Consider the following 45,973-nt stretch of genomic DNA (forward strand, 5'->3'; position numbering starts at 1 on the left):
TGTCTATTAGTAATATTAATAACCTATACAATTATTGCAGGTTAGTATATTTATACCCCATTTCCAGTAGTGCACTTAGATGGCCAGCAATGGATACCATACTAGTCACTGGAGCACTCGGTCAGATCGGCTCCGAACTCACGCCGGCGCTCCGAGATCGATACGACGACGTAAGGATAGTAGCCAGCGATATCGAATCCGGTCCGGATGTGTCGCAACCGTACGAGACAGTCGACGTGACGGACCGCTCGCAGGTTGAGGCAGTCGTGGAAAAATATGACGTCGATACCGTATTCCACCTAGCAGCCCTGTTGTCTGCTGCTGGCGAACAGAACCCCGATAAAGCATTCGAGGTGAATATCCAGGGATTGTACAACGTCCTCGAAGTCGGGCGGGAGTACGGACTCAACCGCATCGTGGTCCCGAGTTCGATCGCGGTGTACGGGCCTGCGACTCGGAACAATCCGTCCGAGCGCGCAATCAGATCGCCCACGACGATGTACGGAATAAGCAAGGTTCTGGCGGAGAATCTTGCTACATACTACTACCAAACATATGATTTGGACGTTCGCGGAATCAGACTCCCAGGGATCGTGAGTCACAAAACCAGACCAGACGGCGGGACGACTGACTACGCCGTCGACGCCTTCTATGAGGCGATCGATACGGGTGAGTACACCTACTTCGTCCGGAAGGACACGCGACTCCCGATGGTCTATATGGCCGATGCAATCGACGCGATCATCACCCTCTCAGAGGCAGACAAATCGGACCTGCGGTTCCAGTGTGAGTACAACATCTCCGGATTGAGTTTCACCGCAAGCGAGTTGAGCGAGCGGATCGAAGAGCGAATCGGGAGATTCAACGCCCGGTACGAACCCGATGGACGGCAGTCGATCGCGGATTCGTGGCCGAGCACGCTCGACGATTCGGCCGCCCGATCCGACTGGGGCTGGTCTCCTGAGTACGACCTCGACAGACTCGTAGACGAGATGGTTCGCAATCTCCAGCGGAAGGTCAAATGAACGCTGTTGTAGCTCAATCACGGACTGATCCACCGGATCACCGTGATAAGCCGGCGAGGAGAGGTCGCTCTCGATACCCCATCCAGAGTATTCTATCGAAACCAAGGGCCGAAGGACAGTTCATCAACGAAACGGCCGAAACAATCAGAAAACACAATTTATGACGAAAGAAACGACTGCATACCTGCGCGAGAAGTACGAGAAGATGAACGAGCGAGACGAAACGTGGCCGCTCAAGCAACTGGAGACGGCATCCCAAGCGAGGCCGATCGTCGAGGGACAAGAGGTGATTATGCTCGCCTCGAACAACTACCTGGACCTGGCGAACGATGTCCGTCTCCGGGAAGCGGCGGGGGACGCAATCGAGAGATTCGGTGTCGGTGCGGGATCTGACTGGTCTATCGCGGGGTACACGGAACTCCAGGACGAGCTCCACGACGCCATCGCCGAATTCAAAGGAACCGAGGGAGGACTGTCCTATCAGACCGGATTCGCGGTGAACGCCGGCCTACTCCCACAGTTGCTGGACGACGGTGACGTGTACGTCTCCGACGAATACAATCACGGGAGCATCATCGACGGAATCCGACTGTCGCCTGCTGATACCCGCGTGTACGAACATTCAGATATGTCGGATCTGGAGCGAGTGCTACGGTCGGCAAGCACCGAGTACAATCGGATCATCGTGGTGACCGATGGGGTGTTCTCAATGGATGGCGACGTGGCAAAACTCGACGAGATCCACCGCCTCGCCGAGGAGTACCAAGCGATGACATACGTCGACGACTGTCACGGTGAAGGGGTTCTGGGTGACGGCCACGGCATCACGGCCGAGTTCGGTCTCGAAGAGGAGATTGACTTTCAGATGGGTAGTTTCTCGAAAGCCTGTGGCGGGTTCGGTGGAATGCTCGCTGGCGATCAACACGTCGTAGATTTCGCGTATAACACATCGAGGACGTGGTTGCTGAGCGCTGGGTATCCCCCTGCCGTCGCAGCCGCAAACAAGCGCGCTCTCGAGATTATCGACGACGAACCGGAACGCGTCCGGGACCTGTGGAGCAAACGGGAGTACTTCCAGTCCGAATTGGAGGACCTAGGATACGATACTGGAGCGAGCGAAACACCCATTGTGCCAGTGATGATCGGTGACAGTAAGACGGCCAAAGAGCTTGCCGAGCGGCTGTTTGAGAGGGGGGTGTTTGCTCTCTCAATCGTCTATCCGATGGTGCCACGCGGAGAGGCACGGATCAGGAATCAAATAAACGTCGGGCTCACCGAGGCGGACCTCAACGAAGCCTTACGAGTCTACGAGAGAGTCGGTCGAGAACTCGACATCATCTAACCGTCCAACAAGAAGTCACGCAGACAACCCGAGCAGAGGACGGAGCGGACGGGGGTGACCCAGGTGACTTCGTCGTTGAGTTGGCTTCGAAAACCAATCTACTCCCGGGATTAGTAATAGACTCGCTCGAGGTTGTCGATACCGCCGATCCACTGGTGATCGTCGCCGTCGCTGATGTCGTTTTCCTCCCAGGCGACGGGCTCCCAGTGCGGATCCAGCGTGAGGTAGCTCCCCGTATTGAACTCGATTCGGTGGCTGCTCGTCGGATCACGAGCGTACATAAACTCCCCGCGGGAGATGCCGTGCTGGCCGATCCCGTCGACCGGAACGTCGTTCTCGTTCATCACGTTGTGTGCCGCAAAGAGGTCGTTCGGGGTGTCGACGCCGTACGCGACGTGGTGGACGGCAGGTTCGTCGTCCGCACTGCTGGATTGGACGACCGCGAGGTCAATCTTCACCCCGCAGGCGCTGAGGAACGTTCCCCACCGCGTGCCGTCGGCCTCGTCGTAATACTCCTGGACCTGGAACCCGAGCTCTTCGCGGATCCACTCCGCACACTCGAACCCGTCAGGGTCCCAAATCTGGAGGTGATCGATCCGGTGGGGTGCGATCGGATTGTTGTCCGAGGGGTCGTACACGCGGTTCTTGAGCTTCGAGCGGCGCTCGACCGGCGGATCGGGTTTCTCCATCTCGCCGTAGAGCTCGAACTGGTGGCCGTTCGGAACCTCGAACCGGATCGCCTCGCCTTGACCGGGTTCGACGCCATCGTCGATCCAGGTCACGTCTATCCCCCGGTCGGCGAACCGGTCTGCGAACGCCGCCACGTGTTTGGGGGCTTCGGTCTGCCAACCGATATGATCGATCCGCGAGCGCTCGGCCTCGGTCAGGCTGAGCGAGTGGTGGTCGTACTCGTCGACGGCTCTGAGGTAGACGCTGTCGTCGTCTCTGTCGACGATTTCCAGTCCAACCGTCCCGTGGAAAAATTCGATCGACGATTCGAGATCCGATGTCTCAAGCGCTACGTGGCCTAGTCGTGCGACTTCAAGCTGCATCATTCGTCGGTGACAGGACCACACGTAATAAATTTCCTGTCGAGCGGTCCGGAGTGAGACCGCAGCGGTCTCAGTCGTCACCGCGGACCGCGCTCAGTCGGGGGCCGAGAGTCCGCTTGATCGATCCGAGATCGCCCCCGATACGCAGGATCTGGTAGCCTTGCGCCTCGGCTTCGGCGATGCGCTCGGGGTCAGTCCTGATCCCGCCGACGGGCACGTCGGCCTCAAGGCAGGCCTCCCGGATCGAGTCAATCTGGGCGACCACTTCCGGATGATTCTTGTCCTCCGGGTGGCCCATCTGGACCGAGAGGTCCGAGAGACCGATGAAGACGAATCCCAGTTCCGGGACGTCGAGGATCGCCTCGAGATCGTCGACGGCGGTCGTCCTCTCGATCATCACGCCGAGACAGACCGACTGGTCTTCGGTCGCGACGTAGTCGCTCGCGGCGCCCCAGTTGCTGGACCGGCCGCTTGCCTTGCCGCGCTCGCCCGGCGCACCGTCGTAGACGAAGCGGGTGGCCTCAACCGCGGTCCGCACCTCCTCGGCGGAGTCGACACGCGGGATCAGCAGGTTTCGGACGCCAGCGTCCAGCACCTTTCGGATGAGCGGCGGATCGCCGGAAGGGAGCCGAACGATGAGTTCGGTCCCGCCGGCTTCTGCGGCGCGCGTGAGATCCTCGAAGACGCGGCTGTCGTACGGGCTGGGCCCCATATGCTCGAAGTCGAGCCAAGCGAAGTCGACGCCGAGCGTGCCATACACTTCGATGACGGTCGGCGAGAAGGTCGAGGCACGTGCGCCGTAGACGACTTCGTCGTTCTAGAGGGCCTCGCGTAAGCTGTTGCTCTGGTTCATATTATGTATCGGATCGGTAGGGTCGGTGTGAGGTATACTGATTCAGTCGGTGCGACGAATCCAGCGACTCCGGTCGTCGGATCTCAGTCTTGGTCGGTAACGATCTGGAACCGACGGCCGTCGGGGTCACGGAAATTCGTGATCGTGCGGCCGGTCTTGTCCACGTCGTAGGGACCGACGATCGAGTCGATCTCGGCATCTTCGAGGTCTTCGGTCACGCCGTCAATATCCTCGACGGCGAAAGCGATGTGGTTGATGCCCGGCACCTCTTCGCCCTCGACAGTGTGGATCTCGAAGAGTGGTCCCTCGCCGTCTGCGGGCACGTACTCGTAGGACTCGCCGTGATGCTCGGTCTGACGGTGCTGCTCGTATCCGAGTTTCTCGAAGAACTCGGCCATCTCGTCGGCGTCGCTCGCTTCGATCTCGATGTGGTCGATCGTTCCAATCACGGATGGAGGTGCTCGGCCATAGTATATAAATAATTGCTTGTAGTCATTTGTTGTTGATATCCACCCGGAAACACGAGCTCTATGGGAGGAGCTACCAGTCCATTCGTCTTCCGTCCGTTCCCCGTATGGGGTCACTCCCGACGTACATACGTGACCGGACAGGGAGCGTTCAGTAGCACCTGTTGGGCGTAGTCGCCGAACATCGCCTTGCCGGTCGGCGACCTCCCCCGCCCGCCGATGAAGACGCGGTCGACCTCCAGGTTCCGGGCCGTCCGCACGATCTTCGTGTCCGGTGTACCGACCGCACCGCGAATCTCGTAGTCGATTTCCCGCTCGTCCAGTTGCTCCGCGGGGGTTCGGATCGCCTCGTGACGTGCTGCGAGTTGACTCACCCCGAACGACTCTGCGTCCGGGCTGACGTCCAACTGGTCGATGAGGTTGTCGTACTCCTCCTGCGGGAAGACGTGCTGTATGTACAACGTGGCTCCAGTCGGCTCCACTAACTGCAGAGCCACGTCCAACAATCGCTGTACGTGTTCACGATCCTTCGGACCGAACGCGAGCAGTACGCTATCGACTGACTCAGGCATACGCTGACTCACACGCGGGTAGAGTATAGTACTTTGCTTTTTCGGACAGGTGCCTGTTCGTGGGTCAATCGTCGTCGCGACCGACGCCCGGCGCACTCGTAGCTCGTTTCACCGAGTGTATCCCTGACAGCCACCCCAATGTGTCGTGGGATCAGGTACTCTCGCGGATCCGTTCAGCGACGGTCTCGAAAGTCACGCGTTGCTCAGTTTCGATTGAAAGGCGGTTGACCACGAGATCAAGTACGTTTAGCTGCCGGAGTAGTTCGCGCGTTCGTTCGTGATCGATACCCAGGTGACTATGAACCTCGTGGACTGTTCTGGCCTGCACCACGATCTCAGCGAGTTCACGAAGCGTGACGTCGTCCGGCAAGCCAACGCCATCCGTGAGCAAATCTTCCTTCGGGAGTGGCTCCGCAGACTCAGCCTCTAAGCTGTCGAGTTCGGGCTGTGGGCTGTCTACTCGAACCGATGGGGAGTCTTCGGAGTCCTGTGTCGAACGGGTTGCGGAACCATTTACAGGCCGGGCATTTGTCGCCACTGAATTGTCGGTTGATCTAGCTGGCTGACTCTGGTCGATCGTCGCATACGACTCGGGTGAATGGATACCTGCATCAATCATATACCGGCGAACAGTTTCGGCAGAGACGTCGAGTTCGATCAGATCACTCATTTCATCGAAAGTCTCCGAAATCTCATACAGCCGACGGAGGTACTCCGTGTCCTCGAAGGGGGGAACAGAGTCGGTGCGTGCCGACTTGAGGGCCGACTCGATTCCCTCACTCCCAGCTATATCTCTGTCAGTATCTGCTGCGTCTTTCGACAGCCGGGAAGAAATACCGCGGAATTCGTTCGAATCGACATTATTCGGATACTCGTCCTCTTCGAGATCAATTATAAGATTGAGTTCGATTAGGATCTCCCCATCTCGCGTCTCAAGCTTGTTCGGAGAGATCGATAGATTCGGCTCTCCGTCGCCAGGGCTTTCGGTAACCTCCGGTAGCAATGTCGACGAAAGGTCCTCAAAACGGAACGTGACGAACGGTCCAGCGTCATCTATCGATGCCGTCGAAGGAGAGCACGACAGCGGAGAGTCCTCGTTCAGGAGATCGCTGAAAGACGCGCTTACTTCCACGGTCGCAGACACTGATGCGTGCTGCTCGGCCGTGACCTCTACTCGGCGTGTAGACCGACCATCCTCGTCAAATTCCTTGAGCACGTTCGACAGTGTTTCAAACGAGGAGTGTAAACTCATTCGGCGCTCACGAAACTGGATCTGTTATTGAAATATATAAAACTACGTAGAGTTTCTGGAGATGGGTGCTGCGTTGTAGTTGCCGTTCTCTGGAACTGACAGTAGGTTCGACTGTTTGGATCTGAGATTGTAAATATTGTTATATAATATTAAGTTAAAAAGAAAGCGATGATACAGTATCTGTTATATTCCAATATCGATTTATTCGATCGCTTCAGTGGCTAAATCACCGAGCTCTCCAGCTTCGATATGTGAATACCGTTCTCGTATCATTTCTTCAGAATTGTCCAGATATCGAGCAGCCACGGTATAGCCAAATGCTCGGACGAGAGCCTCACCCATTCCTCGGCGACCACCGTGGGGTGCGAGATAGTCGTGTTTCGGATGGGTAATGTCGATTTCAGCCTCGTCGGAGAGCCGTTGGAGAATCGACCGTGCTCCATCTGTCGTGATTGACGGCGGCCGAATATCTTCATCAAGCGCCAGCAAGAGGTCGCGAGCGTACCCCTCACGTTGCTCGGCGATTTCTTGCGGGCGTTCTCTCCGGTCTTCGAGCTCATCCCGAACGAGTCCCGCAAGCGTCCGTTGGTCGAACGTCGGAAACACCGGCTAGCGCTCCGTCGGTGGGTCCATCAGCTGGCGATAGCTCCGGAGCGGCGAGATCACCGGGTCGGGAAGACTGGCGGCGTCCCACTGCTGTTTCTTCCGGTAGACGTCCATACTCCCGTCGTCGAGGGAGAGGTCCTTCCAGCGAACACCGCGTCGGCGCGGATCATTCGGGTCCCGGAGGGGTTCGCCGACGCGGACGGCGGTGTACGCGAGGACGAACACCAGAGCCCGGTCATGAGCCGCCTTCAGCGCTGCGTAGCGTCCTCGCTGCTTGTCGAGGGGGTCAGTATCCTCCGGAACCGCGGGCGCAACTCGAGCAGCTGTCGAACTACGGGACCGTCTTCTTGGGTCCCTACAGCGGGAACGTCTTCTCGGACAAGCTGATCGGGACCAATCACGTGCTCCCCACACAGCGCGCTGCTCGATACACCGCGGGGCTGAGTGTGCACATGTTTCTGAAACACCAGACCTACCAGGAAGTCTCCGAGGAGGGGGCCGCGAAACTGGAACCGTGGGCCACGAAACAGTCCGTCCTCGAACGGCTCGAAGGCCACGCGAAGTCTTCGTTTATGCGTGCACCGGAGAACGAACTGCGCGAGTACGACTCGGCGACGTACGAGCTGCCTGACTCCTAATTCACGGTGCCAGCGTGCTGACCATACCGTGACTGCCTCGAAATCAGAGGGCTGCTGAAAGGCTACGCACCACTCTCTTACACCCGCCGGGGCCCGCGAACCGTACGCCTCGTTCGAATCGACGGCTGGGTCCACGACGTTGCGGTCGATGCGCAGGGAGGCCCCGATCAACCGACGATGAGCCGCAGGCCCAGCATATCGAATCAACGTCCTTCCGGATCTTACAGCGGGATCGACGCCTGCATAGGCGACAGTGACCGCCAAGTAAGTATAACCGAAATAGACATTCTCTGGATGTATATGCAAAAGTAAGATAACGCCAGCCGGCAACCGCCGATGATACCCCCCCCCACCGAGTGAACTTTACAATCAGCAGACGAACAAGAGACTATGGCGGACGAATCCCCGCGCAAAATACAGTCCTTGGAGACGGCTCACCGTATCACCGAAGCACTCCAAGAGCTGGATGGAGCCGGCGCCAGTGCTATCGCGGATCGCCTGGACATCGGTCGGAGCACGGCGTATCAGTACCTGATGACGCTCCGGGAAGAGGGGTACGTCACCAAACGCGAGCAAACGTACCACATCGGGCTGAAATATCTGGATCACGGAATGTACGCCCGCGACAACCATCCGATGATCGAGATCTCGCGACCATCGCTGCGTGATCTGGTGGACGAAACCGGTGAGATCGGATGGTGTACGAGCGAGGACAACGGGAAACTGGTGACGCTGGATATCATCGAAGGAGACCGGAATCTGAATACGAAGTTCAGCGGTCGGATCGGGAACAGAGAGTACATGAACGCCCACGCCGGTGGAAAGGCTATCTTGTCAGGGTACAGTGATAGTCGGATTATGGAAATTATCGATGCGCACGGGATGCCCTCGTACACGGAGCAAACGATCACTGACGAAGAAGCGCTCCTAGCCGAGATCGAACGGGTGCGCGAGAAGGGAGTCGCGTTCAACGACGAGGAGGCGATCGAAGGCTATCGGGCCGTGGGAGCGCCCGTCACGTTGGACGGTGAGACGATCGGATCGATCACTATCGGGGGGCCAAAGAACCGGATGCCCGACGAGTACTTCGAGGAGACGCTCCCTGATCTCATCCGAGGCGTCATCAACGAGATCGAACTCCGCGGCTCGGTGTCCTCTCCGTGGGAGTAACCGCTCGCGACGCCGCTCGGTCAGGGAGGAGTACAAATAACATATATACATATGTTATTTTCTCACGTCACTGGGTGCTATTCTCGGTCCATCGACCGATTTCAGGTGCTGCGGAGGGATAGCGTTTGTATATATCAACGGCTCTGGAGAGAAGTTCCGCCGATCACTGCGTTGAACGGGGTGATTACTCGTTATATTATCACTGAATCGGCCAGAAGGGGTGTTTCAGTGGCCGGGGGGATGCTGAGAGGGTTGCATCGAACCCACCCTGTTTCCGTTTCTCGACGGTCAGTTTCGAGGGGCGATGAGACCGCACGCCTGAGATCAGGGCCACGAACCGGTGGATCTGTCGTCAAAATCGGCTCAGCCGACTGTTTGTGAGAGGTAAACGACGGTGGCTCACGGCACTGCAGGAGATATCAGCCGAAACCGGCGTTACACTTTTAATGCCGGTTCAGCAATACAGGCCACAGACACCGCGGTAGGGGTTCGTGATGCAGGACTTCACCAACGAGACCATCATCTGGGACGACAACGTCGTAACGCACCGATTAGATGCCTTCTCCGGCATCGAAGAGACCGAGCACCGTGGAAAGCGGGTTCGCGCGTTCGCGGACCGTCCGGAGTCGCTGTTCGAACTCTTCGCCTCGGCAGTGACCGAGGCGCCGGATCGGGAGTTCGTCGTGTTCCCCGACTCGGGCGTGCGATTGACATACCGAGAGATGGCCGACCGCGTCGATCGGTTGGCCGGTGGCCTGCAATCGGCGGGAATCTCGATGGGCGACCGGATCGTCCTGCTCGTCGACAGCCGAGTCGAATTCGTGGAGTCACTGCTCGCGGCAGCGCGGATCGGAGCCGTCGTCAGCCCGCTGAACACCCGCCATTCTCCTGAGGAGATCCGCGGTATGTTCGCGGATGGGGCGCCCGACCTCGTCCTCGTCGGAGACGCCTACGTGGACAAGCTGGACGGATCGGCCTACGAAACCCCCAACAGCGCGACGTTTGTACTGGACGCCGACAGCACCGAACAGTCGTACGACGGCCTGGTGAGTCACACACGAAGAGATGTCGAGGAGTCGGCGACGAAGCCGGCCGATCTGTTGACCGTAATGTACACTTCTGGAACCACGGGACAGCCGAAGGCCGTCCCGATCGACAACTTCCACGGTGTCAACGCGGCGTTGAACAACGCCTACATCCACGATCTTCAGCCCGGCGACCGGATCCTGGTCCCCTCACCGCTGTTCCACGTCACTGGGCTGGTCTGCGGCCTGCTCACTGCGATCGCGCGCACCGGCACCGGCGTGATTATGCGGGACTACGACGCCCAGCGCTTCCTCGAATACGTCGACGCCGAGCGGATCAGCTACTGTATGGGAGTCCCGACACACATCGTCTTAGCGGCGGAGAAAGCCGACGATGCGGCCCACGACACATCCTCCTTCGAGAAGTTCGCCTACGGCGGGGCACCGATGCCGCCCGATGCGATCCCGAAGATCCGCGACGCGTTCCCCGACCTCAAGCTGTACCACTCCTACGGGAAAACCGAGAACTTCGCTGGCATCGCCGCGATGATTCCCGATCAGTACATCGACGACAATCCCGACGCCGTGGGGATGCCGACGCCGACGACCAAGTTCGCCGTCGTCGATGAGGACCGCAACCGACTCCCGCCCGGGCAGATCGGCGAACTGGCGATGTACGGCCCCTTCGTCGCCGAGCGGTATCTGAGTTCGCCAGATGGGACCGAAGAGGAGTTCGAGGACGGATGGCACTACACCGGCGACATCGGCGTCATCGACGAATCCGGCTTCATCAGGCTTCGCGGGCGCAAGGGCAATATGATGATCCGCGGGGGCGAGAACGTCTACCCCGTCGAGGTGGAGGACGCGCTACTCTCGGTCCCAGGGGTTCGTGAGGCGGGCGTCACCTCGTTCCCGGACGACGTCCTCGGCGAGCGGATCATCGCTGTGGTCGCACCCGAGGAAGGACACCGCGTCACCGAGGAGATGCTCGTCGCCGCCTGCGAGGAGCACCTCGCGGAGTACAAAGTTCCGGACATCTTCAGGGTCGTCGACGAACTCCCCAGGAATCAGAACGGGAAGCTCAAACGCCAGCAACTGGTCCCGAAGCCGCTGCAGTTCGGCATCAAATTCGGCGGCTGAGTCGGCGGATCCGCTGGCTCCTGTACGGTGGGAAAAACTTATTCGCCGGGCTGCGAATGTCGTAGACGGAATGTTAGAAGATACGGTCTGCATCGTCGCAGGAGCAGGTCGCGGTATCGGCAAGGAGACGGCGAAACTGATGGCCGACGAGGGCGCGTCGGTCGTCGTCAACGATCTGGGTGCCGACCTCTCGGGTGAGGGGCAAGACGTGCAACCAGCACAGCAGACAGTCGACGAAATCGTCGAAGCGGGCGGCGAGGCGATGGCCCACTACGGCGACATCACCGATCTGGAGTACACTGACGAACTCATCCAGGACACCGTCGACGAGTACGGAGCGGTCCACAGCATCACCAACTTCGCTGGGATCCTCCGTGATCGGATGATATTCAATATGAGCGAAGAGGAGTGGGACGCCGTCATCGACGTCCATCTGAAAGGACACTTTTCGCTGCTCCGAAACGCTTCACAGCAGTGGAAGTCCCGGTACGAGGAAGAGGAGTTCGACCGCCAGCGGTCCTTCCTCGGCGTGTCGAGTTCGGCCGCGATCGGCTGGGCGGGCCAGCCCAACTATGCCGCCGCGAAAGCTGGTGTCCTCGGCCTCGTGCGGAACTGTGCGCAGGAGCTCGAGCGATACAACGTACGGGTGAACGCGCTCTGGCCCGAGGCGTACACGCGAATGTACAAATCCATCCCGGAGGAGTACCAGCCTGACGGGATGACAGACGAGACGCACGGCCCACAGCTCGTGGCACCGTTGCCGGCATTCCTCGCGAGCGATGAGGCGACAGACATCACCGGCTGCACCGTCGGGCTCGGATCCGGTGAACTCTCGTTCATCTCCGATCCGGACCGCAAGCGGAAGATCATCAAGGAAGTCCCAGCGGACACCAAGACGGGTGGCTGGACGCCCGAACAGATCGCAGACGCCTGGGAGAACCTCACCGACGGCTACGAGACCACGCGGACCTCGAAGCCGAGCATCCCGAACGTACAGAACTGAACGCCGTGCCGGCGGAAGCGACGTGCGCTGCAGTCGGAGCCGACACCGAGAATCGACCCTGACGCCGCGCTCAGTCGTCGTCGATCGGTTCGAACACCGGGATCGACACATCGTCGGTCGCCGTCGGGACGAACGTCACCGCGACTGACGTGCCGATTTCGATCGCATCTGGATCACACCCCTGGAGCGCCGTGAGCATCCGCGGTCCTTCTGTGAGTTCGACGTAGGCGAGCACGAGCGGGAGGTCCTCCTCCGGCCACGCGGCGACGGTCTCCGTCGAAGTGTGTGCGTACACCGTCCCCGTTCCGTCGGCTTCGACCCACTCGACGTCGTCTCCCAAGCAGTCGGGACATCGCGCTCGCGGGTAGTAGAAGGTGAGTTCGCAGTCGGGACAGCGGCGGAGCAGCAGGGTGCCGTCCGCCGCCGCTTCCCAGTATGGGGCTGTTTCCGGCGTGACAGACGGCACCGGTCGCGGCTCCCAACTCATCGGTCGACCCTCCCGAGCACGGCCGTCGACCCCGCGTGTCTCGTGCCCAGATAGCCGCCCGTCCCGTGCGCGAGGGCGACAGTGGCTTCGGGCACCTGCACCGGGTCGTTGGCTTCTCCACGCAGTTGTCTGACCGCTTCGATCACTTTCGTCATCCCGCCGCGGTCCGGGTGGTTCGAACACAGCCCACCCCCGTCGGTGTTGAACGGCAGGTCACCGTCTGGCGCTTGAAGCGTCCCGCCTTCGACGAACTCGCCGCCGCGGCCCTTTTCACAGAACCCCAGGTCTTCGAGCGTCTGCAGGACGGTGATCGTGAACGAGTCGTAAATCGAGACGTAATCGACGTCGTCGTGATCGACTCCAGCCCGCGAAAGCGCCCGGGGACCGGACTTCCGAGCGGCGGTCTCGGTGAGATCGATCCGCCCGGCGTCGTGGTGGTCGACCGCCGCGGCGTGTCCGAGAATCTCCACGCATTCGCGATCGATCTGCTGTCGGACGTCTTCGGACACGACGACGAAGGCCCCGGCACCGTCGGAGATGACACAGCAATCCAGCAGGTGGAGCGGGTCGCTGACCACCCGAGAGTCGACGACCTCCTCGACGGTCACGGGATCTTGGTACAGCGCGTGTTCGTTGTGCTGGGCGTGCTGTGACGCTGCGACCCGGATTTCGGCGAGCTGCTCGGACGTCGTCCCGTACTCGTGCATATGCCGGCGGGCCGCGAGCGCGTACTGGGGCAGCGTTTCGGCCCCGTAGATCGACTCGAAGTTCTCCTGCATAATCGTCTCGTCGTGCTCCGGATGGGCGCGCTCGTCCGTCCGCATCCGCCCCGCGAGCGTGACCAGTGCGACGTCGCACTTGCCGTCGGCAATTGCACTCGCGGCCTCCCCGACGTGGTTCACGTACGCCGACCCGCCGTCGTCTGTCGAGTCGAAGTACGAGACGTCGAGGCCGAGGTAGTCGGCCATCGCGAGCGGCGGATACCGGCCGACCTGGTAGTTCTCACCCGCCGTGAGATACCCGTCCACGTCGGCCGCCGCCAGCCCGGCGTCCTCGAGCGCGCCGGCGGCGACCTCCGCGTGTAACTGTGCGATCGACGTCTCCGGTGCCTCTCGTGTTGGGTGTTCGAAGACACCCGCGATGTAGGCTGTGGCGTCCGAGCTCGTACTCATTGGTAGTTCGTATCCTCCGGCAACTGCACGACCGCATTACGTGGCCGCCCCAGTCACCACTGTATGCGTTCTGAGCGGGGGAGTATTAGTATTCGGGTGGGGTCAGGGGTGATCGCAGACGGCGGGCCGCCTCAGGTCCCCTGCCACTCGGGGTCCCGATCGGCCGAGAAGGCCGCGGCACCTTCCGCATAATCATCGGTGTTGAGGAGCGGGAGGTACGCGCGGTACTCGTATTCGATCCCGTCACGGAGCCCGACGTTGCGTGACTGATTGATCGTGTCCTTGATCGCCCGGAGCGCAAGCGGTGGCTTCCCCGCGAGCTCGTCTGCGAAAGCGTCGACGGCGTCCGAGAGCTCCTCGGCCGGATGGGCGTCGGTGATCAGCCCCTCCGCTGCCGCCTCGGACCCGGAGAGGAACTCGCCCGTCATACACAGTTCCTTGGCCCGGCTCGGCCCGACGAGCAGGGGAAGTCGCTGTGTCGTGCCCACGCCCGACGGGAAGATGCCCAGATCTACCTCCGGAAAGCCGAGCTCGCTCGATTCGCTCGCCAGCCGGAAGTCACACATCAGCGCGAGTTCGAGACCGCCGCCGACGCAGTACCCGTCGATCTCGGCGATCACCGGAGCCCCGAACGACTCGACGCTGAACAGCGCCTCCCGGAACGACGAGGCGGTGAAGGGGTACTGCTCGTCGCCGATTTCGTCGACGTCGACGCCGACACAGAAGGCGTCCTCGCCGGCACCGGAGATGACGACACTCCGGACGGAGACGCCCTCTCCCTCGCGATCGAGTTGATCGAACGTTTCGATCGCCGTGGGGAGTTCTTCGAGCGTCCGCATCGACAGGGCGTTCAACGAGTCCGGGCGGTCGAGGACGATGCGGCCGATGCCGGTCTCGTGATCGAACCGGCAGCGGATGGTGTCGAACTGATCGCTGTAATCCGTCGCCATATCGGATAGGATCTGCTGCCCACAACTACCTAAAACTTGACCAACTCACGGGACGCGAGAGCGATCGGACGCGGTGGGGTTCTGCTGCGGCGCGATCGCAGGCGGGAGCGATCGGACGCGGGGACGAACGGATGTCGTGCCGATCGGCCAGAGCGAGACCTCACGTTCGGGCGCGCCGCAATCATTTACTTGTTCGGGCTGCTGTGTGCGTATATGCCAGACGGACCACCGCCCGAGGAGCTTCATCTCTCCCAGCGTCCCGCCGTGACCGAGCCGATTCCCGGTCCGCGGTCCAGCGACCTTCTCGAGAGACAGGCTGCGAGCGAAGCGAACACCGTCGCGTACCCGTTGTCGCTCCCAGTCGCGATCGATTCCGCGCGAGGGGCGACGATCAAAGACGTCGATGGTAACGTCTTTCTCGATTTTTCGGCGGGGATCGGCGTCGCGAACGTCGGACACTCGAACCCGTACGTCGTCGAGGCCGCGAAGGAGCAACTCGATGCGGTGGCGCACACGATCGACTTTCCGACCGAGGCCCGCCTTGCGTTCATCGACGCGCTGGACTCGATCGCACCGGGGACGCTGCCCGGCAATAGCCGGATCGCCTTCGGCGGACCGACGGGTACCAACGCCATCGAAGCGTCGATCAAACTGGCGAAGTACAACACGGGGCGAAGCGGAATCGTTGGCTTCGACCGGGGCTATCACGGCGGGACGATGGGCGCGCTCAGCCTCTCGGGCTGGTCCTCATACAAGAGCGACTACACGCCTCTCCTCCCGGACGTCGCGCACGTCCCATATCCCACCCCCCGGGACGGCGAGACGCCCGACGCGGCACTGGAGGCGACGCTCGAAGAGGTCCGAGCCGTCGTCAGCGGCCGTGCGAGTGGTCTCGACGAACCGCCTGCGGGAATCTGGGTGGAGCCCATCCAGGGCTCAGGCGGGGTCATCGTTCCGCCGGAGGGGTTCTTAGCGGAGCTCGCCGAGATAACCGCTGCGCACGACGTCCTCCTGATCGTCGACGAGATTCAGACCGGGATGGGTCGAACCGGCGAGTGGTTCGCCAGCGATCACGCCGGAATCACCCCGGACGCGATGACAGTCGGTAAAGCCATCGGCGGAGTCGGCTTACCGCTCTCGGCGACGGTGTACCGCGAGGAACTGGACACGTGGGGGCCGAGCGCGCACGCGGGGACGTTCCGCGGACACGTCCCGGCGATGGTGGCTGGGACCCGTGCGATCGAGTACATCGACGAGTATGACCTGCTCGACCGGGCGACGCGCGTCGGCTCGTATCTGCAGGACCGCTTCCGAGAGATGCAACAGGACTGCCCCAGTCTCGTCGACGTGCGGGGTCGAGGGCTGCTCATCGGGGCCGAGTTCCGTGACGCGGATGGCTCTCCGCTCCCAGACGTCGTCGAGTCGATCCAGACGCGGTGTCTGCGCCGCGGGCTGGTGGTCTGGACGGCCGGTATCGAGGGCCACGTCCTCAGACTGCTCCCCCCGCTCGTCCTCACCGACGAACAGGCCCGCGTCGGGATGGACATCGTGCAGGACGTCGTCGAGACGGTGACCGAGGAGACGGCGGATGGCCGGTGAGACGATCGGAATCGTCGGTGCTGGAATCACCGGAGCCTGTACGGCCAACTACCTCTCGCGGCGATCTGACCGCCGCGTCGTGGTGTTCGAGCGCGACGAGGTAGCCGCCGAGACGACTGCGAAGTCCGCCGGATACGTCGGCGTTCGGGCCAGCCACACAGCGGCACACAGGGCGCTTATGACACGCAGTATCCACGTCTACAACCGGGTGATCCGCGAGGCCGACGCCGACGTGCGACACCGGATGCTCGGCGGGCTCAACGTCGCGACGACGGCTGCGGGGCGAGCGGCGCTCCGCGACCGGCACCGCTCGGTGACAGCGGACGGTGATGGTGCCGATGCAGCGTTTGCCAGGTTCTTCGACGGCGAGACGATACGCGAGTCGTTGCTGTTGCCGGACGTCCGCCTCGATGGACTCACCGCTGCGTGGTTCTGGCCGAATTACGGTTACGTCACGCCGGCCGCACTGGCGACAGCCTTCGCCGACCGCGCTCGGGACGCGGGAGCGGAGTTCCGAACCGATACGACCGTCCTCGACCTCGAACGCGACGCGACGGGAGCGATCGATGCGGTGCGGACTGATCGCGGCCGCACCCCGGTGGACCAGCTGGTGTTGGCCGCGGGGCCCTGGAACCCGACGCTCGCCCGGTCAGTCGGTGTCGACCTCCCAGTCCGCCACAGCGTCGCACCGGGAGTGCTGGTGGATGATCCGACGGCGAGTGTCCATCCCAGCCTCACGCACCACGAGTCGGGCGTGTACCTCCGGCCCCACGGGGACGGACAGCTCTTCATCGGTCACTATCAGGGCGACTTCGCCGCCGCGGCTCCCGCCACAGCGAACCCGGAGATCCCAGCGGACGTCCCGGCCGACCTCCGAGCAGAGATTCTCGAGGGGGCCGGGCGCCTCGTCTACGGCCTCGAAGACCCGACGGTGAGGGACCAGTGGGTCGGTCTGCGGAGCCTGACGCCCGACGGGAATCCAATCGTGGGCTGGACGGACGTCGACGGGCTGTTGGTGGCGACGTACAACGCCACAGGAATCCAGCACGCACCGGCGGTGGGGCACATTCTGAGCCAACAACTGCTGGGCGATGAGCCGACGCAGTACTACGATCTGGTCTCGATCAGCCGCTTCGAGGGGTACTCAGATGTGTACGACGGAGCGCCGACGTAACGCTGTGCGAAGGCAGTCGGCGGCCGAACCGACCTATTCGTCGAGAACGGATTCGGCGATGATGCTCCGCATCACTTCGTTCGTGCCGTCGTAAATCTGGGCGACTTTCGACCAGCGGAGGTACTCCTCGACGCGGTACTCGTCGATGAGACCGTAGCCGCCGTGCAACTGGATCGCGTCGCTGGCCACCTCCTCGGCTAACTGCGCGGCCAGCAGTTTCGCCATCGCCGGCTCCTCTGCGAGGTCGACGTTTTCCTCGAGATCCCGTGCCGTCTCGTAGGTGAACGTCCGAAGCGCTTCGAGCCGAGCCTCGTAGTTCGCGATGCGGTGGCGGACCGCCTGGCGGTCCTTGACCGGCTTGCCGAACGTCTCCCGTTCGGAGATGTACTCGATCGTGTGGTCGAGCGCCCCGCGCGCAGTCCCGATTGAACTCGCGGCGATCTCGAGGCGGCTCCCGTTCATCGTCCGCATCGCCTGATAGAAGCCGTCTCCCTCCTCGCCGATGCGCGCCTCGACGGGAACCCGGGCCCCGTCGAGCGTGAGTTCGCCCAGCGCCATCGCGCCCGGACCGACGTACCCTTCGACTTCCTCCCGGTGGAACCCGTCGGTTCCGGCTTCGACGACGAACGACGAGATCCCCCGGTGCGGCGGGTCGGTGTCGCTGGTCCGCGCGAACACTAAGACGGCGTCGGCGATGTGTCCGTTCCCGATGAAGATCTTCTCGCCGTCGAGGACGTACTCGTCGCCGTCCCGCCTGGCTTGGGTCTCGATGTTGGCGAAGTCGGAACCCCCACGCGGTTCGGTCATCGCCGCGCCTGTGATCATCTCGCCGTTCGTCACCGGACGAACCCACCGTTCGGCCTGCGCGTCGCTCCCGTCTTCGGCGATGATTTCGCACCCGAACATCGAGCCGGTGATCGCCTCGGCGATCCCCGGATCCGCTGCGTACAGTTCCTCGCGCACGAGCAGGCTGCCGGTGATCCCCAGCCCACCGCCGCCGTATTCGGCCGGGAGAGACGCCGTGGTCAGCCCCTCTCTGGCGGCCGCTCTGACGATGTCTGTCGGGTGAGTGCCGTTACGTTCGTGTTCGACGGCCGCAGGCTCGACTCGCTCGTCCGCGAAAGACGCGGCTCGTTCCCGGAGTTCGGACTCCGTATCGGACAACCTCATACGAGTCTGGTTCCGTCTGCACGTAAATATAGGTATGGGGCGATCCCGTTTCAGTGGCCCCGCAGGCGACTCACTCGACGTCGAGCGCGTCGGGATTCACGACGCCATCGACCGGTTCTCCCCGGAACGCAGCGGCGGCGATCTCCGAGCCGCGCCGCCGGACCCGCTCGACCGCGCCCGGCGAGTACCACGCGGCGTGGGGAGTCACGATCGTATCGGGATGGTGAAGCAACGGGTTGTCCGGTTCGGGCGGTTCGGTGGCGAGCACGTCGAGCCCGGCACCGTGGAGCGGTCCGTCGTCGAGCGCCTCCAGGAGCGCCGCTTCGTCGATCAGTTTCCCGCGCGCCGTGTTGATCAGGATCGATCCCTGGGGCATCCGATCGAAGACCGACGCGTCGAACCGCGCTTCGGTCTCGGGCGTCAACGGGGCGTTCAGCGAGAGGACGTCGGACCCCTCAACGAGTTCGTCGAACGAGACGGGTTCCGCTCCGGCGTCGCGGATGTCTTCGGCCGAGAGGTACGGGTCGTGCGCGACGACGTCGAAGCCGAACGCGTCGGCCTTCCGCGCCGCGACGCGAGCCTTCCGACCGAAGGCGAAGAACCCGAGCGTCTGGGTCGCGGCCGTTCCGACCGCGTCGGCCGCTCGCCAGTCCCACCCGCCGTCGGCGGTGTGGTCCTCGTACTGCGGGAGGCCGCGGCGCAGCGCAAGTGCGAGCGTCACGATGTGTTCGCCGACCTCTTCGTCGCAGTACTTCGGGACGTTTGTCACGGCGATGCCACGCTCCGTGGCCGCCTCGACGTCGACGTTATCGACCCCGGTCGCATAGCACGTGACGACGGAACACCCGGTGGCGTCCATCGCGGACGCGGGGACCGCGGCGTAGTGCGTGAGGATGATGTCGGCCGTCTCGACCTCGTCGGCGATCGCTTCTCCGGCCGTGTCGACAGTCTTGAACTCGATCGAGCCGAGTTCTGTCGCTAACGTCGATCGTTCGATCGTTACGTCCTCGAAGCCATCCGGGTCGATGTGAACGATTCGGACGGGTCTCTCTGACGTCATCACCTGTACACTCAGCAGAGGGCTACATACGTCTTTGGTCCAGAACACCCCACCCGTCGACGCAATGTGGCCCGTTCCCGCCTCAGTCGCGGACGGGAACGTCGACGACCGCCGGGCCCGCATCGTCAACCGCGGCTGTCAGCGTCTGTGACAGGTCGGCCGCGTCGTCGACGCGGAACCCGCCCGCGCCGTGGCTCTCAGCGTTCGCCGCCAGATCGACAGCCGGGTCGAAATCCATCCCGACGTACTCGTGGTCTTCGTCGGCTCCGCCGTAGATGTCGAGCATTCCGTCTTTCAGAATCCGGTAGTTCCGGTTGTTCGGCACGACCACGGTCAAATCGAGGTCGTACCGGGCCGCGCTGTAGAGCGACTGCGGGTAGTAGAGGTACGACCCGTCACCGACGAATCCGACGACGGAGCGGTCGTCGCCGCCCTCTCTGTGTGCGACTGCCGCGCCCACCGTCGCGGGGAGACTGTACCCCAGCCCGCCGTTCTTGTTCGAGAGGAACTGTTCGGGACCCGGCTGGAACCGAGAGAGCAGAGCGAACTTGCTGGTGTTGCTCTCGTTGACCAGGAATCCGTCCGGGGCGACCTCGGTGATCGTCTCCGCCAGCAGTTCCTTCGAGATCTCCCCGTCGGAGGGGGTTTCGGTCTCGACACCGAGGAACGACGCGGCCTCCGAGCGCCGGGCTGCGAGGTCCTGCGTGCGCTGGCGGCGACGCGCCTCCGAGACCGCCACCGAGTCGGCGATCTCCCGCATCACCGACCCCAGGTCGCCGACGATGGCGATGTCTGCGGGATCGTTCTTCGCGATGTCGGCGTCGTCGACGTCGATGTCCACGATGGTTGCATCCGACGGCACGTAGGGCTCGTCGTACGGGATGTACGGCGTGTTCGACGTACACCCCACGAACACCAGACTGTCGGCGTCGAACGCCGCGCGGCCCATATCCGGATCCGGGGTGAGATACGAGACCCACTGCTCGTGTTCGGGCGGGAAGTTCACCTCACAGGTGTTCATCTCGCTGTACACGGCACACCCGGTCGCCTCGGCCAGACTGACGGCCGCCTCGATCGCACCGGGGCCCGCTCGCGCCACCCGATCGCCGAGGACCAACACCGGATCGTCACCGCGCTCCAGCGCGGCCGCCGCGGCGTCGATCTGCGATTTGTCGCCGCGTCCGGGCGCGGGTATCGCGCCCAGCCGCTCCGGTTCGGCCGTCGTCTCGGCGTTCATCACGTCCATCGGCAGTCCGAGGAACACCGGGCCCATCGGTGGCGTCAGCGCCGTCTTGACCGCGCGTCTGACCATCGTCGGCACGTTCGAGACGTCGCTGATTTCGGCGCTCAGTTTGCAGTACTCGTCGACCATCCCGGCGAGTTCGCCCGAGAGGATCGGCTCCTCGTGCTGGAAGTCAGTGCTGTGGTTGCCCGCCGTGACGAGGAGTGGCGCCCCGGACCACGAGGCGTTCTGCACGTTTCCGAGTCCGTGCGCCAGCCCCGGTGCGACGTGGAGATTCACCACACCGAGCGGCGTGACCGACGGATCGTAGTGCGCGTGATATCGTCGCACGCTCGCGTACCCGCCCGCCATCCCGACCGCGATGTCTTCGTGTAAGCCGAGCACGTACGTGAGATCGGACTCCGCGACCGCACGCATAATAGGTAACTCCGTCGTGCCGGGGTTACCGAAGAGGTGTGTGACGCCGTACGACTCCAACGCGTTCAAGAGCAACTCGGCTCCTGTCGTGGGTTCTGATTGCATGGTTTGTGTCAACAGCAATCAACAGCCTGTGCTCCACTGACAAAAATAGTCTGATCCGGCAGGACGAGCCCGAATTGAGGACGTCAGGCCGCCGAGCGCGTCGCTGGCGGGAAATCCGGCCGGTCACAACACTTTTCATCCGCATTCAACAATTCGTAGGTAATGACACAGAATCTCAAACAACAGTCGCTGACGTCGGTCGACGAACTCGAGACGATCGTCGACGCCGACGCTCACGCCCAGGCGTCGTGGGACGACATCATATCGCACCTCGACGACGGACACGAGCGCTTCGAGCGGTTCTTCGAGCGCTCGCCCGCGCCGGGGAGCGAGATGAATCTGTATCACTCGCCGACGCCGACGTACCTCTACGAGGATATGAAAGAGCGAGACGACGGGAGCACCGGGCTCTACGAGGATGCCGGGCTCGAAGACACTGCGGCGGTGACAGCGCGGATCGGCGTCGACAAGGGAGTCGTGAACCCGACGCTCATCCTCAATCTGAACTTCGTCCGGGAACGCGACTACGCCGTCGCGATTATGCAGGGCTACAACGACTGGCTGGTCTCGGAACTGGACGAGTACGACAACATGGTGGGCAACCTCATCGTCGCGGCCCAGGATCCCCACCGCTCTGCGGAAGAGATCGACCGACTGGCGGACGAAGACGACATCGCCGGGGTCCAACTCCTCGGGACGGCGCTCGTTCCCCCCGCGGGTCACCCATCATACGACCCCATCTACGAGGCGGCCGAAGCGAACGGGCTGCCGATCAGTATGCACACGAGCGGCGCCGGTATGAAGCCGTTCCCGGAGCAGTCCTTCTGGGCGGAGACGTACGCCGAGGACCACGTCACCCAGCACCCGTTCGCGCACATCGCGAACGCGACGTCAGTCCTGCTCAACGGCGTCCCCGAGCGGTATCCGGACCTGAGGTTCGTGTTCCAGGAGGCGGGAATCGGCTACGTGCCGTATCTCATCGGTCGCCTGGACACGGCCTATCACGAGTTCCCCTCGGAGGTGCCGGCGCTCTCGGCACCCCCGAGCGAGTACGTCTCCGATACGTTCTACTGGTGCACGCAACCGCTGGGGCACACCGCGGAGACCCCCCGACACCTGGCGTGGCTCGTCGAACTCGTCGGACCGGAGAACCTGCTGTTCGCCGCGGACGCGCCGCATCCCGACTTCGACACCCCCGAGGAACTCTTCGACCGGGTCCGTGCGTACTTCAGCGCCGACGAGGTGGCCGCAATGATGGGCGAGAACGCCGTCGAGGTGTACGACATCGAATGACCGAACGGTACGCGATCGCAGACGTCGACGAGTTCGACGGGGACGGCTCGCGAGTGATCTCCGAGGTGGAAGGCCAGGAGATCGCCGTGTTCCGACACGAGGGCGAGTACTACGCACTCGCAAATTTCTGTATCCACCAGGCCGGCCCGCTGTGTGAAGGAGCACTCAGCGGGAGCATCTCCACGGACGAGGACGGCTGGGACTGGGTGTACGACGACGAAGAGCGATACATCGTCTGCCCCTGGCACGGATGGATGTTCGACATCGAGACCGGCCGGAGTCCCAAGGACGAGCGGTACGCCGTCCCGACGTACGACGCCGTCGTCGAGAACGGCACGGTCTACGCGGTTCGCTGACCGACGGCGACACCCCGGCGGTGACCGTCGTACTCTTTTCTTCTGGGTAGGGTCGGCTCGACGGTCGTCGAGCGAGGTGGCAGGAAGCACCTCCGAACCCGCGATACTATTATGTAGCACGGATGGCAACGCGGAGATATGTTGGACAACGCACTGCAGGTCCCCGAAGCGGATCGACTCGGGAGCGTCGAGGACCTCGATCGGATCGTCGATGCCGACGCGCAGGTACAGGAGACGCCCGAGGCGCTGTTAGAGCATATGGACGACTCCTCCGGCGCGCGCCGGGTCATCTCGCTCACCGAACTGCGCCACGATATGATCTACGCCGGGCCGTCCAGTTATCCGCTCTATGAGTACAAGCGGACCGACGGCGACGACGGCCCCGTCGCTGAGGACGACGTGAGCGAGACGATCGGGGCCGCCGAGGTCGCCGAGCGGGCCACCGAGGCCGGGATCGACGATGGGGTCGTCAACCCGACTCTGAATCTGGGGCTCTCGGAGGTGAACAACGACCGCTTCGCGGTCGCGCTGGCGAGTGCGTACAACGACTGGCTGCTCTCGCAGCTCGACGACTGTCCGAACCTCGTCGGGAACGCCGTCGTCGCCCCCCAGCATCCGGAGCGGGCAGCCGAAGAGATCGACAGAGTCGCCGACGAGGACGACATCGTCGGGATCCAACTGCCCGCGAGCGGCCTCATGCCGCCGCCGGGGCACCGCCAGTACGAACCGCTGTACGACGCTGCCGAGTCGAACGACCTCCCGATCGCGATGAAGTCGACCGTCGGGAACAAGAGTTTCGGACAGCAGTACTGGTGGGCGCAGTCGTTCCCGGAGGACTTCGTCTATCAGCACGGCTTCGTCCAGATGCGCAATCTCACGTCGATCCTCTTCGAGGGCATTCCCGAGCAGTACGACATCGACTTCGTGATCCAGGGAGCGGGGATCGGGTTCGTCCCGTTCTTCACGCACCGACTCGACGATCACTATCTCGAACTCGGATACGAGATCCCCGCGCTCTCACAACTCCCGAGCGCGTACCTCTCGGAGTCGTTCTACTGGACGACCAACCCGATGAACCAACCCGCCGGGGGGGACCCGCAGTTCGCGGCAATGGTGAATATGATCGGTCCCGAGAACGTCCTGTTCGGGTCGGACCTGCCACACGGAGTCACCGACCTGCCCGAGACGGTCGTCGATCGGCTGGCGGATACGGTCACCGCTGGGGAACTCGCGGCCGTGATGGCTGAGAACACCGAGCGCGTCTACGGGCTGTAAGCGCCGGTCACTCGGAGACGGCATCGGTGACGGCGGCCTCGAATGCCGCCGCCGTGATCTCGTATCGCGTGTTACCCGCCTCGGTGCGCGTCCGCGCGACGGAATCGACCGCCTCGCCGTCGACGAGAATCTCCCACGCACCCCCCTCTTGGGGGTCGACCGCACGGATCCGAATGTCGACGTCGTGTGTCGATTCTAACCGCTTGATGAGTTCCGTCGTGACCGTCCCGTCGGAGAGTCGCGGCGGCCGGTAGGGGCGCATCTCGTGGTGCTGGAACTCCTCAACGTTGCGTCTCCACCACTCGGGGAAGGCCTCGAGGTCGACATCGGCGTACGGCGCGTCCTCGTCGTACCCGGGAGGCAGATTCGCCGGCCGGGGAGCGTCGTCCTCTGTCATTGATAGAAGGTCCCGGCCGGATCGTAATAACGCTACCCCGACCGACTCACACAGCGGTGATCCCCGCACCCACGACAGTCAGCACCGCGCTGGCGACGGTTCGCGCGGTGATCGTCTCGACGTCTGTCAAGAAGACCGCCGCCAGCGCAGTCGTGAACAGCGGTGACGTACTCACGAGCGGCGCGACGATCACGACCGGGCCGTTCGCGAGGGCGGTGAACATCGTGAAGACGGCCACCGCATTGGCCAGTCCGGAGCAGACGAAGTACGCGTCCGAGCGATCGGGCGTCCCCAGCGCGTTCCGATGGTACCCGAGGGTGTGACCGACGATGAACGGCAGCGCACTCGTGAGGTTGATCGCCGCGGCTTCCAGGGGAGTCGCGGTCGACGTCTGAAACCCGAAGCGGTTCACCACGTTGCTGATCGCCGCAAACACCGCCGCGGCCAACGGAAACAGCAGCGCCTTCGAGAGCCGAAACTCGAGGTTCGATCCGCCAGACAGCGACAGCAACCCGACGCCGAGCACGATCAGGACGACGCCCACGCCGGTCACCGACGTCAGCCGTTCGCCGAGTACGGCTGCCGCCAGGAGTGTGGCAAAGAGCGGTTGCGTGTAGAACAGGACGTTGCCGACGCTGGCGCCGACCAATCTGATCCCCCGGAACCACGATAGCCACGCGAGCGACGTGCCGATGACGCCCGAGACGGCGAAGACGGTGATGTCCACCGCGGGCAATCGGGCCACGGACGCCTGACCAGCGCCCCGCACGAGCAGAGCGGCCCAGAACACCGCCGCGCCGACGACGAGGACGATGAGCGTCGCTCGATGCGGCCGCCCACCTCGTTCCATCCCGAGTTTCGAGAAGATCGGTCCCACTCCCCAGAACGCACCCGAGACGAGCGACAGGGCGACAACGACGGGAGTGGCTGACATCCTTACCTGAAGACAGAGGTCCCGGGGTGGACAAAAACGTTCCGCGGTGGCGACAAAAACTTATGACAGTGTGTCCCACATTGCAGGCCGATGGAGCCCTTGTACATCAACGGCGAGTGGATCGAACCGGATTCGGGCCGAATCCGTGCCACGTCACCGATCGACGGGAGTACTCTCGGGACGGTCGCTGCTGGGTCGGAAGCCCACGTCGACGACGCTGTCCGAGCGACAGTCGAGGCCTCGGACGCGCTCCGCGAGCTGAACGTCCACCAGCGGGCGGAGGCCATCGAGACGGCGATGGACGTGCTCGAGGACCGACTCGAGGAGATTGTCAGCACGATGACCGAGGAGGTGGGGAAGACGACGAGCGAGGCCCGAGAAGAGGTCGAGAGCGCGGTCCGATCGGGGCGCGAGTACGCGGCCGATGCGGTCAGGCTGACCGGTGAGGTGACGCGGTCGCAGTACGACGATCGGCACAACTTCACCCGGCGGGAACCCCACGGCCCGGCGGGCGTCATCACGCCGTGGAACTACCCGTTCGAGATTCCGACCGATCATCTGTCTGCGGCGCTCGTCACCGGGAATCCGGTCACGTGGAACCCCGCTTCGGAGGCCGCGCTGACTGCGACACACATCGCCGCGGCGTTCGCTGCGACGTCGCTCCCCGACGGCGCGTTCAACTTCGTCCCCGGTGCCGGCGGGACCGTTGGGGCGGCGCTGAGCGGACATCAGGACGTTCGACTGCTGGCGTTCACCGGCAGCACGGCGGTCGGACAGCAAATCGCGGCGACCGCAGCGACGCGAAGTGCCGAGTGCCTCCTCGAACTCGGCGGGAAGGATCCGGTCTTGGTCTTAGACGACGCGGATGTCTCGCGAGCGGCAGACGCGATCGTCCTCGGGAGCAACTACAACTGCGGCCAGTCGTGTTCGGGGACCGAGCGCGTGATCGCGACCGAGTCGATCTACGACGAACTGGTGGCCGCAGTCACCGCACGGACGGAGGAACTCACCTACGGTGACCCCCGTGACGCGGAGACGGACGTCGGCCCGCCGATCAACGACGACGTCAGGGAGACGACGGAGCGGCAGATCACTGAGGCCGTCGAGGCGGGGGCGCGCGTGACCGCAGGTGGCTCCGTCGGTGATCGATACATCGAACCGACGGTCTTGGCCGACGTCGCGCCCGAGATGCGGGCGGCGACCGAGGAGACGTTCGGCCCGCTCACGCCGCTCATCTCCGTCGCGGACCGCGAAGAGGCGGTGAGAGTCGCCAACGACACGCGATACGGACTCCAGGCGGCCGTATTCACCGAGTCCCTGCAGGATGCACACCGGGTGATCGACGGACTCCAGTCGGGAGGCATCGTCGTCAACGGAACGAACAACTTCTGGGAGCATCAACTGCCCTTCGGCGGGGTGAAACAGAGCGGGAGCGGCGGCGAGTACAAGGGCCGGTGGCATCTGGAGTCGATGACGCAGCGCAAGTCCGTCGCGATCGACTACAGTGACTGAACCCGCAGAGAGCCGAAGCCGCCAGTCGCGCGCCGATCGCGGTCGAGCGGCGGACCGCGTCGGGTCCGCGATGAACAGACTGTCACGACGGCGCTCGATCCGTCGGGGCACGCCCGTGAGTCGGCGTCGGCGGCCGTGTCGGACGCGGGGATGACGGGGGGACGGGTGTCTGTGATGGTGCGGCCTCGGTTCCGTCGTCGGTCCCGCCAGCGACTCGATCGAACACGGACGCGGTGTGAGTAACCGTTCGCGGTTTCCGGTGGTAGAAAAGCTTTTATAGCTATGTTCATAGATGGCATACGTCATGCGGCGACGCAAACTCCTCAGAAGAGGCGCACTGCTAGGTGCCGTCGGGCTCGCCGGCTGTAGTAGCGGCGAAGATGGCGCACAGACTGGTCTAGATACAGAGACGGAGGCCGAAACTGATAACAGCGGCCAAACGAGCAGCAGCGATTCGGGTGACGGGGGAACGGTACGGATCGGGCTTCCCGAGGAGATCCCGCCGATAATGGACACTCGGAAAGCGGCTGACGACGGCGCACACAACTATCGGGTCATTAGCACCCTGACGACGTTCGATCTGGAAGGATCCGTCCAACCGCATCTGGCGACTGACTGGTCGTTCGAGAACGACGGCGCCGAACTGGTACTGGAACTGCGAGACGACGTCACCTTCCACGACGGCTCTGAGTTCAATGCCGAACACGTCAAGTGGCATCTCACGGACTTCCTCGCGAACGGTGGCGGAACGTCATACATCGTCAGTGGTGTCGACGACGTCGTCGTCGAAGACACCTACCGTGCCCGGGTGATGTTCAGTTCGCCCGACCCCTACATCCTCTGGGACCTCGCATCCGCGTGGGGGCAGATCCACAGCCGCGAGGCGGTCGAAGAGTACGGTGACGAGTACGGACAAAGCGGGAAAGTCGTCAGTGCCGGCCCGTTCAAAGAGATCGAACACGACTCCGATCACGCGGTCCTCGAACGGTACGAAGAGTGGGATTGGCCCAAGCCGTGGCAGGAAGAACTGTTCGAAGGAGACGTCGAGGTGCGACCGAAGCGGCTGGAATACCAGTCCTATCCCGAGACGGCCACCCGGACGTCAGCGTTCGAGGCCGGCGACATCGACGGTATGATCGCCGGGGTCCCGTACTCGAAGTTCCCGAACTACCAAGAGAGCGATCAGTACAACACCGGGACCCCACCGGTGAGTACCGAGCAGATCTTCATCATGCTCAACCTCAATCCGGAGACTAGCACGGCACCCGTGCTGGCAGAGGATCTGAGCCTTCGGAAGGGCATCTCCTACGGCATCGACCGGCAGGAGATCGTCGACGTGGTGTTCAACGGCGTCGGCGATCCCGCACCGAACTACCTCGTGCCGTCCGTCGAGGCACACGATATCCCCGAGGAGTACAACTACACGTACGACCTCGAACAGGCGCGGACCGTGATGCGTGACAACGGCTGGACGGTGAACCCCGGCGGCGTCAGCACGAAAGACGGCCGAGAGGCGAGTTTCACGCTCCTGACGCAGAATACGGGACTGTCACGCCGGCGCGCGACGCTGATCAAAGAACAGTTGAAGGACATCGGCGTCGAGATGAATGTCAGCACGACGGACACCTCGACGTTCAAAGCGGACGTCGGCAGCGGAAACTTCGCCGCCGGGATGTCGACGTTCTACGACTGGGGCAACGCCGACCAGCTCTGGTGGACGACGAGCGAGAGCGCAGAGGACTCGTACTACCTCAACTCTAACGCGTGGAACCAGTTCCCCCGGGCGACTGAACTGACTGATCGGGCAAAGAATGCGACGACGCTCGAAGAGCGCACGCAGCGATACAAAGAAGCCCACAAGTACCTGCTCGAGGACGTCGTTCCGATGGTGTACCTGATGTATCCCAAGGGCGCAGACGCCTGGGGCTCACACGTCCAGAACTGGGAACCGCACTACAAAGGTGCGCCAATGTGGCCCGTCGAAAGCGACGAGTGGTAGACTGCCGGACTACCGATGAGTTATTCATCTTATATTGTCCGACGGACGCTGGGGCTAATCCCCAAACTACTCATCGCGTCGGTAGTGGTATTTATGCTGGTGCAGATCACGCCGGGTGATCCGGTCACGACGCTCGCACCACCCCGCGCAAGCCCTGAACAACTCGCGGCGCTGCGGGACAAGTGGCGACTCAACGAACCGCTGTACATTCAGTATCTGACGTGGATGGCGAATCTGCTCCAGGGAGACCTTGGGCTGTCCGCTGCGACGCGGCGGCCGGTCACCGATATGATCGCCCTCCGGGTTCCGATCAGTCTCCGGTTCTCCGCACTGGCGTTGTTCATCTCGTACGCCATCGCCATCCCGTTCGGTATCATCGGCGCAGTCAAGCAGCACACGTCGTGGGATTACCTCTCGATGGGGTTCGTGCTCCTCGCGATCTCCTTCCCCAGTTTCTGGTTCGCGATCCTCCTCATCCTGGTCTTCGCGATCCAGTTAGGCTGGACCTCTGCGGTCGGGTATGGAACGGTCGGACTGCTCGTCCTCCCGGCGGTTGCGCTCGGGTTGCGCGGCAGCGCGATCGAGACCAGAGTGATGCGGTCCTCGATGATCGAGACGCTGAACGAGAAGTTCATCACCGCCTCCCGGGCCCACGGACTGCCCGAGCGAAGCGTCATCTTCAAACACGCGCTTCGGAATGCACTCATCCCGATCATCACGCTGTTCGGCCTTCGATTGGGATACATTCTGGCGTCCGGACTGGTGATCGAGATCGTGTTCAACCGCCCCGGCGTCGGCCACCTGCTCGTGGATAGTATCTTCAAGCGTGACTACCCCGTCGTTCGCGCCATCCTGATGATTCTGGTCACCACGATCATGCTCGGCAACTTCCTCGCCGACCTCCTGTATGGCCTGGCCGACCCGCGAATTCGCTACGACTGACAATGAGTGAACGCACATCGACCGAAATCGACTGGGACGGACTACTCGAAGAGTGGGACGACGAGGTAGAGCGGATTAGCAGTGCGGAATCGCGGTTCGAACGAGCCTGGTTCTTCATCAAGGACCTCTCGAGTCACCGCCTGTCGATCATCGGTGGGGTGTTGCTGTTAGGCGTCGCCGTCATCGCGATCTTCGCGCCGCAGATCGCGCCCTACAGCCCGACGGCTATCTCTGCGACCGCTGTCCGAGCGCCGCCGTCGATTGCGCATCCGATGGGAACCGACAGCCTGGGGCGAGACATCCTCTCACGCGTCATCTTCGGGACCCGGATCGCGCTGATGATCGCCATCACGTCGATGGGGATCGCCTTCGTGGTGGGTTCGCTGCTGGGTGCGCTGGCCGGCTACTACGGCGGCTGGGTCGACGCGATCGTCCGGACGGCGATCGATACGACGTGGGCGTTCCCAGCAATCATTATGGGGCTCGCACTGGCCTCGATCCTCGAACCGGACCTCACCACGGTCTTGATCGCCATCGGCTTGGTGTTCTGGGGCGTCTTCGCCAGACTCGTCCGCGGAGAGGTGCTCTCTCTCCGCGAACTCGACTTCATCAAGGCCTCGGAGGCCATCGGCTTGAGCGACACCAAGATCATCTTCAAACACCTCATCCCGAACGCGATCATTCCCGCGTTCGTCGTCGTCACGCTCCAGATGGGGAACGCCATCGCGGTCGCCGCGTCGCTGTCGTTCCTCGGGCTCGGCGTCCAGCCCCCGACTCCCTCGTGGGGAATTATGCTGTCTACCGGTCGGCAGTACATCACGTCGGCGTGGTGGATCTCGGTGTTCCCGGGGCTGGCGATCGTGCTCGTGATTATGTCGTTCAATTTCCTCGGTGAGGGGCTCCGCGATACGATCGATCCGAAACTGGAGGACAAACGATGACACAACCACTGCTCGAAATCGACGATCTTCACACCAATTTCGACACCAATTCAGGGACGGTAAACGCGCTCCGTGGGGTGAACCTCACGATCAACGAAGGCGAACGGGTCGGACTGGTCGGCGAATCCGGAAGTGGAAAGTCCGTCACGGCGCAGTCGATCCTCAGGCTGGTCGATTCACCCGGCCGGATCGCAGATGGGTCGATCACGCTCAACGGACGAGACCTGCTGTCGCTCTCGGAGTCCGGGATGCAAAACGTCCGGGGCCGAGACATTACGATGATCTTCCAGGATCCCTCGACGTCGTTGGACCCCGTCTACTCCATCCGCAGCCAGATGATCGAGACGATCGGACACAACCGAAATATGAGCGATGCCGAGGCGGAGTCCGTGGCGATCGAGTACCTCGAACGGGTCGATATGCCGAACCCGGAGCGGATCTTGGACAGCTATCCGCACGAACTGTCAGGTGGAATGAAACAGCGCGTATCTATCGCGATGGCATTAGGATTCGATCCGGATCTCATCATCGCCGACGAGCCCACCACAGCACTGGACGTGACGGTCCAGAAGAAGGTGATGGAGATCTTCAAGGACATCGTCGAGGAGGAAGATCTATCAGTTCTCTGGATTACTCACAACTTAGGAGTTGTCGCGGAGTTCTGTGACAAGATCGCGGTCATTTACGCGGGGGAAGTCGTCGAGTACGGGAGCGTCTACGACATCTTCGATCGGCCCGCTCACCCCTACACCCGAGAGTTGTTGCAGACGATTCCGAACATCGAGCGCGCAGACGAGGAGTTACGAGTGATCGAGGGCACTGTGCCGAATATGCGAGATCCACCGAGTGGCTGTGCCTTCCACCCGCGGTGTCCCGACGCAGAACCGCGCTGTGAGACAACGCGGCCGGACAGGGTCGATGGTCGAGAGCACCAAGCCTCGTGTCTGGTACACGACGCAGAAGACCAATGAGCGACTTCACACACGCAGACGCGGACTCGACGACGGGCGAACCGCTGTTGCAGGCCAGAGACGTCAAACAGCACTACCCAATCAAGGAGGGAATCCTCCGACGACAGACCGGGACGGTGCGCGCCGTCGACGGCGTGGACATCGACATCTATCCCGGTGACACCCACGCGATCGTCGGCGAATCCGGGTGTGGAAAGAGCACCCTCCTGGAGACGCTTCTCGGATTAGAAGAGCCGACAGACGGAACCATCTCCTACGAGGGGACCCCGTTCAGCGACCTGTCGGGCAGCGAGAAGCGGGCGCTCAAAAGCGAGATCCAGATCGTCTTTCAGAACCCCGAATCCTCACTCGATCCGCGTAACACGATCGGGCAGATAATCAGCGAACCGCTCCACCTGCACACCGACGCGTCGACCCGAGAGATCGACGCCCGAGTCGTGAGCCTGCTGGACGACGTCGGCCTCGGGCCGCGGTACTACGGGCGCTATCCACACGAACTCTCTGGCGGCCAACAGCAACGCGTGGCAATCGCTCGCGCGATCAGTCTGAACCCGACGCTGCTCTTCTTGGACGAACCCACCAGCGCCCTCGACGTGAGCGTTCAATCGAAGATCCTGCGACTGCTGGACGAGATCAAAGACGAGTACGACCTGACCTACGTGATGGTGACGCACGACCTCTCGGTCGTCCGCCACTTCGCGACCGACGTCTCGGTGATGTACCTCGGCAATATCATCGAGAAGGCGACCACGGATGCGCTGTTCACGGACCCGAAACACCCCTACACGCAAGCGCTCATCTCGGCAGTCCCGGTGCCGAACCCGCATCATACGGCTGAAAACGATATCACGCTCCCGGGGACCGTACCGGAGCCCAGTGACCCGCCCTCGGGGTGCCGGTTCCATCCGCGGTGTCCGATCGCAACCGACGAGTGCGCCGAGGACTTTCCCGATTTCGAGTCCCACGAGGGGCACGACGTCCGTTGCATCCGCATCCCCGAGGCAGAGGATCTCGGTTCAACCGAAGGGAGCGCCGTGAACGCCTCCGGAGAGAACTCGAGGTCCGGACTGTCTGCGACACGTCGCGAGGAGGCGAGACAGGAATAGCCGTCGTCGTGCGTCTCCCGAACGGGTGGAGGGAACGGTTCGACGCCGTGCTGACACCCCGGTGCTCGTCGCCCTACCCGCAGTATTCGAGGATATCGACCGGTCGTATGCAACGCCGCACAGATCCCGGGTCGTCGATCCGTCACCGCTGGTCTGCAGTGAAGATACTCCAAGAGGAGAGCCCAGTGGCACGCACCAGCCGCTCGACCGCGGTTCGCTGTGGGGCCGCGATCGGAGGGGACTGGACGGGTCCGACGGCCCTCGGAGACCGGCTGCTGTTCGCCGTCGTTCCCCACGATCAAGCCGAGACGAGACGTCGCTCACTCCGACCCGGCCAGAACAGGGGGCCGGACGAGTAGTGGACCGAGTGAGGAAATCCACCCGGAGATGCGGTGAATCTCGTTCACGAACTACCTGAGCGCGTTCATTTCAGCCGCTATTGGGTGCAGCAGCCACTCGCCGTCTGTGAATTCAGTTCGTAATAATACCAGTCGGAGCACAGTGATGATAGTTCTGTCACTCTGCAAGAGTGTTCGGTGCCGCGCGCTCGGATCAGGCGATCGATCCGTCTGTAGACACGACAAATTACGATTTTATTTCCAGTCCCGTCATAGCGTGTAGGATAGAATATTGATAGATACACAATCATCTGCCGATCGATTTATGTTACCACCCTCGATATTACGATTGTGCTGGAACGACTGACGATCGATAGTCTCGATTTGCGGCCGAAACTCATTATCGCCTTTCTCCTCGTCGCCGCGCTCGTCGTCATCACCGGCGCGGTCGGCTATACCGCAGTTGCCACCGTCGACGAAGAGGCACATCGCATCGCGGCGGACAGCGAAAAGATGGATTCAGCGGCGAAACTGATTGTGGCCGTCGAGCGGCAGCAGGGTGCGATACAGGCCGGCCAACTCGGTGAGGAGACGGCACGGCAGCAGTTCGAAGACGCGAATGAACAGTTCGAAGCACAGGCACAGCGACTCGAAGAGGCTGAATTGACCTCGGAGCAGGAAGAACAGTTCACAACGCTCAGATCACAACACGAGAGATACAACACGCTCGGCACTGAGTTCTTCGAGGCGAAAGCATCAGGCGAGACGGCACTCGCCCAAGAGAAAGCCGACGAGATGGACTCCGTCGGGTCACAGATGGAAGTCGCGGCAAGCGCGATCGAAGAATCGGCACAGGCGGACGTACAGTCCCAGATAGCGATCGCCGATCGCACGACGCGGCTTGCGCAACTGGAGATCGTCGGACTCACTATCGGCGCTTTCCTCGTCGCCATCGTCGTCGGACTGTTCGTCGCCAGACGCATCGTGGCTCCCGTCACCCAACTCTCGGAAGCGGCCATCGCGGCCAGTAACGGCGATCTCGATACTGAGGTCGAAGCGCACGCCGAGAACGACGAGCTGGGGCGGATGGTCGACGCGTTCACCGAGATGCAGGCGAACCTCAACGAGACCTTCGACGAACTCGACGCCGTCAGTACTGGGCTCAAAACCGGGCAGTTCGACCACGACGTCGACGCGTCACAACCGGGGCAGTACGGGACCGTGTTGCAGAATTTCCAGGCGGGGACCGATCAACTGTCTGAGAGCTTCGGACAAATCAGGAGGGCGAGCGACGGGCTCAGCGCCGGCGACTTCGACAGACGGCTCCAGACCGACTACCCCGGACAGTACGGCGCTACCCTCCGGGACCTCGACGAGGGTATCGAGCAGATGAGCGAGAGTGTCAGCGCCGTGCAGCAGATCGCCGACGACGTGGCCGCGTCCAGCGAAGAGGTCGCGGGCAGCACCGCAGAGATCGAGCAGGCAAGTGCGGAAGTCGCCGACTCGGTCGAAGAGATCTCTCACGGCGCGGACGAGCAAAGCGAGAACTTGCAGGAGGTCGCCGGCGAAATGAACGATATGTCTGCGACCGTACAGGAAATTGCCTCCTCCGCAGAAGCGGTTACCGAGACAGCGAGGACCGCCGTCGAGCGGAGCGAAACGGGCCAAACGTACGCCGCAACGGCCACCGAAGAGATCGAAGCGATCGAGGCGCAGGCAACCGAGACCACCGCGCACGTGGAGACGCTCGACGAGCGGATGGACGAGATCGGCGAGATCGTCGGGATGATCACGGGGATCGCTGAGCAGACGAATATGCTCGCGTTGAACGCCTCGATCGAGGCCGCGCGTGCGGGGGAGGCCGGTGAAGGGTTCGCCGTCGTCGCCAACGAGATCAAAGCGCTCGCCGGAGACGTCGCCGATGCGACAGACGAGATCGAACAGCGGATCACGGCGATTCAGGCGACGACTATCGAGACTGTCGAGGGGATGGAGACGATGAGCGAACGCGTCGAGCGCGGCGCTGCAACCATCGAGGACGCGATCGAGATGTTCGACGATATCGCGTCCGCGGTCGGAGACGCAGAGTCCGGCATCCAGGAGATCAGCGACGCGACGGACGATCAGGCTGCCTCCACAGAGGAGGTGGTCGCGATGGCGGACGAAGTCTCGAGTGTGAGCCGACAGACCGCTGCGGAAGCGAGCAACGTCTCTGCCGCCACGGAGGAACAGACGGCGTCGCTCTCGGAAGTCGCCGAAACCGTCGAAAACCTCTCGCAGCTCTCAGAGACGCTCCACGACCAGGTTTCGATGTTCGAGATCCGTGACGGGGTGTCGGATCTGGACCACCGCGTCTCTACGCCTGCAAACCAGGCGTCGGTCCAGGCCGACGGCGGGGGTCGCCCCGCACCGGACGATGAGAGCGACCCGCCCGGAGGACACAGACGAAGATGAGCACCGGGACCCCACCGAATGCGGTACAGCGACGGAGCGACGCACTCGAACGAGTATCCGACGGCGTCGTGGCGTTGGACCAGGACCTCAGGTACACCTACGTCAACACGCGAGCGACGGAACTCCTCGACACCGACGCCGACTCCCTCCTCGGGGAGCACGTCTGGGAGGCCTTTCCGAGCACTCGGGGGACGAAGGCACAGGATGCCATCGAGCGGGCGATCGAAACCGACCAGCGGACGTCGTTCGAGCGGTACAACGATCAGTTAGCGAAGTGGTGGAAGGTCAGAGTCCACCCGGATCAGACGGGGGTGACGATCGTCTTCAGCGACATCACAGAACAGAAAGAGCGGCTGTACGAACTGGAACGTAAAGACACCCTGTTCCAGAACGCGCAGGATGGACTGTTCGTCATCGATGTCGAAGACGGAGGAGAGACGTTCCGTGTCAACCAGGTCAACCCGGCATACGAGCACATCACCGGGATATCGGCCGAGGAACTCCAGGGGAGAACGATACGCGAGATCACCGACGAGGAAGACAGCGCGGCCGTTCGCGAGCGGTACGCGGACTGCGTGCGCGGACGAACGCCCCGCACGTACGAGGAGCACCTCGCGGGGTTCGACAGCGGGTCGTGGTGGGAGACCAGCATCGCGCCGGTGATCGTCGATGACGAGGTGACGCAGATCGTCGGATCGACCCGGAACGTCACAGAGCAAAAAGAGCGCGAGCAGCGCCTGCAGAAGTTCGAACAGATGATCGAGCACACCGGGCACGCTGTCCTCTTCACTGGCGTGGACGGGGAGATCGAGTACGCGAATCCCGAGTTCGAGGAGCTAACCGGCTACACGGCTGCTGAGGTACGCGGGAAGACGCCCCACGTGCTGAGTTCCGGGGCACACGACGATGCGTTCTTCGCCGACCTGTGGGAGACCGTACTCGATGGGAAGGTCTGGAGCGGCGAGATCGAGAACGAACGGAAGGACGGCACGCAGTTCGTCGCCACCCACACGATCGCGCCGGTGATGGACGAATCGGGATCGGTGACCCACTTCGTGGCGATCTACGAGGACATCACCGATCGGAAGGAACGCGAAGAGGAACTCCGACGAAAGACGCGAGCGCTCGATACGGCGCCAATCGGCATCACGATCACGGAGCCCTCACAGGAGGATAACCCGATGACCTACGTGAACGAGAAGTTCACCGAGATCACCGGATACGAGCGCGAAGCGGCCGTCAGCCGGAACTGTCGGCTCCTGCAGGGCCCGGAGACCGATGCGGAGCAGGTCGCGAAACTTCGTGACGCGATCGACGAAGCCCGAGAGACAGAACTCACGCTCCGGAACTATCGGGCGGACGGGACCGCATTCTGGAACCGGTTGTCGATCGCCCCGGTGCGAGCCGAAGATGGCACACTGGAGAGTTTCGTCGGATTCCAGAAGGACGTCACCGAGGAGAAAGAGCAGGCCAGACGCCTGGAAACGCACGAACTTCTCGTGCAGACGATGGACGAAGAGGCGGTGCTCGTCGACAGCGACAAGCGGATTCGGTTCGCTAACGAGGCGGCGACCGACTTCGCCGACGTGCCGGTGCAGGCCGCCGAGGGACTCCCGGTTCGCTCCGTCGTCGAAGCAGTAGCCGCACCGGACGAGGACCCGCAGCGGTTTTTGGACGTGATCGACGCGGTGCTGTACAGCGTCGAACCCGACTCCGGTGAACGGTTGGCAGATCCCGACGGGACGGAGACGGTGAGTCTGGAGTTCGATCTCTACATTGAATCGATCGGGAAGATACACACCGAGCAGCGGCTCGTGCCGGTGGAACTCGAGGACGGTGAGCGTGGCGTTGCGGTGATCTCTCGGGACATCACGCAGCGACGGGAGCGAGAACAGGAGATACAGACCCATCTGGTACAGGCCCAGGAGATCGGCAATATGGGCAGTTGGGGACTCGAAATCGGCAAGAGCGAACTGCAGTGGTCCGACGAATGCTATCGGATCTTCGGGCTTGAACCCGGGACGCCGATGACCTACGAACGGTTCTTGGAACTGGTCCACCCCGAAGATCGAGCCGCGGTGGACGACGCGTGGAACGAGGCGCTCATCGACGGCAGCTACGACATCGAACATCGAATCATCGTGGACGGCGAGACACGGTGGGTGCAGGAGACCGGCGAGATCGAATTCAGCGTCGACGGAGAGCCAGAGGTCGGGATCGGCGTCGTGCGCGACATCACGAACCGGGTTCGACAGACCCGTGAGATACGGGCGCAGAAGCGACGCTACGAATCGTTATTCAACAGCGTCAGCGGCGCCGTCGTCGTGACAGATCCCGACGGGTGCATCACGACGTACAACCCCGGCTTCGTCGACCTCTTTGGGTACGAAAGCGAAGACATCGAAGGCTGCCATCTCAGTACGATCACCGACGAGCAGGCGGCCGTAGAGCGCTTGCTCGAAGAGACAGACGTCCCCAGCGAATCGCGTCTCGTCAACTATCGGAAGAACTCCGGGCAGGTGTTCACGGGAGAGTCACGGAGTTCGTCGCTTCGGACGCACAACGACACTATCAGTGGCTACGTCGTCCATATTGTGGACGTATCCGAAGCACAGGAGAACCGAGAGCAACTGCAAGTGCTCAGTCGGATTCTCCGTCACAACGTCAAGAACGATATGAACGTGATCCAGGGACGCGCAGAACTGATCGAAGCACGCGGATCACCCGCGGTACGAGCCGACGTGGAGAAGATACTTGAAAAGAGTCGCAACTTCGTCGAGATGGCCGAGCACCAACACAGAATCACCGAACTACTGACTGAGACCGCTGAAACAGTGACGGTGGACGTCGCGTCGACCACGAGACGGGTCGTCTCGGATCTGCAAACGCAGTACTCTGAGGCGGTGCTACAGACCGACCTGACCACCGAATGTCAGGCGAAAACCCCGAGTGAGATCGGTGAGGCGGTCCGGGAGCTGGTCCAGAACGCGATTGTCCATTCCGACCAGGAACAGCCGATCGTCGACATCCAGCTTCAGTGTACCGAGACAATGGCCGAGATCAAGATACGCGACGATGGACCGGGAATTCCCAAACAGGAATGGGATGTGCTGACGGTGGACGGAGAGATCAGTGCCCTGAACCATGGAACGGGACTCGGCCTCTGGTTCGTTAATCAGGTTGTCCGCCGTTCGAACGGAGGGCTGTCGTTCGATGAAAACGACTCGGGAGGAACGACCGTAACGGTCCGTCTTCCAACCAGCTAAGAGGCCGCGGCGATGAGCGACTGAGATCGATCACCCGAGCGCGAGACGGGTAGGCGCCCAAGCGATAAGCGTTCTCCGAGTCTCAACGGTAGCGATCGTAAGTCGAGTGACTCGGCACTAGTGGTGGTGAGTCGTTTCGCGCTACTAGGTGACGTCGCCGCTGGAATCCTCAGCACAGGATAGTACGAGCTGTCGGTGACTCACAGGAGCAACGCTCAGAAACGTAAGAGTCGTTGGTGACTTTGCGTATCCGACTGAGCAACTCACAGCACGTGGTTGGACCACCACCACCGGCGACTTCCAGACGAGGGATTCCCGTATTTTTTCGATCCTTGAGGACGCTGACCGCGGGACCAAGGTCGATTGACCCGACTCAACGACAGCGAATCGGTACCCCTGTCGAGAAACGCGGAGAGGGGCGAAACCCGGGGCGAGGAGCGCTCGTTGTTCGGCGTGACGGAATTGCTATGACGCAGTGATGATCACTAATTTATCTAATTTAGTGGTAAAATTTCTCTACAGTTAATATTATTTATCTTTTGAGTTCGGCCGATCCAGGGGATCGCGTGATGCCACAGCTTCAATATAACTGTGTTTTATCAAAAATCGCGGTATTTTAGCGAAAAGGTGCAATAATAGCAGTATAATAGTCCGGTAAATTCGGGGTCGGGTTAAGACCGGGATTGTAGTACATCCCGAACGCATTTTCCATTATCTCACTTATATATGATTATAGATGATAATTTTGGACGTCTATCGGATACGATCGCGGTGGACGGTGTCGCTCGGGGATCGAACAATATGTATAACACTTGTACTCTTGTTATTGGAGGGCTCAGTGGGTTGCTAGCCGCGTGTCAACAGAACGGAATGGGAGGCCGACGGGCCGACGCTGTCCCATTCGGCGACGACGAATCCGTCTCTCGACCGATAGCTGACGTCTGTAGTCGTATACAGGCGTATCGAGACAGCAAACGGTCGAAACAAGGCCCACCGTATGATTCACGATGACAGAATAGCGTATGGCACTGTGTCGCAATGACTCACTGGATATTTGGATCGTTGAGGTTCAGTTCGACGACGTTGACCGACTGGCGAAGCAGTTCCGGCATCTCCTCTCGTAGCCTGTCGTCTTTCATCCGGTGGACAGGCCCGGCAATACTCAGCGCACCGATCGGTGTCCCGTCCTGCAGCAGGATCGGTTTGCCGACCGATCGCATCCCCTCGCGAAACTCCTCCATATCGAACGCCAGGCCCCGTTCGCGGATCGTCTCCAACTGGTCGTAGAGTTCAGCCCGGTCGGTGATCGTATTCGAACTCTGCGCGGGGAGCCCGTGCGTGTCGATGATCGCGTCGACGTCTTCCTCGGGAAGGTGCGCCAAGATCGATTTCCCGGTCGCAGAGCAGTGAAGGTAGGTTCGTGCACCGGCTATCGCAGGGTACTCGATGTCCTGGCTGCCCTGGCCGATGTCGAGGTAGATCCCACGTCCGTGTTCTTCGGTGAGCAGCGTGATCAACTCCCCCGACTCCGCAGCCAGTTTCTGCACCTCCGACGTGGCGAAGTTGTACAGCGTCGACCGGTGTCGGACCCGTTCACCGAACTTGAGGAAGCGAAGTCCCAGCTGATATTGGTTTCCGTTTTGCACGACATACTCAAGCTGTTTGAGAGTTGTCAGGTGATTGTGGACGACGCTCTGTGGTCGGTCGAGATGGGCGGCGAGTTCGGTGACGCGAGCGCCGTTCAACTCGTCTAGCGCCTGGATGATGGAATTGGTCGTTTCGAGGGCGTTTACCCGGATTCCGGTGTCGTCTGTCATCGGTACGCTATCGCACAACTCGGAGGGAGAAAAGTATTGTTCTGCGATACCGAATACCAGTTCTCGACGTTCGACGTCGCGTCGAATGTCAGGCGACGTTGCGACGACTCGGGACAGCCCCCTCCTGCAGGACGAGTTGATCGAGAAGCTCGCGGTAGAGACGGTTCTTGAGCGATTCGGCGTCCTCGTCGTCCCAGAGGTTGTGCAGTTCCGCTGGGTCTTCGTGCAGATCGAACAGTTCGCCGTAGTCCTGCTCGGGATACACTGTGAGCTTGTACCGGTCGTTGATCAGCGTGCGCGGCCAGATGCCCAGGTAGTCTTCGTCGGTCTCGACGACGGTCGACCGGTCTCGGGGATCGGCCTCGCCCGTGAGCAGGGGGACCAGCGATTCGCCCGGCCACGTCTCTGGCCCGTTTCGATACGACGGTTCGTAGACCGCGTGGGGCGATGTGACGCCGCAGAGGTCCAGCATCGTAGGCAGCAGATCCTCGTGACTCGTCACCGTCTCGACACGCTTGCCCGCCTGGAACTCACCGGGCCAGCTCCAGATCATCGGCACGCGAAGCAGTCCCTCGAACTGGAAGGGACCCTTCCGGATCATCCAGTGATCACCCATCATCTCGCCGTGGTCCGACAGGAAGATCACGATCGTGTCCTCTCGGAGTCCGTTCCGCTCCAGCGCGTCGACGACGCGACCGACCTCGTGGTCGAGGTAACTGACCATCCCGTAGGTGACGGCGATGATCTCTTTGATCGCCTCCGCTTGGACCTCCGGGCCCGGATCGGTGTAGAGTCCCTGTAACTGGAAGAAGTCGCCCTCGTACACGTCGCGATAGAACTCCGGGAGCGCGTCGAATTCCGCCTCACTCCGCGTGGGTAACTCGACGTCGTCGGGGTCGTACATCGAACCCCACGGCTCGGGGGCGGCATACGGGTTGTGTGGATCGGGGTAGGAACACCACAGGAAGAACGGATCGTCGTCTTCGTCCTGCTCGTTCAGGAACTCGATACTGCGGTCGCTGATCCAGTGGTTGTAGTGCGCCTCCGCCGGAAGCGACCACTCTCTGAGTACTTGGAAGGTATCCCCGCGGACGTTGTCTGGGTGGTCGAAGGAGATCCGCTCGTAGGCGTCAGGATGGTTCGTTTGCAGCCACCGCTTGTATTCGCCGTAGATCTCGTTGACGTGGCCGCCGGTGAAGTCGGTCGTCTCGAATCCGTAGAAGGGCTCGGGAAGTGCAGAGAGAAGGCCTGATTCCCACACTTCGCGAGCTTCGGGGAACTCCGCAGGGTCGAACGACAGGTCGTCGTAAGCGGTCGCGTCGACGGTTTCGAACATCTCCCCGAGGCGTGCTGTGAGTTCTTCGGCAAACGCCTCCCAGTCGGCCTCGGAGAGTTCGTCGGTCGGCCACCCGGAGACGGCCTCCGCGGCGGCCTCCTGAAAGAGCAGCGCGCCGTCGGACCACTTCGGCACGTGAATCCGTTCGAGCGTCTGCAAGAGGAGATTGTCACCGCGGTTCGAGAACCCCTCGTGGGATCCCACGGACTCCCGTCCCGCAGCGAGGTCCTCGGGGCACTCGAGGAGGTCACGGAGGACCTCGTCGAGGACCTGGCCGAGTCGCTCGCCGAACTCGGTCTCCGCGCGCTCGGAGAGTTCCGCCGCGATGTGTGAAACCTGCTGGGGGGCCGGAAGCGTGTAGAGATGAAGGTGGAGTTTTCCGGCCGCGTGCGTCCGGTAGCCCGCATCCGAGAGTTGCTGCGGAATGTTCGGGAGGCTCTCGCGAAGGTGGACGCCGTTAGATCGGACCCCGTGCCGATGCGGGTTCCGCCCGGTGAACATCGTGGCGCGGGCGGGCATACACATCGGGTTGTTCGTGTAGGTCCGGTCGAACGAGACGCCAGATTCAGCCAGCGCGTTGATGTTCGGCGTATCGACGACGTCGTTTCCGTTGCACTCGAGGTGGTCGTATCGCAACTGATCGGCGACGAAACACACCACGTTCGGGGTGCTATTGCTAGTCATACACATCACCGACTCCCTTGGGGTGTCAAATAAACCTTTTCCAAGGACGGGGACGCTCTCCGGCAGACCGCGGCGGGTGCAACCGACCGAGACCGGTCGTGTCCGCCGGAGAGCCTCAGGGTGAGTTCGCTCGGTGTCGGGGCGAATCCGATCCGTATCGGGTCTCGCGACTGCCCGAGTGAGTCACAGTTCGGGGTCGTCGAGGTTCACGTAGACGCTCTTGGTGCGCTGGTAGTGCTCTAAGGCTTCGAGGCCCAGGTCCTTCCCGAAGCCCGAGCGTTTGAAGCCGCCGTACGGGGCATCCGGCAGGATCGGTCCGTACTCGTTGACGTACACCAGCCCGGCATCCAGATCGTCGGCGGTCTGATGGACCAGCGAGGTGCGCTCAGTCCCGATACCCGCGGCGAGTCCATACTGCGTGTCGTTCGCCAGTTCGATCGCCTCGTCGTAGTCCTCGAACGTCTGGATGGTCTGGACCGGCCCGAAGATCTCCTCGCTCCCGATCGTCATCTCGTTACTCACGCCACCGAACACGGTTGGCTCGACGTACCAGCCGTCGGAGAGGTCCGCGTCGTCCGGTGTCCCGCCGCCGGTGAGCAGTTCGGCTTCCGCTTTCCCGGTCTCGATGTACTCCATCACGGTCTCGAACTGACTACCGGACGTCAGCGGGCCCATCGTCGTCTCCTCGGAGAGCGGATCCCCGAGCACGTACGACTCGGCCTGCTCGACGAATCGGTCGGTGAACTCCTCGGCCACCGACTCGTGGACGATGGCCCGCGAGAAGGCGTCGCAGATCTCCCCGGTACTGTAGAAGATACCGTCTGCGACGGCCTCAACGACTTTGTCGAGATCGGCATCGGGGAAGACGACGAACGGGGACTTGCCGCCGAGTTCGAGCGTCACCGGCGCGACTCGGTCGGCCGCCGCGCGCATCACGCCGCTGCCGACGTTCGTACTCCCGGTGAACGAGACCTTCCGGACGTCGTCGTGTTCGGCGATCGCCTGCCCGACTTCGCTGCCCGAACCCGGGACGACGTTGAGCACGCCGTCGGGGAAGATTCCCGCCGAGAGCTGCGCCGCCCGGATCGTCGAGAGCGGGGTGTCGTTCGCGGGCTTGAGGACGCACGCGTTCCCGGCAGCCAGCGCGGGGCCGAGTTTCCACGCGGCCGCCCACAGCGGGTAGTTCCAGGGCACGATCTGTCCGACGACGCCGTAGGGTTCCTGCGTCGTGTAGAGGTGGAGGTCCTCGCCGCCGGGGATCTCACTACCGCGTTGCGCCCGGCAGGCAGAGGCATAAAACTCCAGCGTGTCGATCGCACCCTCGACCTCGCCCCGGGCCTGTGAGATCGGCTTCCCGCAATCCAGACACTCGAGCAGCGTGAGTTCCTCGGTGTGGTCGTCTAAGACCTCGGCCCACTCGAACAGCCGGGCCGACCGCTCGCGCACGGTCATCGACTCCCACTCCCGATCGAACGCGGTCCACGCGGCGTCGACTGCGGTATCGACGCCAGCCGAGTCACTGAGAGGGATGTCGACGATGGGGCGTCCGATTACGGGGTCCTCGACGCTCCGCTCTGCCCCCGCTGTGTGTCGCTCACCGTCGATCCACGCACCGAACGCGATGTCGCTCGTTGCCTCGTCGTGTTTCGCGCGGTGTCTCTCGATGAGGGTACCATCGTCTGTGTGGGCATCGCTCATAGTCGCATTCCTGAATCTGCGTATAAAAAACTTCGCCCGAGAGCGACCACCGGCCGGTAACGAAGCAGTAATATTTTCTTCTACATTCTCATTTTTACAATGACTTCCAGAAGTGGCGGACGGATGCCCCAGTATAGCCACGACTACCCACTGTGTCGGACGACGAACGGCGATGAACGGAGCGCGATACGATGAGCCTCGGCGAATACACGCTCTCGTTCCCAATCTCAGTCGAGTTCGGGAACGGAACGAGCGAGCGGACCGGCGACGTGATCGACGCGAAGGGATGGGAGAGTGCCCTCGTGGTCACCGACCAGGGAATCAGAGACGCTGGCATCGTCGACGGCGTCGAGGCCTCGCTCGAAGCCGCAGGGATCGAGTACGCGGTCTACGACGAGGTCGAGCCCAATCCGACGACGGAGATGGTCGCCGACGCCTTGGAGACGCTCACCGCCGGCGGCTTTGACGTCGTCGTCGCGGTCGGCGGGGGCAGCGTCATCGACACGGCGAAGTGCGCGACGCTGCTGAAGACGAACGACGGGCCCCTTCCGGAGTACGAGGTGAACACGCCTGAAGACGTGACAGCCGGCAGTATCGAGAACCACACCCATCCGCTGATCACGATTCCGACGACGGCCGGGACCGGGAGCGAGGTGGACTACTGGGCGGTGATCACCGCTCCGGACCGTGAGTTCAAGATGGCGATCGGCCAACCGCCCCTGTACCCGGACGGCCCGTATCTCGGTGCCGACGTATCGCTCGTCGATCCGGAACTGACGGCGTCGCTCCCGCCGCGACAGACCGCCGCCACGGGATTCGACGCGTTCTCACACGCCCTGGAAAACCACGTCGCGGCGGGCGCGCCCGAACTGGTCAAGCCCTACACGCGGCACGTGATGGGGCTCGTCCCGGAGCACCTCCCAGACGCCTACGAAACGGGCGCGATGGAGGCCCGCGAACAGCTCCTGTTCGGGTCGCATATGGCGGGCTTCTGTGAGAACTTCGCCGGATTCGGAGCGATCCACTCGCTGGCGGAGGTGACCGGGGGAATGTATCCGGAGATTCCGCACGGCGAGGCGATCGCCGTGTTCACGCCGCCGGTGATGCGGTACAACCTCGAAGAATACCCCGC

Annotated in this window: 35 protein-coding genes and 2 pseudogenes; 20 read left to right on the top strand and 17 right to left on the bottom strand. The window is 62.3% G+C overall.

Annotation, left to right across the window (positions count from 1 at the left end; genetic code table 11):
* The first annotated feature begins 89 nt into the window (after positions 1–89).
* Together BLU74_RS13260 and BLU74_RS13265 are read left to right on the top strand one after the other, a co-directional pair.
* The gene (locus BLU74_RS13260) at positions 90–1,025 is read left to right on the top strand and encodes an NAD-dependent epimerase/dehydratase family protein (protein WP_089768087.1); all 936 of its coding nucleotides are present in this window, start codon (positions 90–92) and stop codon (positions 1,023–1,025) included.
* Positions 1,026–1,317: 292 nt separating this feature from the next.
* On the top strand, positions 1,318–2,367 hold the full coding sequence (locus tag BLU74_RS13265; RefSeq protein WP_217635380.1) for an aminotransferase class I/II-fold pyridoxal phosphate-dependent enzyme: 1,050 nt from the start codon (positions 1,318–1,320) through the stop codon (positions 2,365–2,367).
* 110 nt (positions 2,368–2,477) lie between these two features.
* On the opposite strand, the gene BLU74_RS13270 is transcribed toward BLU74_RS13265, so the two are convergent.
* From BLU74_RS13270 to BLU74_RS19375, 6 genes and pseudogenes are all read right to left on the bottom strand, one after another.
* Positions 2,478–3,419 (bottom strand): VOC family protein, encoded by a 942-nt coding sequence (locus BLU74_RS13270; protein ID WP_089768191.1) that lies wholly within the window; start codon positions 3,417–3,419, stop codon positions 2,478–2,480.
* Between the two features lie 70 nt (positions 3,420–3,489).
* Positions 3,490–4,188 (bottom strand): annotated as a pseudogene (locus BLU74_RS13275) (HpcH/HpaI aldolase family protein); the annotation flags it as partial.
* A 167-nt stretch (positions 4,189–4,355) separates the two neighbouring features.
* Positions 4,356–4,721 carry a VOC family protein gene (locus BLU74_RS13280; protein WP_089768094.1) on the bottom strand — a complete coding sequence of 122 codons (366 nt, stop codon included), beginning with the start codon at positions 4,719–4,721 and terminating at the stop codon, positions 4,356–4,358.
* A 131-nt stretch (positions 4,722–4,852) separates the two neighbouring features.
* A complete protein-coding gene (locus tag BLU74_RS13285; RefSeq protein ID WP_089768096.1) occupies positions 4,853–5,311 on the bottom strand; it encodes a universal stress protein in 459 nt (152 codons plus the stop codon).
* 151 nt (positions 5,312–5,462) lie between these two features.
* The gene (locus BLU74_RS13290; RefSeq protein WP_139175773.1) at positions 5,463–6,563 is read right to left on the bottom strand and encodes a DUF8073 domain-containing protein; all 1,101 of its coding nucleotides are present in this window, start codon (positions 6,561–6,563) and stop codon (positions 5,463–5,465) included.
* Between the two features lie 201 nt (positions 6,564–6,764).
* Positions 6,765–7,472: pseudogene (locus tag BLU74_RS19375) on the bottom strand (site-specific integrase); the annotation flags it as partial.
* A gap of 44 nt (positions 7,473–7,516) precedes the next feature.
* Between BLU74_RS19375 and BLU74_RS19380 the strand changes: the two are divergent.
* From BLU74_RS19380 to BLU74_RS13310, 4 genes are all read left to right on the top strand, one after another.
* Complete coding sequence (locus BLU74_RS19380) at positions 7,517–7,807, top strand: histidinol dehydrogenase (RefSeq protein WP_245705802.1); 291 nt, start codon at positions 7,517–7,519, stop codon at positions 7,805–7,807.
* Positions 7,808–8,197: 390 nt separating this feature from the next.
* Positions 8,198–8,977, top strand: a complete 780-nt coding sequence (locus BLU74_RS13300) for an IclR family transcriptional regulator (protein WP_089768106.1) — start codon at positions 8,198–8,200, stop codon at positions 8,975–8,977.
* A gap of 494 nt (positions 8,978–9,471) precedes the next feature.
* Positions 9,472–11,142: a class I adenylate-forming enzyme family protein gene (locus BLU74_RS13305; RefSeq protein WP_089768108.1), complete on the top strand. Its 1,671-nt coding sequence runs from the start codon at positions 9,472–9,474 to the stop codon at positions 11,140–11,142.
* A 70-nt stretch (positions 11,143–11,212) separates the two neighbouring features.
* Positions 11,213–12,145: an SDR family oxidoreductase gene (locus tag BLU74_RS13310; protein ID WP_089768110.1), complete on the top strand. Its 933-nt coding sequence runs from the start codon at positions 11,213–11,215 to the stop codon at positions 12,143–12,145.
* A 70-nt stretch (positions 12,146–12,215) separates the two neighbouring features.
* Here the strand turns inward: BLU74_RS13310 and BLU74_RS13315 are convergent, their stop codons facing one another.
* The 3 genes from BLU74_RS13315 to BLU74_RS13325 all read right to left on the bottom strand — a co-directional run bounded on the left by BLU74_RS13315 (position 12,216) and on the right by BLU74_RS13325 (position 14,754).
* The gene (locus BLU74_RS13315; protein ID WP_089768112.1) at positions 12,216–12,632 is read right to left on the bottom strand and encodes a Zn-ribbon domain-containing OB-fold protein; all 417 of its coding nucleotides are present in this window, start codon (positions 12,630–12,632) and stop codon (positions 12,216–12,218) included.
* The gene (locus BLU74_RS13320; RefSeq protein WP_089768114.1) at positions 12,629–13,804 is read right to left on the bottom strand and encodes a thiolase domain-containing protein; all 1,176 of its coding nucleotides are present in this window, start codon (positions 13,802–13,804) and stop codon (positions 12,629–12,631) included. Before BLU74_RS13320 ends, BLU74_RS13315 begins: the two co-directional genes overlap by 4 nt.
* Positions 13,805–13,935: 131 nt before the next feature.
* Positions 13,936–14,754 carry an enoyl-CoA hydratase/isomerase family protein gene (locus tag BLU74_RS13325; protein ID WP_089768117.1) on the bottom strand — a complete coding sequence of 273 codons (819 nt, stop codon included), beginning with the start codon at positions 14,752–14,754 and terminating at the stop codon, positions 13,936–13,938.
* A 213-nt stretch (positions 14,755–14,967) separates the two neighbouring features.
* Between BLU74_RS13325 and BLU74_RS13330 the strand changes: the two genes are divergently transcribed.
* Positions 14,968–16,353 carry an aspartate aminotransferase family protein gene (locus tag BLU74_RS13330; RefSeq protein ID WP_089768119.1) on the top strand — a complete coding sequence of 462 codons (1,386 nt, stop codon included), beginning with the start codon at positions 14,968–14,970 and terminating at the stop codon, positions 16,351–16,353.
* A complete protein-coding gene (locus BLU74_RS13335; protein ID WP_089768121.1) occupies positions 16,343–17,527 on the top strand; it encodes an NAD(P)/FAD-dependent oxidoreductase in 1,185 nt (394 codons plus the stop codon). The genes BLU74_RS13330 and BLU74_RS13335 overlap by 11 nt, the downstream gene beginning before the upstream one ends.
* Positions 17,528–17,560: 33 nt before the next feature.
* Here the strand turns inward: BLU74_RS13335 and BLU74_RS13340 are convergent, their stop codons facing one another.
* From BLU74_RS13340 to BLU74_RS13350, 3 genes are all read right to left on the bottom strand, one after another.
* Complete coding sequence (locus tag BLU74_RS13340) at positions 17,561–18,697, bottom strand: acyl-CoA dehydrogenase family protein (RefSeq protein WP_089768124.1); 1,137 nt, start codon at positions 18,695–18,697, stop codon at positions 17,561–17,563.
* Positions 18,698–18,767: 70 nt separating this feature from the next.
* The gene (locus BLU74_RS13345) at positions 18,768–19,757 is read right to left on the bottom strand and encodes a C-terminal binding protein (protein ID WP_089768126.1); all 990 of its coding nucleotides are present in this window, start codon (positions 19,755–19,757) and stop codon (positions 18,768–18,770) included.
* A gap of 82 nt (positions 19,758–19,839) precedes the next feature.
* Positions 19,840–21,522 (bottom strand): thiamine pyrophosphate-binding protein, encoded by a 1,683-nt coding sequence (locus BLU74_RS13350; protein ID WP_089768129.1) that lies wholly within the window; start codon positions 21,520–21,522, stop codon positions 19,840–19,842.
* Positions 21,523–21,684: 162 nt separating this feature from the next.
* Here BLU74_RS13350 and BLU74_RS13355 point away from each other — a divergent pair, with 162 nt between their 5' ends.
* The 3 genes from BLU74_RS13355 (at position 21,685) to BLU74_RS13365 (ending at position 24,446) form a co-directional block, all read left to right on the top strand.
* Complete coding sequence (locus BLU74_RS13355; RefSeq protein ID WP_089768131.1) at positions 21,685–22,815, top strand: amidohydrolase family protein; 1,131 nt, start codon at positions 21,685–21,687, stop codon at positions 22,813–22,815.
* The gene (locus BLU74_RS13360) at positions 22,812–23,171 is read left to right on the top strand and encodes a Rieske (2Fe-2S) protein (RefSeq protein ID WP_089768133.1); all 360 of its coding nucleotides are present in this window, start codon (positions 22,812–22,814) and stop codon (positions 23,169–23,171) included. The genes BLU74_RS13355 and BLU74_RS13360 overlap by 4 nt, the downstream gene beginning before the upstream one ends.
* A 138-nt stretch (positions 23,172–23,309) precedes the next feature.
* Positions 23,310–24,446, top strand: a complete 1,137-nt coding sequence (locus BLU74_RS13365; RefSeq protein ID WP_089768135.1) for an amidohydrolase family protein — start codon at positions 23,310–23,312, stop codon at positions 24,444–24,446.
* Between the two features lie 7 nt (positions 24,447–24,453).
* Here the strand turns inward: BLU74_RS13365 and BLU74_RS13370 are convergent, their stop codons facing one another.
* Together BLU74_RS13370 and BLU74_RS13375 are read right to left on the bottom strand one after the other, a co-directional pair.
* Positions 24,454–24,843 carry a hypothetical protein gene (locus tag BLU74_RS13370; RefSeq protein ID WP_089768137.1) on the bottom strand — a complete coding sequence of 130 codons (390 nt, stop codon included), beginning with the start codon at positions 24,841–24,843 and terminating at the stop codon, positions 24,454–24,456.
* Positions 24,844–24,889: 46 nt separating this feature from the next.
* A complete protein-coding gene (locus tag BLU74_RS13375) occupies positions 24,890–25,777 on the bottom strand; it encodes a DMT family transporter (protein ID WP_089768140.1) in 888 nt (295 codons plus the stop codon).
* Between the two features lie 90 nt (positions 25,778–25,867).
* Between BLU74_RS13375 and BLU74_RS13380 the strand changes: the two genes are divergently transcribed.
* The 8 genes from BLU74_RS13380 to BLU74_RS13415 all read left to right on the top strand — a co-directional run bounded on the left by BLU74_RS13380 (position 25,868) and on the right by BLU74_RS13415 (position 39,306).
* Positions 25,868–27,289 carry an aldehyde dehydrogenase family protein gene (locus BLU74_RS13380; protein WP_089768142.1) on the top strand — a complete coding sequence of 474 codons (1,422 nt, stop codon included), beginning with the start codon at positions 25,868–25,870 and terminating at the stop codon, positions 27,287–27,289.
* 292 nt (positions 27,290–27,581) lie between these two features.
* Positions 27,582–29,288 (top strand): ABC transporter substrate-binding protein, encoded by a 1,707-nt coding sequence (locus BLU74_RS13385; RefSeq protein ID WP_089768145.1) that lies wholly within the window; start codon positions 27,582–27,584, stop codon positions 29,286–29,288.
* A gap of 15 nt (positions 29,289–29,303) precedes the next feature.
* Complete coding sequence (locus BLU74_RS13390) at positions 29,304–30,230, top strand: ABC transporter permease (protein WP_089768147.1); 927 nt, start codon at positions 29,304–29,306, stop codon at positions 30,228–30,230.
* A 2-nt stretch (positions 30,231–30,232) separates the two neighbouring features.
* Entirely contained in the window at positions 30,233–31,171 is a 939-nt protein-coding gene (locus tag BLU74_RS13395) for an ABC transporter permease (protein WP_089768150.1), read from the top strand.
* Positions 31,168–32,142, top strand: a complete 975-nt coding sequence (locus BLU74_RS13400; protein WP_089768153.1) for an ABC transporter ATP-binding protein — start codon at positions 31,168–31,170, stop codon at positions 32,140–32,142. The genes BLU74_RS13395 and BLU74_RS13400 overlap by 4 nt, the downstream gene beginning before the upstream one ends.
* Complete coding sequence (locus tag BLU74_RS13405; RefSeq protein WP_089768156.1) at positions 32,139–33,248, top strand: ABC transporter ATP-binding protein; 1,110 nt, start codon at positions 32,139–32,141, stop codon at positions 33,246–33,248. Before BLU74_RS13400 ends, BLU74_RS13405 begins: the two co-directional genes overlap by 4 nt.
* A gap of 689 nt (positions 33,249–33,937) precedes the next feature.
* The gene (locus BLU74_RS13410; RefSeq protein ID WP_089768158.1) at positions 33,938–36,040 is read left to right on the top strand and encodes a HAMP domain-containing methyl-accepting chemotaxis protein; all 2,103 of its coding nucleotides are present in this window, start codon (positions 33,938–33,940) and stop codon (positions 36,038–36,040) included.
* Positions 36,037–39,306, top strand: a complete 3,270-nt coding sequence (locus BLU74_RS13415; RefSeq protein WP_089768161.1) for a PAS domain S-box protein — start codon at positions 36,037–36,039, stop codon at positions 39,304–39,306. Before BLU74_RS13410 ends, BLU74_RS13415 begins: the two co-directional genes overlap by 4 nt.
* 1,043 nt (positions 39,307–40,349) lie before the next feature.
* On the opposite strand, the gene BLU74_RS13420 is transcribed toward BLU74_RS13415, so the two are convergent.
* From BLU74_RS13420 to BLU74_RS13430, 3 genes are all read right to left on the bottom strand, one after another.
* Positions 40,350–41,123, bottom strand: coding sequence for an IclR family transcriptional regulator (locus BLU74_RS13420; protein WP_089768163.1), 774 nt, complete (start codon positions 41,121–41,123; stop codon positions 40,350–40,352).
* 88 nt (positions 41,124–41,211) lie between these two features.
* Positions 41,212–43,143: a sulfatase-like hydrolase/transferase gene (locus BLU74_RS13425; RefSeq protein WP_089768166.1), complete on the bottom strand. Its 1,932-nt coding sequence runs from the start codon at positions 43,141–43,143 to the stop codon at positions 41,212–41,214.
* A 183-nt stretch (positions 43,144–43,326) separates the two neighbouring features.
* Complete coding sequence (locus BLU74_RS13430) at positions 43,327–44,841, bottom strand: aldehyde dehydrogenase family protein (RefSeq protein ID WP_089768168.1); 1,515 nt, start codon at positions 44,839–44,841, stop codon at positions 43,327–43,329.
* A gap of 191 nt (positions 44,842–45,032) precedes the next feature.
* Between BLU74_RS13430 and BLU74_RS13435 the strand changes: the two genes are divergently transcribed.
* The coding region (locus tag BLU74_RS13435) for an iron-containing alcohol dehydrogenase (RefSeq protein ID WP_089768170.1) at positions 45,033–45,973 on the top strand (941 nt) is incomplete at its 3' end.

Source organism: Halobellus clavatus, assembly GCF_900107195.1.
GTDB lineage: Archaea > Halobacteriota > Halobacteria > Halobacteriales > Haloferacaceae > Haloquadratum > Haloquadratum clavatum.

What these genes read in the sequence shown, in the direction of transcription:
- BLU74_RS13335 (WP_089768121.1), top strand. Translation starts at nt 16,343, where the DNA reads ATGGCCGGTGAGACGATCGGAATCGTCGGTGCTGGAATCACCGGAGCC.
- BLU74_RS13425 (WP_089768166.1), bottom strand. Translation starts at nt 43,143, where the DNA reads ATGACTAGCAATAGCACCCCGAACGTGGTGTGTTTCGTCGCCGATCAG.
- BLU74_RS13405 (WP_089768156.1), top strand. Translation starts at nt 32,139, where the DNA reads ATGAGCGACTTCACACACGCAGACGCGGACTCGACGACGGGCGAACCG.
- BLU74_RS13265 (WP_217635380.1), top strand. Translation starts at nt 1,318, where the DNA reads ATGCTCGCCTCGAACAACTACCTGGACCTGGCGAACGATGTCCGTCTC.
- BLU74_RS13345 (WP_089768126.1), bottom strand. Translation starts at nt 19,757, where the DNA reads ATGACGTCAGAGAGACCCGTCCGAATCGTTCACATCGACCCGGATGGC.
- BLU74_RS13390 (WP_089768147.1), top strand. Translation starts at nt 29,304, where the DNA reads ATGAGTTATTCATCTTATATTGTCCGACGGACGCTGGGGCTAATCCCC.
- BLU74_RS13380 (WP_089768142.1), top strand. Translation starts at nt 25,868, where the DNA reads ATGGAGCCCTTGTACATCAACGGCGAGTGGATCGAACCGGATTCGGGC.
- BLU74_RS13415 (WP_089768161.1), top strand. Translation starts at nt 36,037, where the DNA reads ATGAGCACCGGGACCCCACCGAATGCGGTACAGCGACGGAGCGACGCA.
- BLU74_RS13285 (WP_089768096.1), bottom strand. Translation starts at nt 5,311, where the DNA reads ATGCCTGAGTCAGTCGATAGCGTACTGCTCGCGTTCGGTCCGAAGGAT.
- BLU74_RS13360 (WP_089768133.1), top strand. Translation starts at nt 22,812, where the DNA reads ATGACCGAACGGTACGCGATCGCAGACGTCGACGAGTTCGACGGGGAC.
- BLU74_RS13320 (WP_089768114.1), bottom strand. Translation starts at nt 13,804, where the DNA reads ATGAGTACGAGCTCGGACGCCACAGCCTACATCGCGGGTGTCTTCGAA.
- BLU74_RS13290 (WP_139175773.1), bottom strand. Translation starts at nt 6,563, where the DNA reads ATGAGTTTACACTCCTCGTTTGAAACACTGTCGAACGTGCTCAAGGAA.
- BLU74_RS13325 (WP_089768117.1), bottom strand. Translation starts at nt 14,754, where the DNA reads ATGGCGACGGATTACAGCGATCAGTTCGACACCATCCGCTGCCGGTTC.
- BLU74_RS13355 (WP_089768131.1), top strand. Translation starts at nt 21,685, where the DNA reads ATGACACAGAATCTCAAACAACAGTCGCTGACGTCGGTCGACGAACTC.
- BLU74_RS13385 (WP_089768145.1), top strand. Translation starts at nt 27,582, where the DNA reads ATGGCATACGTCATGCGGCGACGCAAACTCCTCAGAAGAGGCGCACTG.
- BLU74_RS13305 (WP_089768108.1), top strand. Translation starts at nt 9,472, where the DNA reads ATGCAGGACTTCACCAACGAGACCATCATCTGGGACGACAACGTCGTA.
- BLU74_RS13270 (WP_089768191.1), bottom strand. Translation starts at nt 3,419, where the DNA reads ATGCAGCTTGAAGTCGCACGACTAGGCCACGTAGCGCTTGAGACATCG.
- BLU74_RS13375 (WP_089768140.1), bottom strand. Translation starts at nt 25,777, where the DNA reads ATGTCAGCCACTCCCGTCGTTGTCGCCCTGTCGCTCGTCTCGGGTGCG.
- BLU74_RS13395 (WP_089768150.1), top strand. Translation starts at nt 30,233, where the DNA reads ATGAGTGAACGCACATCGACCGAAATCGACTGGGACGGACTACTCGAA.
- BLU74_RS13260 (WP_089768087.1), top strand. Translation starts at nt 90, where the DNA reads ATGGATACCATACTAGTCACTGGAGCACTCGGTCAGATCGGCTCCGAA.
- BLU74_RS13370 (WP_089768137.1), bottom strand. Translation starts at nt 24,843, where the DNA reads ATGACAGAGGACGACGCTCCCCGGCCGGCGAATCTGCCTCCCGGGTAC.
- BLU74_RS13430 (WP_089768168.1), bottom strand. Translation starts at nt 44,841, where the DNA reads ATGAGCGATGCCCACACAGACGATGGTACCCTCATCGAGAGACACCGC.
- BLU74_RS13400 (WP_089768153.1), top strand. Translation starts at nt 31,168, where the DNA reads ATGACACAACCACTGCTCGAAATCGACGATCTTCACACCAATTTCGAC.
- BLU74_RS13340 (WP_089768124.1), bottom strand. Translation starts at nt 18,697, where the DNA reads ATGAGGTTGTCCGATACGGAGTCCGAACTCCGGGAACGAGCCGCGTCT.
- BLU74_RS13300 (WP_089768106.1), top strand. Translation starts at nt 8,198, where the DNA reads ATGGCGGACGAATCCCCGCGCAAAATACAGTCCTTGGAGACGGCTCAC.
- BLU74_RS13330 (WP_089768119.1), top strand. Translation starts at nt 14,968, where the DNA reads ATGCCAGACGGACCACCGCCCGAGGAGCTTCATCTCTCCCAGCGTCCC.
- BLU74_RS13365 (WP_089768135.1), top strand. Translation starts at nt 23,310, where the DNA reads ATGTTGGACAACGCACTGCAGGTCCCCGAAGCGGATCGACTCGGGAGC.
- BLU74_RS13350 (WP_089768129.1), bottom strand. Translation starts at nt 21,522, where the DNA reads ATGCAATCAGAACCCACGACAGGAGCCGAGTTGCTCTTGAACGCGTTG.
- BLU74_RS13315 (WP_089768112.1), bottom strand. Translation starts at nt 12,632, where the DNA reads ATGAGTTGGGAGCCGCGACCGGTGCCGTCTGTCACGCCGGAAACAGCC.
- BLU74_RS13420 (WP_089768163.1), bottom strand. Translation starts at nt 41,123, where the DNA reads ATGACAGACGACACCGGAATCCGGGTAAACGCCCTCGAAACGACCAAT.
- BLU74_RS13310 (WP_089768110.1), top strand. Translation starts at nt 11,213, where the DNA reads ATGTTAGAAGATACGGTCTGCATCGTCGCAGGAGCAGGTCGCGGTATC.